Genomic DNA, 57,671 nt, shown 5'->3' on the forward strand with positions numbered 1-57,671 from the left:
CGTATCCCCTATTATTCTGATGCAGTTGGGCATTAGGCATTGATTTTTCCCATTACCCATTACCAATTACCAATTACCGGTCTTCACAGATATGATAAGTCTTTAAACGGACATAATATAACCTCTCAAAGTTAAGTTGCCAGACCACTAGCAACACAAAAAAAGAGGTCTATCTGACCTCTTCACAACTCCCTACAATCAATAGTTTGGTCAATTAGGAATTAAATTAAGCTAAACCAGTATTTGTTCCTTGCTTGCCAGTAGCTAATTCTACTTTAACGATTTTACCACCCATTTTTTGAATACGTTGCTGCTCACGGAACCAGTTGTCATAGGGAACTAATTTAGTGAAGAAAGTATTTTGCAATTCCCGCTGAGTACGAATTCTAGTTTGGCTAGGAACACAAGCAGTAATTTTAAACATCCTCATGGTCTTAAATCTCCAGTGGCGAAGGTGAAAACTTTTTTATTTCAAAATTCTGAGTGCAAAACTATCTTTATTCACTCCAAGTCTGGAAATCAACCATCAATACCAGATCGTTAATACTCATCATTCATGAATTTAGCTTGATAAGCAATAAAACGCCCTAGCACTCATGATCGATTTCCAGACCTTCACTTAAGTCGCACCTAAATTATTAAGCGCAAACTAGCTCCTAGCTCAAGCCAGAGCAGATATAGTCTAAGTAAACACCCATTTCTTTGCCAGCGTCTGGACCAACCAAGCTAGCGGTTACTTCCTTCATAGCTTGGATAGCTTGTACGGTAGCACCAATGGGTACACCTAGGGAGTTGTAGGTTTCTTTCAAACCGTTCAATACACGCTCGTCGAGGATGGAGGGGTCGCCAGCCAACATAGCGTAGGTAGCGTAACGCAGGTAGTAATCCAAGTCACGGATACAAGCTGCATAACGGCGGGTGGTGTACATGTTACCACCAGGACGGGTAATGTCTGAGTACAACAAGGACTTCGCTACAGCTTCTTTCACGATCGCAGCAGCGTTAGCAGCGATGGTGGTAGCAGCACGTACGCGCAGCTCGCCAGTGGAGAAGTAGCTCTTTAGCTTCTCGAGAGCTGCGGTATCGAGGTACTTACCTTGAACGTCCGAAGAGTTAATTACAGCGGTAATTGCGTCTTGCATGTTGTTATTTCCTTATTTCCAACCGTATTGCAATACTTCTGTTTCTAGAAGAGAAACAGCTTCACCTACGACATAGCACCAACGAGGTAATCGAAGTAAGCACCAGCTTCAGCAGCGTCTTCACCAGACAGCAGAGAAGCAGCAACGTTCTTCATTGCGTTGACACCAGCAGCAACAGCATCGATAGGAGTGCCGAGAGATTTGTACATTTCACGAACGCCTACAACGCCGATTTCTTCGATGGGGGTAACATCACCAGAAACCACACCGTAGGTGATGAGGCGGAGGTAGTAATCCAGGTCACGCAAGCAGGTAGCGGTCATTTCTTGACCGTAAGCATTGCCACCAGGAGATACAACGTCAGGGCGTTTTTGGAACAGCTGGTCACCAGCTTGCTTAACAATCCGCTCACGGTTGTCGGTCAAAACTTGAGCAATACGCAGGCGGCGCTCACCGCTGGTAACAAAACTCTTGATCCGATCTAGTTCGCCGGGGCTGAGGTAGCGGGCTTCTGCATCTGCATTCACGATCGCTTTCGTGACGATACTCATTAATGGATTCCTCCAGTACTAACGAAACCAGAATATTTAGATTACACTGGTGCGACTTTACGGTTTGATAGTAGCTTTGTTTTCTCGTTCTCTAGATTCAACAGTCAAATAACTACTGAAGCTATTGTGTTTCGAGAATGCTTGAGTAATCGCAATTACACAAGCTTTGCAACTCAGCTACCTTCCGGAATTATTTTCGGGCATTATGCTGAGCATATATGACTGCTTTTAACAGTTTGTAACATTCTTTTTCATGTTTGCTTCCATAATCACAATCTGAAAACAATGTTACGAAAAATTAAGAAGAAAAATCAGGAGAGAAATTTTTCCCCTGATTCTCCCTCTTTAAGATACTCAGCTTTTTTAAGCGGGCAAAAGGGTAAAGTTTGACAGTTATCAGTAAAGAACACTGACCAACTGGTAGAAAGGGTTTATGGCGCTAATCCCCAACATACTCTTGTTCACTGATAACTGTTCACTGAATTTAACCTCCCTGAGTGTAACGTCCAGTTAGCACGGAGGGTGACAAGCTAGACCAAGACTGCTTGACTAAATCGGCGGCTGCCTTAACACTACCAAGGTAGTTACCCGCAGGTAGGGATGGGAAGCGCTGATAAGGCACAACATCCTCACCAAAGTAACGAGCATACTCTGGACTGTTGACCATTGCCTCTACAGCCGCTCTCAAACCACTATCAGCCAGTAGTTTATTGTACTGACGAATTTCGGCTTGAGTTGCTGGCGCACGCCCTAATAGGTGACGGAACAAGAATTCAATCACCTTGGTGTTGGGATACGGAGTGTAGAAGCGCTTGCGATAAATTTCGGAACTAGCCAAGTCACGCACAAACTCGCGTACGGAGATTTCCCCATTCCGCAGTTTGCTTTCCAGATCGCTGCGGCGGAAATACTCAGGAACCTGACCGCTAAATACATCCATTACCTGAACGTAAATAGCATTCATTACCTGTTGCATTTCTGCTTGGTTTGCTCCTACAGTCATGCGGTAAATGCGGGCGGGTTTGCGGCGGTTTGTACCTACACCCACTTCTACTGACTGTCCGCGTCCATCGTTGTAAGAACGACCCAGTTCGATAAACAGCGGCTTGCTCTTATCGATTTGCCTTGCTTTCGCTGCCATATCTGCGATCGCCTTCGCCATAATTGGCATTTGGGCGGCATCCATACGCGGCTTGGTCGACTCAAAGCTGGGAACAACAATATCCTTGCTTTGCTTGGTCAGTTGATTGTACAGCTTTTGAGTATTTGGGAAATTAGCTGCTGGCAAGGTTGTAAAGCGGTTGTAAGGAACCGTATCTTCACCAAAGGCTTGGAGATACTCTGGGGTATTTAACATTGCCCGGATGAAGGCACGAATACCCTGGGTTGCGAGAATCTGGTTATACTTCCTAATCTCCGCTTGATCTAAGGGCGCCCGTCCCAAGAAATGCTTAGTACCTAGCTCAATTACCTTAGTGTTTGGGTAGGGTGTATAAAATTCCTTCAGGTATAAACCAGAACAACCTAAACCTTCAATGAATTCTTTAACAGTGATTTCACCATTACCTAGCTTGCTTTCCAGTACTTTAAATTCCCTGGAAGAAGCAACGTAGGGTGCGATATCCCGCTCAAAAATCTGCCGATAGGCAGCACTAATGACGTTTTGAACAGCGACTTTGTCGCCAGTACCAGCCACCAACTTGAAGATTTTTCTTTGTTCGCGCTTCTTGCTGACACCTTGGTTGATGCGCGCCTGAATATCTGGTTCTGTCCGTGTAGCCGTAACAGCACCCATTTGTACAAACATGGGTGTTTCTTGCTTGTCGACTCTTGCACCGACATCTTCACGGATGCTACCGACACGCAGTTTCCGCAATGCTACGCCACCAGGAGTCAGATAGCGTTCGTAAGGAACTGTATCTTCACCAAATGCCTGGCTGTATTCTTCGCTGTCAATAATGGCGTCAATCAGTGCATAAAAGCCTTTTTTAGAACAAATATCAAAGTATTTGTTATTTTCTTGACGCCCATAGGTCGGACGACCTAATAGACGACGGTGAATGTACTCGATCGCCTTACACACATAATAAGGTGTCCAGTAGAGCTTGCGGAATAGATCCGACTTCGCTAAAGCACGAATAAATTCGCGTACGGAAATTTCGCCGTTTTCCAGCTTAATTTCCTGAACTTTTAAGCGCTGACCTTCGTAGACATCACGACCAAATACCTGTAGGTAAGCCCCACGAATTACCGCTTGGGTAGAGCTTTCGGAGTATTTGACACTTGATCCTTTGCCAGTTCCTTTGCTCAAGGTTCTGGGAATTTGATCTAAGCGGAAGACTTTTGGCCCCAGACTGCCAGGGAACTCGCCACGAGCTGCCGGGTTACTATTTTGGTTATTAATTGCTGGTCCTTGGTGAATCAGGATGCGCTTGGTATCCTTACCAAAAGGAGCAGGACGGCTGCTGGGGTTACGAGTTTCTTTCGGGAAAATCGCCCCAAATTGAATCTCCAGTGGATCGTTACCAGAACCGTAGGGATGCTGATCAGGTAGCGGCTGGTTATAGTCTGCAAAAGTTGTGATAAATTGGGGTACTTTGCGGAAAGGCGCGCTGTACTTAAACAAGTCTTGCTGTGGACCCCAGTTCCGACACTCTTGAGCTTCTTGACCCAGACCCCGAATGTAGGGTACTGTTTCCTCACCAAAGTAGTCTGAATACTCATCAGAATCTACTAGAGCATCAACTAATGCCGATAAACCACCACGGGAAACAATATCAAAGTACTTTTGTACTTCTTCCCGGCTGCTTGGCCCCCGTCCCAATATGTGACGGAAAGCAAGTTCTAGGGCACGGCTATTTATAAATGGTTCGTAAAATTGTTTCCGGTAAAGTGGAGATTTAGCAAGGCGACGGACAAACTCTTTCATTGAGATGTCGCCATTTTTAACCTGGGATTCTAGATAGGAAATCGACAAGCTGTAAGCGCGGGTAATATCACGCTCGAAGATTTGCCGATATGCTGCTTTGACTACCTCGGTTTTCTCCGCAGCAGATAAACCAGGCTTCATGACAAATTTTTGACGCCGCTCTGCCGCATTAAAGTAAATCTGAGGCAACTCTAACCCTTGTTGGTCACCAGAAGGACGTTGCCGCAGCTTGTTAGAAGGGGTAGGTGCTTTGAATTCTGTAATCAAAACATCCATGTACTGAGACACAATATCAGCTGCCTCAGTGTCTTTACGGAAATAGGAAAGCGCAGCGGCTTTCAATTCCTGTAAAGCCACAATTGTTGCTTCACCAGAACAAGCGTTTTCAATGATTTCTCTCAGACCACGCGTATTGACAGCGATGATGTTGGGGTCACCAGCGACGATCGCATAAGTAGCGTAGCGCAAGAACCATGATAAGTCCCGCAAGCTCTTTGCCATGTTGGCTGGGCCATAACGGGCAATGTTAATTGGCCGGAAACCTGGTGGAATTGGCCCACTAGGTGAAGAGTTAAAAATTGAACGTAAGTTTTCTAGGAATCCACCCCGAGTTTCCACGTAGGTAACAGTTCCGAGTTTCATTGCGTCTCTAACATCCGAGGTAGATGCTGCTACCGCCATCGCCAATTCTGGCTCTCTAGGCTTTTCCAAAAAAGCCATTGGCGAACCACCAACAAAAATCCGGTTGGCAGCTCGAGAAACAATAATTTCGGAATTGTCCGTGAGCGTCTGGGCAATTTCTAAACGTTTTGCACCAGATGCAAAATAGTTTGCCAGTTCATTTAGCTCCCCGGCTCCCAAAAAGCGGTCTTGCTGCTCCGCTTGGGAAATTGTTGATACAGCTAGGGTTTGATATAGTTGCGGACGCGCAACTGAGCTTCCACCACTTGCCTTAACACTCATCGGATTTGTAAAACTCCCATCATATGCGTTTATGTGTTAAGTCTGGGTCACTTTAGGGCTTGACACATCGGTATATTCATGCTTCCCCTGTGTCGCCTGCTAAGTTGCCAGAAAAAATTAACCCAGTCAGCTTTTAGATTAGAACGTTTTGGGATTTATCAGGGGCTTTATTAAGAAGTATGTAGAAACTGGAGCGTTGATGTATCAAATCTTGAAGGTGGGTGTTTTGGTTTTCTGAGAAAAAATCTAAGTTTTGTATCTGTAGGTAACGAACCTCCAAAACACTAAGATTTTGTTTGTAGGATTTTAAGAAGGCAGGAGGAGAATCCCTATAAATAGATTTAGGGACTTGTAAAGTGTTGGCAGAGGGAAAATAAATTTCTCTGTTTTGTCCTGTGCCTCTGTCTGGTCAACTGTCAATTGACGAGTTCAGATGAGACAGGAAATTTACCATCATATTACCCTTTATACTATTCTCTAAAAATTAGCGATTGTTTAACATAAGTGTTTGCCGTAAAAAAAGGTACACAATTACTTACATTGAAAGAGGCTGCAAGTTCTACATCTGATTCAAACCAGTTTAGTTTCTGTTGGAATTTTTGTGAGCGATGCAGGAGAGAGAGAATAGCTATGTTGGGAAGTGCGGTCGCCTGTAATGACTTGGCATAATCAAGTGCTGATTCATCTTTCCACTTGTAGGGAAAAATGATCGCGCCGTTGTTTGTATAAATTTCTCCAGAGGTAGGAAAAGACAAAACATCAACAATCATAACCAAATCGCTAATAGGAGCAAGTTGAATTACCCGTGATCTCCCCATTCGCAGCGCAGGTGAAATTCTGATTGGTTAAAAATCATTTGTGCCTTGAAACAAATATAGTAGTATTGTTAAATTTTTGAGTCCACCTGCGATTCAAATTGCAGACTAAGAGCTTATGAAATAGACTGAATCTCAAGAAGAATCTACCATTTAGTCCAATTTAGTGGACTTCTGCTATCAGCCAAGAACTTTAGTTCTTGGCGCATTTGACAACCACAAGCGTTAAACTCAAAAATGCTGCCATGAAAGCTTTTTATGTCCGACTCCCAAACTGTTAGTACTGCTGTTGCGAAACTCTACGATACTTATCCCTTTCCACCAGAACCGCTGCTAGATGAACCACCCCCTGGCTACAACTGGCGCTGGAATTGGTTAGCCGCTTATAATTTCTGCACTGGGCAAAAACCCCAAAAACAAGACATCCGCATTTTAGATGCTGGTTGTGGTACAGGAGTAGGAACAGAGTATTTAGTCCACCTCAACCCTCATGCTTCTGTAGTCGGGATTGATCTGAGTGCTGGTGCTTTGGATGTCGCCAGAGAACGCTGCAAACGCTCAGGAGCGAATCGTGTCGAGTTCCATCACCTCAGTCTTTACGATGTGGCACAGCTTTCGGGTGAGTTTGATTTAATTAACTGTGTGGGGGTACTGCATCACTTAGATGACCCGATTCGCGGTATTCAAGTCTTAGCGAGTAAACTAGCCCCAGGCGGCTTAATGCATATTTTTGTGTACGGGGAACTAGGACGCTGGGAAATTCAACTCATGCAAAAAGCGATCGCCCTGATTCAAGGTGAAAAACGCGGTGACTATCGTGATGGTGTCCAAGTAGGGCGACAGATATTTGCCTCTTTACCAGAAAATAATCGAATTGTCAAGCGAGAAAGAGAGCGTTGGTCTTTGGAAAATCAGCGAGATGAATGCTTTGCTGACATGTATGTCCATCCTCAAGAAATTGATTACAATATAGACACGCTGTTTGAACTCATCGACGCTTCCGGATTAGAGTTTATCGGCTTCTCAAATCCTGGTTTCTGGCAATTAGAGCGACTTTTGGGCAAAGCACCGGAATTGATGGTCAGGGCAGGTGAATTGAGTGATCGCCAACGTTACCGTCTCATAGAATTGCTAGACCCAGAAGTCACCCACTACGAATTTTTTCTTGGTCGTCTACCCATCACCAAAGCCGACTGGTCAAATGATGATGCTTTAATGGCAGCAATTGCTGAGCGTAATCCCTGTATAGATGGGTTTCCGAGCCAGTGCGTGTTCAATTACGATTACCAAATCGTACACTTATCGGAATCCGAATTAAAATTTCTGCAAGCCTGTGAGGGGAAGAAAACAGTCGCAGAAATTTTGCGGGATGATGTTGTTGTACAGCTAGAGTTAAAGCAAGTGCGATCGCTCATAAATCAGCAATTGGTAATGTTAACACCAAGCTGAACTATTAGGCATTGGGCATAGTTATATCCCAATTACCAATTACCCATTACTAATTACCAAAAGGCTAAGTTAATTGTTTTTTTCTAAAGTATTGTTACCTGATCATGATATGATTTAGCTGGCTGAATGTGCAGTCAACATAATTAGCTGTACTGGTTTCAAGTCCCGTGAGCTTGTCTGATCAATCAACTGATCCCACACCGACAACACGACAAGATTCAATGCCTGGTTTTGAGGACACAGAACCAGTAGACTCTATGCAAGAGTTTTATAAACTCTATCAAGAGTTTTTGCTAATCACGCTTGTCTTGACGGGGATTGTTTTTATCTCTGTGTGGATTTTTTATTCCCTAAATATTGCCCTAAATTATCTTCTTGGGGCATTTACGGGTATGCTTTACATGAGGATGTTGGCAAAAGATGTTGAGCGCTTAGGCCCACAAAAACGGCAACTGAATAAAAATCGGTTTGCCCTATTAGTAGTGATAATTCTGCTGGCATCCCGGTGGAATGAGCTGCAAATCATGCCCATATTTTTGGGATTTCTGACATATAAAGCCACGCTCATCTTTTATGTAGTTAGAGAAGCTTTTATCTCTGGCTTGCCAAATATTCCAAAACCTTAAAAAGGCTCAATGTGAGTTTGCCTTAAGTAAATCCACACCAGGCTTCTAGTTTCTGTTCTCCAGCTTAAGATTGGAGAATTAGTTGATTTGGGAAGAAAATGCTCAATTTTCTGAACTTCTTCAATTCCGTCACCCTTGCCGAGTTAGAAGTAGGACATCATTTCTACTGGCAGTTGGGTAATCTAAAACTACATGGACAAGTTTTTCTTACCTCCTGGTTTGTGATTGCCATTTTAGTAGTGGCTTCAATTGCCGCTACTCGCAACGTCCAAAGAGTTCCCAGTGGCATACAGAATTTTATGGAATATGCCCTAGAATTTATTCGGGATTTGACGAAAAACCAGCTAGGTGAGAAAGAGTATCGTCCTTGGGTGCCTTTCATCGGCACATTATTTCTGTTTATTTTCGTATCAAATTGGTCGGGCGCTTTAATTCCTTGGAAGCTCATCAAACTGCCATCTGGTGAATTGGCAGCTCCGACCAATGATATCAATACGACAGTAGCACTGGCGTTATTGACTTCTTTAGCCTACTTTTACGCTGGTTTTAGCAAACGCGGTCTGGGTTACTTTAAAAAGTATATCGAACCAACACCGGTTCTATTACCAATCGCGATTCTAGAAGATTTCACCAAACCTCTTTCCCTAAGCTTCCGTCTTTTTGGGAACATTTTGGCGGATGAATTAGTGGTGGCGGTACTAGTTCTATTAGTCCCTCTATTTGTTCCTCTGCCGGTGATGGCTCTTGGGTTGTTTACCAGCGCCATTCAAGCCCTAGTTTTTGCTACCCTTGCAGGAGCTTATATTCACGAGGCAATGGAGGGACATGGTGGTGAAGAGCATGAGGAACATTAAAGTCCTCAGTTGATGTAATGAATTAGATGTTGGAGACTGGAAATTGAATTCAGTTCTAACTCTAAGAAACAAAATCGCAAACCGTTTGTTTTTTACTTAAGGTAAGGAAAATCAACATGGATCCATTGATTTCTGCTGCTTCAGTTCTCGCTGCCGCTTTAGCAATTGGTTTAGCTGCTATCGGTCCTGGTATTGGTCAAGGTAATGCCGCAGGTCAAGCAGTAGAAGGTATCGCCCGTCAGCCAGAAGCAGAAGGAAAAATTCGCGGTACACTGCTGTTAACATTGGCGTTCATGGAATCACTGACAATCTATGGTCTGGTGATTGCGTTGGTATTACTGTTTGCTAACCCATTTGCTTAATCTCTAAAAACTTTTCCTTGATTTTTGGAGACGTGATGACTTATACCAATTTTGGATTTTAGATTTTGGACTTTGGATTAAAAGCTTTTCTAAAAAGCTATCTAATTCGTTTCAAAATGAAACTAATTATCCCAATTTGGTATCACGTCTCTGAGTCTAGATTTACCTTTAATCAAAGGTAAATCAAAATTGCTAGCCACAAAAACTGCTGTTACAGCCAAATAAGGAGAGAAATGTTTGATTTCGATGCTACCTTGCCCTTAATGGCATTGCAGTTCCTGCTGTTGGCAGCTGTTTTAAACGTGATTTTCTATAAGCCATTGACCAAGGTACTGGACGATCGCGATAATTACATCCGAACGAATAACCTTGAAGCTCGGGAACGCTTGGCTAAAGCCGAGCGATTGACCAAGGAATATGAGCAACAGCTAGCGGAAGCCCGTAGGCAATCTCAAAATGTCATTGCTCAAGCTCAGACTGAAGCTCAAAAAATTACTGCCGAGAAAATCGCTGAAGCACAAAAAGAAGCTCAGGCGCAACGAGAACAAGTGGCTCAAGAAATAGAACAGCAGAAGCAGGAAGCTTTAAGTTCCTTGGAGCAACAGGTAGATGCCTTCAGCAGGCAGATTTTAGAAAAACTCTTGGGACCTTCTTTAGTCAAATAAAGTGATTGTTGATATCTGACAATACAGGTTCCAAAAAGTACATGCGCTGCGGGGCTTTTGTCCGGTGAGCGCTGAATTAAGTGTCACGCATGGACACTTTTTTCCTTTGGGAAAAGTTCTAACTTACGATTAGCAAGGGAGCAGCGCAGTTGTAGATGGGTATTGTAGGAAGTGTCTTGTTACTAGCCACAGAGGCTGCAGAAGCAGAATCGCCAGGCGGTTTTGGTCTAAACTTCAATATTCTTGAAACCAATATAATTAACCTGGCAATTCTAATTGGTGTTTTATTTTACTTTGGGCGTAAAGTTATCAGTAACACCCTCAGCGAGCGACGCTCAAATATTGAAACTGCAATTCGGGAAGCAGAGGAACGTGCCAAAGAAGCAGCAGCCCAACTTTCCGACGCACAACAAAAGTTGACTCAGGCACAAGCAGAAGCGCAACAAATTCGCAAAGCTGCCGAAGAAAACGCTCGCTCAGTGCGTGAAGCAATTTTAGCGCGGGCAGCAGAGGAAGTGGAACGAATGAAAGAAACAGCCGCCCGCGATTTAGATACAGAAAGAGAGCGAGCATTTGCCGAACTACGGCAACGGGTAGTGGCAATGGCATTGCAAAAAGCCGAGTCGGAACTCCGCAGTGGAATTGGTGACGATGCTCAACAAAGATTGATTGATAGTAGTATCGCGCTACTGGGAGGCAACACATGAAAGGCAATGCAGGATTAGGAGAAATAGCCCTGCCTTATGCAGAGGCTTTGATGTCGGTAGCCCAATCCAGGAATTTGACAGAAGAGTTCGGCGAAGATATTCGTGCTTTGCTGAACTTGTTGTCTAGCAGTGATGAGCTACAAAAGTTTCTTAACAACCCCTTTATCCAGGCTGAAGATAGAAAAGCAGTTCTCAACCGGATTCTTGGTGAAGGTGCTAACACTTATTTCCGTAATTTTTTAATGCTGTTGGTAGATAGACGGCGCATTATGTTGTTGGAAGAAATTTGCCGACAATATTTGGCACTGTTACGGCAGATCAAACAAACAGTGTTAGCAGAAGTGGTTTCTGCTGTTCCTCTGAGTGAAGCACAAGCCTCAGCAGTGAAACAAAAGGTCATCGCCATGACCAATGCTCGTGAAGTAGAACTAGAAACCAGAATCGACCCTGACATTATTGGTGGTGTCATTATTAAAGTAGGTTCTCAGGTAATTGACGCTAGTTTGCGGGGTCAACTGCGTCGCCTGTCTTTGCGCTTAACAAGCGCCTAAAAATTATGAATTGTGAATTATGAATTATAAAAATTGTGAGTATTCATAGTTCATAAGTTCTTAACTCCTGTTGTCTCACCAAAAAGCAAGATAGACAAATGGCAATTAGCATCAGACCTGACGAAATTAGCAGCATTATTCAGCAACAAATCGAGCAATACGACCAACAAGTCAAGGTTGCTAACGTTGGTACAGTTTTACAAGTAGGTGACGGTATTGCCCGTGTTTATGGTCTAGAAAAGGCCATGGCTGGGGAATTGTTAGAGTTTGAAGATGGTACAGTCGGCATCGCCCTCAACTTAGAAGAAGACAACGTTGGTGTAGTGTTGATGGGTGAAGGTCACTCAATTCAAGAAGGAAGCACCGTTACAGCTACTGGCAAAATCGCTCAGGTTCCTGTAGGGGAAGCCTTGATTGGACGTGTTGTCGATGCTTTGGGTCGACCACTTGATGGTAAAGGTGAAATCAAAACCACCGAAAGCCGTTTGATTGAATCTCCAGCACCTGGTATAGTTGCCCGTCGCTCTGTACACGAACCCATGCAAACCGGAATCACCGCTATCGACGCGATGATTCCCATCGGTCGTGGTCAGCGGGAATTGATTATTGGCGACCGTCAGACTGGGAAAACAGCGATCGCGATCGACACTATCATTAACCAGAAAGAAGAAGATGTAATTTGTGTTTACGTAGCAGTCGGTCAAAAAGCTTCCACTGTAGCCAACGTCATCCAAACATTGCAAGACAAAGGCGCGCTAGACTACACCATTGTTGTTGCTGCGAACGCCAGTGACCCTGCTTCTTTACAATACCTGGCTCCTTATACTGGTGCCTCAATTGCTGAGTACTTTATGTACAAAGGCAAGGCGACCCTAGTAATTTACGATGACCTCTCCAAACAAGCCGCAGCTTACCGTCAAATGTCCTTGTTGTTGCGTCGTCCACCCGGACGGGAAGCTTATCCTGGAGATGTTTTCTACCTGCACTCCCGCTTGTTGGAACGGGCAGCTAAACTGAGTGACGAATTAGGTAAAGGCAGTATGACCGCCCTACCGATTATCGAAACTCAAGCAGGTGACGTTTCTGCTTACATTCCCACCAACGTGATTTCCATCACCGACGGTCAGATATTCTTGTCTTCTGACTTGTTCAACGCTGGTATTCGTCCCGCTATTAACCCTGGTATTTCCGTATCCCGTGTGGGTTCTGCCGCTCAAACTAAGGCAATGAAAAAAGTTGCTGGTAAGTTGAAGCTAGAGTTGGCTCAGTTTGACGAATTACAAGCTTTCGCTCAATTTGCTTCTGACCTTGATAAAGCTACCCAAGACCAGTTGGCACGAGGTCAGCGTTTACGAGAACTACTCAAACAGCCTCAAAACTCACCACTAGCAGTGTATGAGCAAGTAGCCATTCTTTATGCTGGTATTAACGGTTATCTCGACGATATTCCAGTTGATAAAGTCACAACTTTCGCTAAGGGTCTGCGGGAATACTTAAAGACCAGCAAACCACAGTATGTCCAAGGTGTGCAAACCCAAAAAGTACTAGGTGACAGCGAAGAAGCAGCCTTGAAAGAAGCAATCAACGAATACAAAAAGACCTTCTTGGCAACAGCATAGGAAATCGGTAAAAGGTAGTGGGTAATGGGTAATGGCAAAAACTTTTACCCAATTACCAATTACCAATTACCAATTACCAATTACCAATTCATAAAGATTATGGCTAATCTCAAAGCAATACGCGATCGCATTCAGTCGGTTAAAAATACCAAAAAAATTACGGAAGCCATGCGACTGGTGGCTGCTGCAAGGGTGCGTCGTGCCCAAGAGCAGGTATTAGCCACCCGCCCCTTCGCTGACCGCTTGGCACAAGTACTCTACGGTTTACAAGCTCGTCTCCGGTTTGAAGAAGCTAACCTACCCTTACTGAGAAAACGGGAAGTTAAATCAGTAGGAATATTGGTCATTTCAGGCGATCGCGGTCTTTGTGGTGGTTACAACACCAACGTCATCAAACGGGCGGAAACTCGCATCAAGGAACTCAAAGCCGAAGGCGTAGATTACAAGTTAGTACTGGTAGGACGAAAAGCTACACAGTATTTCCAACGTCGTAATCAACCAATTGATGCAGTTTACACTGGTTTAGAGCAAATTCCTACCGCCGCTGAAGCTTCCAATATTGCTAATGAATTGCTTTCCCTGTTCCTATCAGAAAGCGTAGACCGTGTTGAATTGATTTACACTCGCTTCGTCTCTTTAGTAAGTTCACGTCCAGTAGTACAAACACTGCTTCCTCTTGACCCCCAAGGTTTAGAAACCGCAGATGACGAAATTTTCCGTCTCACTACTCGTGGTGGTCAGTTTGAAGTCGAACGACAGAAAGTCACTCCTCAGACTCGTCCCTTACCCCGTGACATGATCTTCGAGCAAGATCCTACCCAAATTTTGGATTCTCTGTTGTCTCTGTATCTGACCAACCAACTATTACGAGCATTACAAGAATCTTCAGCTAGCGAACTGGCTGCACGCATGACAGCCATGAGCAATGCTAGTGATAATGCTGGTGAATTGATCAATAACCTTACCCTGTCCTACAACAAGGCACGTCAAGCTGCAATTACTCAGGAAATTCTTGAAGTTGTAGGCGGTGCGGAAGCACTTACGTAAGACAAAGATTTTAGATTTTAGATTTTAGATTTTAGATTGGAGTTACAACAAAATTTTCAATCCAAAATTGTAAATCCAAAATCTAAAATTTTGAGTGGCACATTTAAAAACGGCTGACTATAATAGGGGTATGTGAACTTCATGGGTCCGTACCGGTTTTGACAGGCTGGCGAAAGCTACTCTGTGATTCAGGTCGAGAGTGAGTCATCTCTCGTAAATCCAAGGCTCAAAAAAAAGTAAATGCGAACAACATCGTAAAATTTGCTCGTAAGGAAGCTCTCGTAGCTGCCTAAAAACCTCTTATAGGTTCGAGCGCTTCTAGTCTGACTCCGTTAAGGGCTAGAGGCAAACCCCAACGGATGCGCTAATAAGTTCCCTCTGGTGGACTTGTTAGCAAAGACTTAACCAGAGTATCCTAGCGTTCGGGATAACGAACGTTCCCCGCCTTGAGGGTAAGAAAGGCTAAGCCTGTGAATGAGCGGGGGGCCAATACCCAGTTTGGACAGCAGTTCGACTCTGCTCGGATCCACTAAATAATTAAGCATGTCCACCTAATTTAATTAGGTGGATTTTGTTTTATAAATTAAAGATTTGATTGGTGGGGATCACTTCAATATTTAGTTTATCTTCTTTGCGGGAAGACCCCATGGGAAACGGAGTGGAGCTTGTGTAGGAGAGCAAAGCCAAAATCTGCGGCACTTAGCTAATTGACTTGAATTGGATAAGTATTGTATAGTAAGTACTATAGGAAATAAAGCTTACAAATTTCGATTGTATCCAAATAAAGAGCAATCCGCATTTTTGGCAAAATGCTTTGTTTGCTCTAGATTTGTGTATAACCATTTTTTAAGGCTGACAACAGATGTCTACGCCGAGTCTAAAAAATCTCTGCGTTACAAAGAATGGGCGAAGCTTTTAACAGGTTTAAAGTCAGAATTTGAATGGCTTAAAGAAGTTAATTCCCAGGCATTGCAGCAGACTCTTAAGGATTTAGAGTCAGCATTTGTGAGATTTTTTAAAAAGTTAGGAGGATTCCCAAACTTCAAAAACAAAAGTAATCGGCAATCTTTCACAGTACCACAACACTTTTCGATAGATACTAATGGGTTTCTCAGACTCCCTAAAATGACACCTATCAAAATGGTCATTCATAGGGAAATACTAGGAACACCAAAAAATGTCACCATATCTAAGACACCATCTGGTAAATATTACGCATCAATAGTAGCTGAGCAAGATCTTCCTCATGCACCTTTGAATGGTGACAAGATTGGTTTGGACTTAGGACTCAAGGAGTTTGCAATTACATCAAAGGGCGACAAGTTTGAAAACCCTAGATATTTTCAGAAGTCTTTACGCCGACTCAAAATCAGACAAAGGAGACTAACCAGAAAAGCTTCATGTTCTAACAACCGGAACAAAGCTAGATTGGTTGTAGCTAAAATTCACGAAAAAGTGGCTAATCAACGGCAAGATTACCAACACAAAATTAGTTTGAAACTGGTATCCGAGAACCAAAGAATATCAGCAGAAAGTCTCAACATCAAAGGGATGGTAAACAACCGTAAATTAGCCAAACAGATAAGTGATGTATCGTGGGGCAATTTCCTCACCATGTTGGAATATAAAGGGGATATCTACGGTTGTGAAGTTCACTATGTAGATAGATTTTTCCCTAGTTCTAACAGATGTTCCAACTGCGGGTACATCAAGCAAGACTTAACACTTGCTATTCGTGAGTGGGAGTGTCCAGAATGCAAAAGTTTTTGGGACAGAGACATTAATGCTGCCCTGAATCTGATGCTGTTCTCTGAGTCAAAAATACCCTTGGAAGAAGGGAAATCTACGCCTGATCTGCTAGTTGCAAGACTAGGGATGAACCGGGATACAGGTTCAGGACAGGAAGCCACAGGTGCAGCGTAGCGGAACCTGTGGTACTTCACTTAATTTATATAACGAATATTAAATAATATTAATGTAAACTTTTGGAAAACATTCTTTTGCTACATCTTGTTTGCAGCAATCACCAAGTTTCCAAATTTATATGTAATTTACAACTAACAATTTAGAATATTAAACTTAAACAAAAACCTTATTGCTGCTTTTGTAGACCATACTTAACGATCAGCAGGCAGTTCCTACCATCTGCACCACGTTCGTAGACGACTTGATCAACCAAGCGTCGCAGCAGGAACCATCCATACCCACCGACTTGCAGAGTACCTGGTTCTGGTTCAGCGATCGCATCAGGATTAAAAGGTTTGCCATAATCCCAGATTCTAATCTCCAGTCGATCTATCCATAGGGAAACGTCTATATCAATGGTTGTTTCTGGAGGGAGAGTATGATGAGCATGGCGGACAGCATTAGTAAAACCTTCTGCTAATGCTAGGTTCAGGCGATGAAGTTGACCTTCTGACCAATCAAGTTTAGATAAATGTTGCAAACAGAATTGTTCAAACCACTGTTGCACCCGGTTTAGAAGCTTGAGTTCGCTCTTTACAGTCAGATGGTCTTGCTGCACTATGCTAAGCATTGACCTTGGCATATATGTGTATAGGTAAAAATCTTTGTAAGAAGATCAGCATAAGTTATGTTTTGTTGTTTGGTGTTAGAAATTACCCTACCCTTTGAACTTGGTCGAATGGAAATTATTGAAACGCCCTTGTAGCTTGTTGCGAGTTGCTTTGCATCTATGGCGACTTCTGTAAAGTAAGAATCTTTCGGCAAAGGCAACTGGCGTTACCTGGCATGGAAAACTCCTGTTCTGCGTGCTGCCTCAAGTCAACTACCAACTTTCTTAATTGTTTGTCATATGTATTTAAAGTAATCACCCATTACTCAATACTATAAGGTCAAGTTTAACCATGATATTACTTAGTCCCAATAACGTAAAATAACTTGAAACTAGCTGCTATCATTAGTCATGAAACTTATGTTTTACTAGATTCAAGTTATTTATATCTACTATCATCTTATAAGTTATAGATTTTGGAATAGTATTGTAATCCAAAATTTATAACCAGAAAAACTTACAGATATAAAACACAAAACGGATGATTAAAATTGACACCTGTAGACTTCTCAATAAAAGTACATCTGCACTTGTTGAGAAAAACCACAGGCGTCAAATTAGGTTGATGACTACTAACGTTTAGAACAATCCCAAAGTCAAAGATTTATCTAATGGGAAAGTAGCACCAATACCTAAGTAGAGGGTAACTAGAGTACCGAAAAGGAAAACTGCTGTCGCTACAGGACGGCGGAAAGGGTTCTGAAACTTGTTGACGTTCTCAATAAAGGGAACAAGGATCAGCCCTAGAGGTACAGATGCCATCAACAATACTCCTAAGAGTTTGTTGGGAACTGAACGCAAAATTTGAAATACAGGATACAAGTACCACTCTGGCAAAATTTCTAGTGGTGTTGCAAAGGGATTTGCTGGTTCTCCGACCAAAGCTGGGTCTAATACAGCTAGGGCCACAATGCAAGCGAAACTTCCCATGATTACAACTGGAAAGACGTAGAGTAGGTCATTGGGCCAAGCGGGTTCGCCATAGTAGTTATGACCCATACCCTTGGCTAGTTTGGCTCTTAAGGTAGGATCGCTCAGATCTGGTTTCTTTAGTGTTGCCATTTTTTTATGTGCTCTCCTGCTGACGTCGAGTTAAAGCATTTGTTCAAGCCTCGAGCTTCAGGCACTAGCTTTCAGCTTAAGATGCAATTGTTTGTTTTTTTTGTCTTCTATGTGTCAATAGGTTTGTTATTTTTTATTTCAGTTTAAAACAAACAACTGAATCTGGAAACCGAAAGTCAATACCTGATAACTTTACGGGAAAGCATTCATGCTTTCAACCTCTGTGGCTGGTAGGCTAACTGCCACAAAGAATGCTTCTCCCGCATATAAATTACAATGGACCGGAAATCCCTTGTTTGCGAATCATCAAGAAGTGAAACAACATGAAGACGGCAATTAGCCAAGGCAACACAAAGGTGTGGGCACTGTAGTAACGAGTTAGTGTTCCTTGTCCAACGCTAGAACCGCCGCGCAGCAGTTCAGAAATCAAGGTGCCCACTACCGGAATTGCTTCTGGTACACCGCTGACGATTTTCACCGCCCAATAACCAACTTGATCCCAAGGCAGAGAATAGCCAGTGACGCCAAAAGAAACGGTAATCACCGCTAGAATGACTCCACTTACCCAGGTTAACTCGCGGGGCTTTTTGAAACCGCCAGTCAGGTAAACCCGGAATACGTGCAGAATCATCATCAGCACCATCATGCTGGCAGACCATTTATGGACGGAGCGAATTAACCAACCAAAGCTCACTTCATTCATGATGTACTGCACAGACGCATAAGCTTCCGTCACAGTTGGCTTGTAGTAGAATGTCATAGCAAATCCAGTAGCAAACTGGATTAAAAAGCAAGTGAGGGTAATTCCACCCAGGCAGTAGAAGATGTTGACATGGGGAGGGACGTACTTGCTGGTGACGTCATCAGCGATCGCTTGAATCTCCAAGCGCTCCTCGAACCAGTCATAAACGTTGGCCATACAATCTCAAGTTCCTAGAAATCGATCGCGGTTAATAAATCTCCCAACTTACCGGGGATTGGTGATTGGGGAGTAGGTAGCAGGAATCAGGAATCGGGAATTATCTGGCTTAGTTCCTAAGCCTCAGTCCCTTATGCCTAATCCCCTTGAGCAAAGAGGAGAAAAGCTCGTTTGTTGATGAGCCTTAGGAGTGTTAATAATTTTAAAAAAACTTAACACTCTGCAAAGATGGAATATATTGCGTTCTCTTTGCACCCAATCAAAAAAATGCTGGACACAAAGTAGATTTTATCGTTTGTAGAGGGGGATTTGCACCGAATCAGGAGATTAAACCTCTTGATTTCGCAATCCACCACTTCTATAAAAAAAGTAACATAGTCGACAGATAGATTTCATATACCGATTGCAAAAGTAAGAAAGTAAAGGTTAAAGAGTAAAGATTCTTTCCCTTTACCCCTTTGTGTTTACTGACTTTTGTAAGAGGTCTCAATTCAGGTACTTGCATCGAAACTAAGCAATTTTGGGTAAAAAGTGGGATTAAAAAATGGGGTTAATGCATAAACAGGTTTTTCGGGTTGGATTGTCAGTTTTTGTAGCGTTTTGGCTAGGACTTTGCAATTTTTGTCAACCAGCAATGGCTTTGACTCAAGAACAAAAGTTGGTATCGGAAGTATGGCGAATTGTGAACCGCACTTATTTAGATGACACGTTTAATCATCAAAATTGGGCGGCTGTGAGGCAAAAAATTCTTTCTGCATCTCTCCCAGACCAAAAAGCAGCATACACAGCAATTCAAAAAATGCTCAAAAGCCTTGATGACCCCTTTACCCGTTTTTTAGATCCAGAGCAATACCGGAGTTTACAGGTAAATACTTCTGGAGAACTGACTGGGGTGGGTTTGCAAATTGCTTTGAATCAACAAACAGGCGGTTTAGAAGTAGTGGCTCCGATTGCAGGCTCACCAGCAGAAAAAGCAGGAATCCGGTCGCGTGATCGCATTGTCAAAATAGAGGGTATTGCTACGCAAAATCTTACACTTGATGAAGCAGCTGCGAGAATGCGTGGTCCAATTGGTAGTTTAGTCACATTAGTTATCGAACGAGACGGAGAAGGGCAAAAAGAGTTTCGAGTTATGCGCGATCGCATTTCTTTAAACCCTGTGGTCGCAGAGTTACACAGTACTCCAGAGGGACTTCCTTTTGGGTATATTCGTCTCACTCAATTTAATGCTAATGCTCCTACGGAGTTGGCACACGCCATCAATAGCTTAGAGAAAAAAGGTGCATCTGCATACATTCTGGATTTGCGAAATAACCCTGGAGGCTTACTACAAGCAGGGATTGAAGTAGCACGTTTGTGGTTGAACTCTGGTACGATCGTGTACACTGCCAATCGCCAAGGAATTCAAGGTAGCTTTGAATCATTTGGTCCAGCACTAACGAACGATCCGCTAATCGTTTTGGTCAATGAAGGTACGGCTAGTGCTAGCGAGATTCTCGCTGGTGCATTGCAAGATAACGGTCGTGCCATACTTGTAGGAGAAACCACCTTTGGTAAAGGCTTAATCCAATCCTTGTTTGAATTGTCAGATGGTTCTGGCTTAGCAGTCACCATTGCCAAGTACGAAACCCCAAATCATAGAGACATCAATAAATTAGGTATAAAACCAGACAAAATAATTTCCTCTGCACCAATTACCCGCGAACAGATTGGTACAGAAGCTGACCAGCAATATCAAGCAGCGATGGAACTGCTGACAAAACATTCTGTATTGGCAGGTGGGGCAGGTTAACTGGGGAAAGGGGACACTCTTTGACAGGGACATGGAAAATATTTTGATATATTCTTCCTTGTCTCCTCCTAATCCCCAATCTCTAATCCCCCATATCAGCGGCTACTCGCAAAAACAAATCAGCAATTTCTCAACTATTAACAATCGCTTGCATTCTGCACTTAACCGACTCCAAACAAAACAATCTACATTTCCAGCGTCCATCCAGAAACTGCGATGAATATGTTGAAATAACCAAATTTGAGATTCCCGACTTCTGGTCAGAAGTCGGGCATCTGTGTTTTGATATGATATTTTTCTGCAAGCTTAAACACTTACCCAAGCAAAATTAACTATGGCACAGCAATACCGCATTACCTTACTTTCTGGCGATGGCATTGGCCCCGAAATCATGGCTGTGGCGGTAGACGTGCTAAAAGTCGTGGAAAAAAAATTTGATCTTCAGTTTGAATTCCAAGAAGCGCTGATTGGTGGTGCAGCAATCGATGCTACAGGCGAACCTCTACCAACAGCTACTTTAGATGTGTGCCGCAACAGTGATGCGGTATTATTAGCGGCGATTGGTGGTTACAAGTGGGATTGTCTGCCATCTCATTTACGTCCAGAAGCAGGTTTACTTGGATTACGGGCAGGATTGGAATTATTTGCTAATTTGCGCCCAGCGAAAATTATACCCCAGTTAATAGAGGCTTCTACTCTGAAACGGGAAGTTGTCGAAGGCGTTGATATTATGGTGGTGCGCGAACTCACTGGCGGCATATACTTTGGCAAACCCAGGGGAATTTTTGAAACGGAAACTGGCCAAAAGCGCGGTGTCAACACAATGGCATATACCGAGTCTGAAATTGATCGCATTGGAAGAGTAGCATTTGAAACAGCCCGCAAACGCCAAAGGAAACTCTGTTCAGTAGATAAATCTAATGTTTTAGAAGTATCACAACTGTGGCGCGATCGCATCACTAAGCTAGGTGCTGAATATCCGGATGTGGAACTCACTCATCTGTATGTAGATAATGCTGCTATGCAGTTATTGCGGGCCCCTAAACAGTTCGATACTATTGTCACAGGAAATCTATTTGGTGATATTCTCTCAGATGCTGCTGCCATGCTCACTGGTAGCATAGGTATGTTGCCTTCTGCTAGTTTAGGAGCCTCCGGACCTGGAGTGTTTGAACCTGTTCATGGTTCTGCTCCTGATATTGCAGGACAAGATAAAGCTAATCCCCTAGCCCAAGTTTTGAGCGCAGCAATGATGCTTCGCTATGGTTTAAACCAAGGCGCAGCAGCAGATTTTCTGGAAAAAGGTGTGTTGCAAGTGTTACAAAATGGCGCTCGGACGGGAGACATCATGTCCCCGGGTATGCAACTATTGGGTTGCAGTGCTATGGGTAAGGCTTTAATTCAAGTTCTGGAAGAATAATCTTCTTCTGTAGCAAACGAAAATTTTGGCAATCATTGCTAAAACTTTCGTATAAACTAATAAGACAAAACCTAACAACAATACTCAATAAGTCGTGTACGCTTTACGACAAGAACAAACAAAGTATACTAACCCTAAGAGCCAGTCCCCTCTGATTGATCCTGCCGTCATCAGAGCGGCTGGTAAAATTTACCACACCTATTGCGAAGTACATCCTGAAATGGCTGGTCAAGCTTCTGGTGTAGCAATTAATCGCGATACGCACCGGGGCAAGGTAATTTTTACTGGTCAACCAGTTCTCTTGCCCGCAGAATGTTTTGTGCCTTTGAATCAAATTGAGTCACAGATGTATTAGTCATTAGTTATTGGTCATTAGTTATTGATGTTGTACAAATGACAAAGGACAAATGACAAAAGACTGATTATGGATATTTTGCTGATCATCCTGGCAAATTTTATTGTGTTTGCCTTGGGTGCTTCTATTGGCAGTTTTATTAATGTTGTGGTTTATCGGCTTCCTGCTGGCTTATCCCTGCTTTTCCCTGCTTCTCGCTGTCCCCATTGTTTAACCCAACTTAAGCCCTACGATAATGTGCCAGTAGTGGGTTGGCTATGGTTAAGAGGTTGTTGTCGCTATTGCCAAGGTAAAATTTCTCTGCGTTATCCAGTGGTAGAAGCAGTCACGGGATTAGTATTTTTATTGATATTTTGGAATTTTGATGTCTCAGTTTTAACGCTGGGTTACTGGGTATTTTGTAGTTGGTTACTAGCATTGTCGCTGATTGATTTAGATACAATGACTTTACCAAACCAGCTTACTAAGCCAGGATTAGTGATGGGGATAGCATTTCAAGCAGTAGTTGGTTTTTTACCAGATGCTAACTGGACAAGATTAGCTAGTCACCTGATGACGGCAATCCTGGGAGCAGTACTAGGATTGTGGTTGTTTGATGCGATCGCTACAGTTGGTTCAATTATTTTTGGTAAAACTGTAATGGGTGGAGGTGATGCCAAGTTAGCAGCTATGATGGGAGCCTGGTTAGGCTGGAAGTACTTACTCTTGGCTGCTTTTGTTGCTTGTTTGTTGGGAGTATCCGTAGGTGGCAGTATGATTATCCTATCGCAACGCAGATGGGGATATAAAATGCCTTTCGGCCCGTTTCTTGCACTTGGATCAGTAATAACTCTGTTTGGTGGCGAGACAATTTTGTCTAGCTACTTACGGTTGTTTGTGAATGGAACGTAAAAGGGAACAGGTGATTGGGGATCGGGGAACAGGGAACAGGGAAGGAATATAGCGATTACCATTGTGTTGAAAAATGGCTAAATATTTATGCGTAGATACTTATATGCTTTTCATCAAGTTGTAAAGGTGATCATATAAATGCTATATCCTCCATACAGGACACACCCGTAACTTACTCCTACTTCTGAGCCTGCAACTGTAAACTTCATTACCCTTAACGGTCTTTAACTTCTGTTAAGATTAGTCCTGTAATTGATAATTTCGAGTAACGTCCAAGCCCCTAGATAAATCTCGTGGAACTAATCTCAAATTGCGCCACAGGCTAAAACGGAGTGAACCTCCTAAGGGCGCAGTTGCTCCGACATCTAAATCCAAAATTTTTTGATACAACCCCCAATGTACCATGTCAAATAACCCACTATATATTCCTCATACGTGAAAATTTATAAATTTCTTGGCATCCAGAAAAACATACTTGAACTGGTTTACGTATTTTCGTTAAGCTGACAAGCAAAGATGCAAAATTAAATCTGAATATTGCTTAGAAGACAAATTTTGTTGTGTAGTCATTTATTCATTAGACATTAGTACAAACTCAATACAAATGTCAAAGGACAATGACTCCACAAAAAGATTAACCTGTTTTTGACATACTCTACTGGCATAAGAAACAAATGGCAAACAACGAAGAGTCACGTGGTTTAAAATCTCTGTTTGATTGGTTTGCAAACCGACGAAAATCAGGACCTATCAGTCTAGAACGCCAAGAACGTGAAATTGCAGACGGACTGTGGAATAAGTGTCCTAAGTGTGGTGTATTAAGTTATGCCAAAGACTTGAAGGCTAATTTAATGGTATGCACCGAATGCGGACATCATAATCGGGTAGATAGTGATGAGCGCATCCGTCAGTTGATAGATCCTAATACCTGGAGACCAATTGATGAGCAGTTGCGTCCTGCTGATCCTTTAGGATTTCGCGATCGCAAAGCCTATAGCGATCGCCTCCGGGAAACACAAGAAAAACTCGGCTTAGTAGATGCTGTCAAAACAGGTTTGGGTGAGATCAACGGCTTACCAATTGCCCTTGGAGTCATGGATTTTCGCTTCATGGGTGGAAGCATGGGTTCGGTTGTTGGCGAGAAACTCACCCGTTTGATTGAACAAGCTACTCAAAGGCGTTATGCTGTGGTCATCGTCTGTACATCTGGTGGAGCAAGGATGCAAGAAGGAATGCTCTCACTGATGCAGATGGCAAAAATTTCCGCAGCTTTGGAAAGACATAGAGAAGCACGTTTGCTGTATGTGCCAGTATTAACTCATCCCACTACAGGCGGTGTGACTGCTAGCTTTGCGATGTTAGGTGATATCATCCTAGCAGAACCCAAAGCAACCATTGGTTTTGCAGGTCGGCGAGTGATTGAGCAAACCCTACGGGAAAAATTGCCTGATGATTTCCAAACTGCCGAAGATTTACTCAAACATGGCTTTGTTGATGAAATTGTACCGCGTACCCAGTTGAAAAGCACTTTATCCCAGCTAATAGCATTACACCATCCCCCCGCTACAACCAGCACTCATAATGTAGTGTTGTGGGAGAAAACTATGACTTTAAGTTCGACAATTGTAGAATAGTTGGTGATTGGTGGTTGGTGGTTGGTGGTTAGTGGTTGTTTAATACTTACTCCCCACACTCCCCACGCCCCTAATCCCCACCAGGGGCCCCGAGTTCCCCACCACCCCATCTCCTAGCCTCTAGCCTTTTCTCTAAATGTCCAAAAACTTTGAATAGTTTGTACAAAAGATTGTCCCCGTGACTCTTGGACAAAAATGATCGGCAAAAGTGCAACCAGCCTAAATACTGTTGAGAAAACGAACAATCCTAGTAAGCCTCCACAAAAATTAATTTGTACTAGAAAACCACCAAGGATTGTACCAAACGCACCACATAAGCCAGCGATCGCAGCTACCATTGCAAAATATATGGACTGATTTTTGGTTGGTGCAACTTCTAGCTGCATATTATTGCCGCACAAATCAATAGCTGCACCGGTTCCTCCCAGAAAAATGTGTAACATAGGCAACCATAGCCATATGTCTAGGGAAGTGTAACCAATACCTAACCATAACAAAGGTGCGATCGCTACGAAAATTCCTATGAAAAATAGAATTGGACGGTTGCCGATTTTGTCTGCTAGCCTTCCCCAAAGGATTAACATTAACATATTTGCCCCTGCTTGCAGGCTACCATAGAATGTCACCCAGCTGACATCTAAGTCCAGGGTATCTAGCATGTAAAGATTGAAAAAGGGGTTACAGAGGTTAACTGCAAACATCCACACACTGAAGTAAAGCAAAAATATTAAAAAATTAGTATCATTGCGGAGACTCTGCCAGAAATTTGGTTGAGATGTAGAGTTGACATTTGCAATTTGCTCATCCACAGGATCATGTAAATTATTTGCATTTACCGCGATCGCATTTTGTGCTTGGGGATTGACATCCAGCTTAAAATGCTGACATGCCAAACTTATCATTCCAAATAGGATACCTATAAAAAGCAGTATCCCATAGCCTTGGAGACTACCACCATACCAATGAGATACAGCTAGTCCTGCTAATGGTACACAAATCAAATTAGTTAAGCTAGCTACACTACTGCGTATGCCAAAATATCGTCCCCGCAAACGTCGGTGGACCAAGGTCGCCATCCACGACAACCAAGATGCACTACCGAGTCCACCCCAGAGATGGCTCATGAACACAATCAAGAGTGTTAGTATGACTAACTGCTGAGAATTAATTAGTTGTTGGCTAAAAGCTGCTATACAAATTACTAAAATCAGCCAAATCAAGCGAGAGGGTGCATAAATCAAAAGAGAATATTGATAGCGACTGGAAAAACGTTCTGATATGTAAGCACCCAAAGGCTGAATGAAATTCACCAGCATGGGGATAGAAGCAAGCATTCCAAAAGCCACTGGAGCAGCGTCCAATTCTACCAAAAAATTACTTAATAAAATGCCACCAGTTGTAATTCCAAAAATGCCTGCAAATATAGCATCCATAGTTGAAGCGCGCAGACTGGTACGAATAGCATCTTTGGAAAATGTGCGATTATATATTGGTAGAAGAGAAGGGGCAATAGTTGTTTCTATAACTTCAGTTTCAGAAATTTCTGAAATCAAAGAGGAAGCAGTTTCAGACTGAGTAGGATTCATGAACTGAGTAATTGTTAATGGTTAATGGTTAATTTTTAATTGCCATTAGCTATTGCTCATTTCCATATCAAAAAAAATTACTTTTTGTTTTGATTTGCGATTTTATGTATATAAAATAAAAGTAAGTCAAACTTTTTTTAGACATTCTCTTTTACTTAGTAGTAATGACAATTTTTAGCCATTTTACCGTGCATTTCTAAATAAAAATTTAATTTTTCCAAAATTCATTCTACAGCGAGAAAAGCTATAAAAAAGATAGAAGAATGTTCATTATGCGGTGATAAAAAGAAATTTTTGGCACTTTTTGGTATTAATGGTGGCGATCGCTTTTTTGGTGATTGGTTGCCAGAACTTACCCTCGCCCCATGCCACCACAACAACCACTCCAGTTATCATTAAACTCAGCGGTTGGGGTGCAGACCCGACTGAGCAAAAACTATTGAAACAAATACTTAAAGACTTTGAAGTCCAGCATCCAGCTATCAAGGTGAAGTATGAAGTCATAGCCGACCAGTACATGGATGTCATTAAAACGCGCTTGATTGGTGAAGCAGCGCCTGATGTTTTTTATCTGGATGCTTTTGAGGCTCCTTTTTTGATGAGTCAGAACGTTTTAGAGCCATTAGACGCTTATATTAACCCGGAATTTGACCTGGCTGATTTTGAAGAGACAATACTTAACAGCTTTAAGTACGAGAATCATATTTATGGTTTACCCAAAGACTTTTCTACCCTGACCCTTTTTTACAACAAACAAGCTTTTACCAGCGCAGGTTTGACTAGTCCTCCCGCAACTTGGGATGAATTGCGTGCCTACTCCAAACAATTGACAGTAGATAAAAATCAAGACGGTAGGATTGACCAATACGGCTATGGTGTCATCCCAGAGTTAGCGCGTCAAGCTTACAAAATAAGAGCCTTTGGTGGACAACTTGTAGATGCAAATGGTTATGCTACTTTTGCTTCGGAAGCTGGAGTTAAAGGATTACAGTTAGTAGTAGACCAATATCAAAAAGACCGTACCGCCGCACAAAAATCTGACGTGGGGACAAACTCAGGTAGTGAAATGTTTGGTCAGGGGAAAGTAGCAATGGTCATTGAAGGTAACTGGGCAATTCCCTACCTAAAAGACACTTTTCCTCAGCTTGATTTTGCCACCGCAGAAGTACCAACGATAAATGATAAAAAAAGCACAATGGTATTTACTGTTGCCTACGTGATGAACAAACAAACACAGCACAAAGCCGAAGCTTGGGAGTTGATTTCCTACCTGACTGGTAAGGAAGGTATGGAAAAGTGGACAGCAACGGGCTTTGCTTTACCAACACGTAAATCAGTGGCCGAAAAATTGGGTTATGACAAAGATCCGTTGCGATCGCCATTTTTAACAGGAGTGAGTTATGCTATGCCTTGGCAAGCAGGTAAATACCCTGCCGCCATTATGAACAACTTTGACAATCAATTTATCAGTGCTTTGCTGGGACAACAGGCGCTACAACAGGCGCTGCAACGGGCGCAAACACAAGCAAATAAATTAATTCAGGCGATGGAGTAAGTAGCTAGCTTAAAGATAAGGCAGAAGGTTAAAATTAATTCATCACCCTTCATCCTTCAGATAGCGATCGCACCAATTGACCATTTCCCAAAGTACATGGCCAACCCCTTCACGCGAATAATAACCATGACCCTCTAGGAGAAGCGAGACACAACGGACAATTCCCCCCAGTCCTTTGAGGGCTTCATACAATCGTAAATGAGTTATTTCCTCATATTTATGGGGCTTTGAATGTTGATGCTGTTTTTTGGTGGGTTTTGAGTGTGGGGAGGATGGTAAATTTAAATTGCCACAGGAGGTTGGAAGTTTAATTAACCGCCAAGACGCCAAGGACGCAGAGAATGATGGATAATCAAGGGTTGAATGTGGGTGAGTATGTGGATTTGATGGCTTTGTTGGTGGATTTACGGTTGAGGGATGAGTATAGGGATGGGGTGGTGGCAAATTTTGAGAGAATTAGAGTGATCGCTCAATTGGTAAATTCTTTTCCTTTACCGGATGATATTGAAGTCGCGCCAGTGTTTGAACCATGAATTTAGATGCTGCGGATGCTGTATCGATTGCTGTAGCAGTGCGTGAAGGTAAAGTTAAGGCGGTGGAAGTTACGCAAGCTGCTTTGCAAAGAATTGCAGCACGAGATCGTGAACTTAATTGTTTTACCACTGTGACTGCTGATGCTGCTTTGGCTGATGCAGAAAAGATTGATCATGAGGTTAAACAGGGTAAGAACTTTGGTTTACTTGCTGGTGTACCTTTTGCTGTCAAAAATCTTTTTGATGTTGCTGGGATAACGACTCTTGCAGGTGCAAAAATTAATGCTGAAAATTCACCAGCGACGCAAGATGCGACGGCGGTGGCGCGGTTGAAGCAAGCGGGTGGAATACTTGTAGGCGCGTTAAATATGGATGAGTACGCCTACGGGTTTGTGACGGAAAACTCTCATTACGGTGCTACTCATAATCCCCATGATTTAAATCGGGTTGCGGGTGGTTCTAGTGGCGGATCAGCAGCAGCTGTTGCAGCTGGTTTGGTTCCGCTAACTTTGGGTTCTGATACTAATGGTTCAATTCGTGTACCTGCTGCTTTATGTGGTGTGTTTGGTTTCAAACCAACTTATGGTAGGTTGTCACGGGCTGGTGTAGCTTTGTTTTCTAGCAGTTTTGATCATATTGGCCCGTTTGCGCGTTCGGTAAGGGATATCGCTACAGTTTTTGATGTTTTGCAAGGGGAAGATGAACGCGATCCAGTTTGCACAAAACGTCCGCCTGTAGAGACACGCCACGGCGTATCTCTACAAAATATTGATGGTATTAGAATTGCGATCGCAGGTGATTATTTCTGCAAAGGGGCTAATCTTGAAGCTTTAGCAGCAGTGCAAAAGGTGGCTGATGCTTTGCATGTAACTGAGTATGTAAGTATACCTGAAGCCCATCGCGCCCGCGCCGCCGCGTTTGTAATTACTGCTTGCGAGGGAGCAAATTTACATTTAGAGAAATTGCGTCAACGTCCCCAGGATTTTGATCCAGCAACACGCGATCGCTTTCTTGCTGGTGCATTAATTCCTAGTCATTGGTATATGCAAGCGCAGCGCTTTAGAAGTTGGTTTCGCGATCGAGTACGGGAAGTTTTTGAAAAAGTTGATATCATCATTGCTCCTACTACACCAATTTCTGCACCGTTAATTGGGCAACAAACGATGATTTTAGATGGAGAGGAAATTCTCGTTCGTCCCCATTTGGGATTATTTACTCAACCATTATCATTTATTGGTTTGCCTGTTTTATCTGTACCAATTCAACGCACAAATGCTTTACCTTTGGGAGTGCAATTAATAGCTGCACCTTATCATGAAGCATTGATTTTACAAGTCGCCTCAGTGTTAGAGACCAAGGGTATAATCTCTGCATTCATCGTCCCATGAATATAGTATTTAGGTAGATTGCTTGCAGTATGGTGTGATGCACCCCACCCTAGAAACGAATTAATCTAAAATCCTAGCGATCGCATTCCCAAGATTTCAGTTTTACAACAACATGCACATGAATTTACTCAATAAATTTAAGGTTGTTCTACTGGATATGAATGGTACTTTCATGTAATGAGAATGATGCTGCTCCCAGTTAAAATCTTATCGCTTCTTTTTTTTATTAGTTTTAGCTTTACCTTGTGAAGTTGCAAAACCACCGAAACCTTTACTTAATGGCTGCTTAACATATGCAGTAACTGTTTGATTGTCAACTTCAGACTTTAACTGAGTTGCTTCTGTTTCGCGATTATCTATATCACTAGATTGCTTCTGTTCATCAGTTTTAGTTTCTACTTTGTGTAGTTGTTCCACATCCATTGTCACATCTTCAATTAACTGAAGATCATCTGAAGTTATAGCCAAATTTTCTAATTCATCAGTAGTAATTTGATCAGGTTGTTTTTTCTCAACAGATATCTCTTGTGTTTGAGAAACATCTTCTAATTGCGTCACCTCATCAGTAATGACATCCTGAAGTTGTGTTTCTTTGCTATCAGCAATTTCTTGTGTTTGCGTCATCTCATCAGTGGAAATATCCCCTAATTGGGATACTTCATCTAAATTGATATCCGTAAATAGTGCTATTTTATCGGAATTAATACCCAAACTGTCACATACATTATCCCAAGTACCTGTTATTTCATCAGGCACACTTTGCGCTACAAAAGCACTTTTAATGACTGCTGCTGATTCTACTGCTTGCAACTCAATTAGTGAAGCAACAATAAAACCATTTAGTTCGTGAGGATTTTGAGCAAATGACTTTAATTGTTGAGTCAGTGCAGCAATACATTTTTGACGTGTGTCTGGATGCTGTTTGCAAATTTCTTCTAAACTATGGATAGCAGTAATGCGTGGAAAAATACCGTGGGATTCATCAGCTAAATAAGCTTGTAATCTGGGGATAGCAACTTCACCAAACATGCCATAAATTTTAGGCATTTCTTCGTTTACCCAATCACTATCTTCCAGTTTGTGGAATAGCTGCATTAGTGGTTCTATTGCTGCTTCTGCGCGTAATTGTCCTAACGCACGACAGGCGTGGATTGATCCCCAAGTCTCTAAACTTGCAGAATCTACACCGTTCAAGTTTTGATCGATTGCCATGCTGATTAAACCGGGGATATGTTCTGTATCCAGACCTAATTCTGCAATATAGTTATACTCGTTTGTGATTTTATGGCAATCACCCAAAGTCAGTAGTTTGTCTATAGGCGTTTGATAAATGGTGTGATTCTTCATCTGCAACAGTTTTACTCAACAATCAAATTACTGACTATAGCAGAATTTTTTGCCTTTATACTAGATAAGTTTACAAAGTATTAGGTTATGGGTGGACAAATCAGCATGAGATTTTCTCAAAAGCATGGTGATAACCTCTACCATATTTCATAGCGCTTCTAGTTTAGATTAAGTACAACTTTATCGGTGTGCGTCTGTGTGATTTTGTGTTCGCTTTTTCCCTGTATCAGACCCAACAGCAAACCGCTATATTCAGATTTTATATATCTGCAAAAATTTTTAAACCCCTCAATTTTCTGATTTTATATATTGTCTAAAATTCTGCAATTCTTAGAGAGAAAAAAAGAAGCGATCGCTTTGTTGAAGAATTGTCAATTATTAATTTATCTCTAATATTTATTAAGTGTTGTGGAAGTATGACGTATCATGAATCATTATTCTGAATCATCCACTTCATTTTTAAGTATAAATTACTAGATTGTTTTTATAAAAATAAGATTAAAATTTTATACTAGCTTGTGTAAATGTAGTTACCATACTGCAAGTTCTTTTTTATAGAACTATTGGTGAATTTGATATAGGAATCCAATTGGATTCATGAATAATTCGTGAGGACAGGGAATAGGCACTCTTGCAACAGGCAACAGAAAAAAATAACTTAGGTATACTGAGTTTTTTTCAAAAATCAAATATGAGTCCTATATTTAAGTGGCGATCGCACACTTACTCTTCATCATCAAAACACACACAGGGCTTTCAACTTCCTGTATGCTTTGAGATGAATTGTAGAACAAAACCGTAGAACAATTAATTTCCGATTCGTCAGGATGAATGCACTCTATCACTCCTTCGACCTCGACATGAAAAGCACAGTCGCTACAGATAGTCTGATGTTGCCAGTCGCTTGCGTCCGACATCGGTCAAAATCCTTAATTAGTTAGTATATAAGCCTGACTATTCAAAACATGAGTTTCGCCCTGAACTCTTGTGGTAAGCTTCCTAAAAATAATCATCCCACCTTTATCATTTCATGGTAGATCTGGCATTAATCAAATATCGCCTTGGAATAAATTCCATGTTTTATTTTAACTAGATACACCGTTTCAGTTTCTTCAAAGCGATCGCATGTTACACCGGATAATTTGCCAATAGCTCAAAATTTTGTTAATCACTGAGATACAAACAGCAGCTTTACTAAACTTTACCCTTGTGAGAATTAATCAACTTCAATTCCCGGCGGAATAATACGAGAGTGGGAACTTCGACTATTACAAAAATGGAGATGCTGACATGAGTGTGCTTGAAGCTGGATTGTTTACTGTACCGATTCATATGAAAACGGTGGTAATTATTAAACTCATAAACTTCTCAAGAAAAATTCGTATTCTTGAGGAATTTATTGTATCCTAGTTTGACTGATGGAAACTGTTCAACACCAGACTATGATGTAAAGCTTTTTGCTGTTTCTGCTGAAGATTCACAGAAAGCCCTTATTAGTCTGCTTTGAAGTTAATGTTCAGAGTCTAGTTCTTTTGCCAACCTAAATAAACCTCAAAAAACCAAATGGATATACAACTAATCAAAGTAATTAAAAAGCCTATTCTCAAAGAAGTAGAGAACACAGAAGAACCAGAACAACAAGATTTTTCTAGTGATCCTCTTGATATTGCCCAAGAAACTCTTGAAACCAAGGAAGTGCTGCATCTAGGATATCAAGATCCTAGTTATATTCCAGTATGTGATTATCCTGTAGTCCGATCTGTTGGTAATTCAGGATGGCAAGCTTCTGATATTTGGCGGGATATCAGAATAGATAATTTCTGTTAATAATTGAGGGGACACCTCCGAATAAAATGATGGGGGATTGGCCCAATATTTAATAGCGGGGTTGTCCTCTGGTAATTGGTAATTGGAAAAATGAGAACAAGTTTTTACCAATTCCCAATTAAGTAATCATGCGATCGCCCGGTACACCCCCAGACCCAATTCAAGATTTTCAGTCAAAGTTTGTTTGCCCAGGCATACATAACTAAAATATATGAAAATCCTGTATTTCAGATATCATTTTTTATACTTTCCTGCTCGCTAAGGAAATGAGTGGAATAAAATCAAGTAGTTTAACATTAAGTGAGGAGTAAGATGAAACTTAGCGATGGACTGTCGAACCCGGACAAAAAGGCTATGGTTGTGGATGATTGCTGCAACGTCATAGAAGCGCAGCTTGCTTCCAAGTCAGGTATAGGTGGTATGGCCTTGAAAACAGCCTTCGCCGCCCTGAAAGGAGTCAAGCCAGGGTACATTCCCTATGTCGTCGAAATGCTTTTGCCAGAGTGCTTTGAAGCACTTGATCCCATTTGGAGCGAAGGCATAGACAAAGGTGATCCAGTAGAACATCTGGTTGCAAGCCGCTCTCGTACAGCAGATGCACTACTGAGTGTCACTGATGCTAAAGTTCAAAACGTCAAACGTCAAATCGTCCGAGGAACTTATGAAAAGCTTCGCGGTTCAGCTAAGCAACACGTGGAGGATGCAGTACCAGATTTAGCCAAGGTAATCGATAAATACAGCAAAGCATAAACGAGCAAACAGAATAACAGCCGAAAGTAGGCTACCATGCAATCCTTTTCGGTAGCTCTACTAGTTGATCGCCCCAAAATCAAAAACTACTCCCACCTTTAGGCAAGAGAATAGCTACAGTAAAAGAAAGAACTTGCCATCTTCCTGGGAGGGGGTGCAACATGACTCAAGCTTTGGAAGCAACTACAAATATTGAACATTATGTATGCGTTGCTCAGGTTGCTGATGTCAAAGCTGCTGGGTGTCTGGTAGTTTATGCCCAAGGACAAGCGATTTGATGTTGAGACTTTCTGCATTTGTAAGCTTTAAATGGTTTATGAGCCAAAATATCTACGTTTCTTCCAAGCTAGATTTGAATTGTTATAGGTCAATGGTTCTGCACATCCCCACACTTCCCACACTTCCCCTTGTCCCCGTCTTTCTTCTCCTCAAAGATGACCGACATCCGCAAGCTAATTAACCAACTCGCAGCGCAAGAAAACAACTTATCTGCCACCCAGTTTATTGCCCCGTGTGTACGTGGTGGTAAGGTACGAACTAAAGTAGCAGGAATAATTTATACATTTACTCCCAAACCCCGCAATTTTGAAGGTTGGGGCATTTTTCAGCCAGCAGATGAGAAGATCGCGACGGTAGTCGAAGAACCTAGTTTTCCCCAAATTGCCGAATATCTACAACTTCTCAAACCACTGCGTTTGCGACTTGCCTACCCGTTGCGATCGCAAACTTGGTTAGCATACCCAGTCAATGAAGCAAACATGCGCCAACGCTGCGGATATTGCCAGCCAATAGCTGTAAATTTAGTTACAGAGGGAGCTAAATTCGAGACAATCATTGCCCGCACCGATGGCGCTGCTTGGTGGTTTGATGAATGCGATCGCCGTGCTGATCCGTTAATTACTGAAAAACTGCGAGAACAACTCAAACAAGTCACACCACCAGAAAAACTCCACTTTCGGAGGCTCACCCCAGAAATGCGGACAGTATACGAGATTGTTGCTCAACAAGCCAAAGAATTTACTGCTTTACAGCAACAAAGACAGGATGAGAAGCTTTTACAGCAAGCTTTGCAAATGGGTGGAGGAGAACTACACGAGTTTGTTGATCGCCAAGATCATTGGGTCGTCGAGTGGACGACTGCTGACGGCGAACGTCACACTAGCGCCATATCCAAAACAGATTTAACTGTGATGAGTGCGGGAATTTGTTTGAGTGGTGAGGACGAAAAATTTGATTTGCAGTCCCTAGTTGGTATTGTTGAGCAAAGATATGAATAATCAGTAACGACGAAAGTCAGAAGGCGGGTTTTTTATCATTCAGATGATACCGATTTGATATCAGTCTGCTTGAGCTATTAGCCTCAGAATGAATTCTGAGGCAGTTATAGAAGTATTTACCACGGACAACCAAGCATAAACAAAATTAAATTTACGGAACTGGCATTAAAAAGCTTGAATCTATTTAAGCAATATATTTATCAATTTAAGTTGAAAGGTTCAAAATGATAGCTCAGTATCAGCGCCTGAAAAAATGGGTTTTAAATCCAGCGGCGTTGGGTTTGATAGTAACAACAACGATCGCCTGTCAACCTCAATCTCTACCAAAAGTCACCTCCTCAGAAAATTTTATTCCTGCTGCAAATCTGGTTTCCCAAAAGCAAGCTATTTACAGGAGCGATCGCTATGGTTTTCAATTTAGCTATTCTCCCAAATATTTTGTGGTGGACGATAAAACAAATAAACCCTCCAGTAAGGATAATCTCCTAACTACAATCGATATTTGGACTCAGCAGCACGCCAAGAAAATTCGCTCTGGTGCATACGAAGGCGTAACAGAATACCCAGCTAATGTCAGCGTGAGAGTATATAAAAATCCTCAAAAATTACCATTACAGAAATGGGTACAACAAAGCAATCAGTTTGGCATAACTCGCGATTTTAAAAATACAAAAATTGCAGGTAAAAATGCGATCGCTTTCCAATCTAGCGGTTTATACGAAAATGAAAACATTATTTTTTCCATTCCAAGAAGTTCTAATATGATCGTCATTACATTTGCTAAAACTAACTACGGCAATAATGACGCTATCTACAAAAAGGCATTTGATCAAGTCGTGAATACCTTTACATTTGTTGGTAAGTGATAATTAGATATTGCATCAACTTTTCATCCCGCCAATAAATAAATTTATTGGCTAATAGCCTAAGTCAGATTTATCTGACTGTAACAACATTAGAGTCCGTTAAAACGGACTTACCCTAGGAGACAGAGTAATATCAATTTTGCGATCGCATTGACAAAAACTGCTTTGTATGCATAATATCATGTCCGCTTGAGGACTTATATTATCCGTCGAGGTCGGTAATGGGTAATTGGTGATCATTAGTTATTTTTTCACCATGCCAAATGTTCAACGTCCAAGCTTCATATCATAAGCAATTAGTCGGACATGATATTATTCCTCTAAATCTTCTGATTCTTCCAAAGCCTCTGATTCCACCGTATCCTTGGCAAGGCTTTTAGTTTTAATTGCTAAGTATAATCCATTGAAACAATAGCAAGATTAGAACACTTTTCGCAAGAATAGGAAAGACAAGTAGATATTTTATTTTTAAAGTTAAGTATGATTATTTACCTTTAGGTAGATTAAATTAAAAGTATAAAAGAGTATATATTGATGGATCGTTGCATAATTCATCGAAAAAAATCAGTAACTTCATTTCTGTTTTACACATAGTTGATTTGTTTATAATCTCTGCTAATCATGACACCTCCGCAGCCTCATACCGAGATTGAAAATTATCCTCCACAGACAGAAAACCAGCCACCTCGCAGACAACGGCGGTGGCTTTGGTTATTGTTGACCCTGCTAGCATTGACAGGAGGAGGAATTGCTGTTTGGCGTGTGTTTACTTCACAAAATCAAACGCCTGCAAATATTAATGCTCAGCCTCCAGCAGTACCAGTTAAGGTATCTACCGTCAAATCAGGCACAATAGAAGATAGTGCAGAATATATTGCCACTATCGAATCGCGCCGCTCAGTGGCTTTGCAACCAAGAATTCAAGGTCAAGTTACTCAAATATTTGTCAGAGCTGGAGATCCAGTTAAAAATGGAGACCCGATGATTCAAGTAGACGCTAGAGAGCAACAAGCAGCAGTTAGCAGTGTCAATGCTGCTGCACAGGCGGCGCGATCGCAAGTAGAAAACGCTAAAGCTACCCTGAGCTCCTTAGAAGCAGACAGGCAATCTTTTCTTGCGGATGTTCAATTGAGGCAACGGGAGTACAATCGCTACGCCACTCTTGCGAGTGAAGGAGCAGTATCTCAACTCACCAAAGAACAGTATGCAAATCAACTTGCAGTCGCCAAAGCCGCCTTCAAAGCCAACGAATCGAAAATAAAAGCGCAAAAAGCCGCAGTAGCTGAAGCCGAAAAATCTTTACAGCAAGCGTTAGCTAATACTATACAACAAAAAGTCCAACTCCAGTACTACAGAGTCACAGCCCCCTTCGCTGGTACAGTCGGTAATATCCCCGTAAAAGTAGGTGATTTTGTGAATACTTCCACACAACTAGCTACTATTACTCAAAATCAACCATTAGAAATAAACATATCTGTACCAATTGAACGTGCATCTCAATTGCGTAATGGAACTCTAGTAGAACTTTTAGATGCACAAGGTCAGACTATTGGTACTAGTCGCGTATTTTTTATTTCTCCTAAAGCGGATAATGAAAATCGGATGATCCAGATAAAAGCACTATATGACAATGAAAAAAATCTACTTAGAGCCGATGAATATGTTCGAGCTAGAGTCATATTTAACCAACGTTCAGGAGTAGTTATTCCCACCACAGCAGTGGCTCGTATAGCGGGACAAAACTTTGTCTTTGTAGAACAAACACAAACATCACCCGAAGGAAAGACCCAAGTAGTAGCTAAACAAAAGCGTGTTGAATTAGGCAATATCAGCGGTAATAACTATCAAGTATTGGAAGGATTACAACCAGGAGAAAGAATTATTGTTTCAGGACTACTCAATCTTAGAGACGGAGTTCCCATAACACCAGAATCTCAATAAGAATTGGTTAGTGGTTAATTGTTGGTGGTTGTTTGTTGGTTGTTCGTGGTTAGTGGTTAGTAGTTAGTGGTGAGTCCAGCCCCCCAAAAAGGCGGTTCCCGTCACGTAGACGCGTAGACGCGAAGCGGCTTGGTGCAGGTAGCGGCTTCAGGTAAGGGTAGGGGGACTGGCGAACCCGTAGACGCGCTCATAGATAGGCTTCTCGTAGAGTAGGGTTATTTCGCTACTCCCCCCACTCCTGACACTCCCCTTACTCCCCGATCCCCGTTGTCCCTAATCCCCGACCGGGGCCCCGAGTTCCCCAATCCCCAATCTCCGATCCTATGTTTGTTGACTTTTTTATCAGGCGACCTGTTTTTACCAGTGTCTGCGCTATCATCATTCTGATAGTAGGGGCTATTAGCATTCCTACTCTACCTACAGAGCAGTATCCAGAAATTAGTCCGACTCAAATCCAAGTTACTGCTAACTATGTTGGTGCTAGTGCGGAAGTAGTAGAAAACACCGTTACGACAATCTTAGAACGGCAGATTAACGGTGTTGAAGGCATGAGGTACATGACTTCTAGTAGCAGTAACAATGGTACTAGTACGATTACAGTCACATTTGACCCATCACGGGATTCCGACATTGCTGCCGTTGATGTGCAAAATCGTGTATCGTTAGCTGAACCACAACTGCCCGAACCAGTTACGCAAACGGGAGTTACCGTTAGTAAGCAATCTAATAACATTGTGTTAGCGATCGGTTTATACAGTCAGAAAGGAGAGTACGACACTGTATTTTTAAGCAACTATGCCGACCTCTACATATCAGATGCCCTAAAAAGAATCAAGGGTGTGAGTGAGGCAAGAATTTTTGGTGAACGCCGCTATGCCATGCGTTTATGGCTTGACCCAAATCGACTTGCAAGCCGCAAACTCACTGCTCAAGATGTGATTGATGCCCTGAATGAACAAAACTTGCAAGTTGGTGCTGGACAAATTGGTCAGCAACCATCACCCCAGGATCAGATGTATCAAATAGACCTGCGTGCCATCAGCAGACTCACGGATGTATCTGAATTTGAGGATATAGTAGTCAAAACGAGTCAAGATGGGTCGCTGATTAAGCTGAAGGATGTAGGACGAGCAGAACTAGGAGCAGAAAATTACAGTACTTTTCTGAGATTTAGAGGTCAAGAAGGCGTGGGAATTGGTATATTTACCACTCCAGGAAGTAACGTGCTAGATGTTGCCAAAGCAGTCAAAGCTGAAATGGCAGTACTAGCCAAAAAATTTCCACCAGGCATGGAGTATCAAGTTGCCTTTGATACAACTAGTTTTGTGGAAGCTTCACTCTCAGAAGTGCTGTTGACTTTGTTAATGGCGATCGCTCTTGTCATCCTAGTAATCTTTGTTTTCTTGCAGGATTGGCGCACCACCTTAATTCCCATTATCACCATTCCCCTTGCATTAATTGGTACATTTGCCTTTGTTAAAGCCTTCAATTTTTCCATCAACACCTTAACCTTGTTCGGTCTGACCCTAGCAACAGGGATGGTCGTTGATGATGCGATCGTTGTCGTCGAAGATATTTCGCGTTTGATTCAGCAAGAAGGTATGACACCACGTCAAGCAGCTTCTGCGGCTATGCAGGAACTGTTTGGGGCAGTTATTGCTACCTCATTGGTGCTGATGGCTGTATTTGTCCCCGTCGCCTTTTTCCCAGGAGCGACTGGACAGATATATAAACAATTTGCTTTAACTATCGCCTTTTCGATCGCCATCTCTACTTTTCTCGCCATTACCCTCACACCTTCTCTATCTGCCTTGCTACTGCGCCGCAGACCCAGACAGCGCGGTATTTTGGGCTGGGTGTTTGGTAAGTTTAACTCCTTGCAAAACTCAATGCGAAGAGGGTACCAGTGGTCACTTAACCGCCTAGTTAGGATCAAAGCAATTGTCATCGGAATTTTTATCCTCTCCTTGGGATTGACAGCTTGGTTGTATACCTCTGTACCAACATCATTTCTTCCTGATGAAGACCAAGGTTACTTTATTACAATTGTGCAAGGGCCAGAAGGAGTTTCCCTAAACTACACCAGCAAAGTGATGCGACAAGCAGAAGAAGAAATTCTGAAATTGCCGGAAGTTGTTGGTACCTTTGCTGTTGGTGGATTTAGTTTTAGTGGTAGCACTGCGAATAATGGTGTAATTTTTACGACCCTCAAACCTTGGCATGAACGCAGTCAATCAGCGCAGCAAATCATTGGTAGTTTAATGGGTAAACTCTCAGCAATTACTGAAGCCAGAGTGTTACCTGTCAATCCCCCCACCATTCGGGGTTTAGGTAGTTTTAGCGGTTTCCAATTTCAGCTACAAGACAGAGCAGGTAACAGTGACTTAGCAACCATGCTGGAAGTCATGGGTCAGTTACTAGAGCGGGCAAACCAGGAACCAGACTTGCAAAAGCCTGTGTATACTACTTTTGCTGCGAATACACCACAAATCTTAATTGAAGTAGATCGTAATCGTGCTAAAGCCCTACAAGTAGATGTTGATCAAGTATTTAATACTCTCCAGAATTACCTGGGTTCGCGCTACGTCAACGACTTTAATTTTGAACGACGGACTTACCGAGTATACGTGCAAGCAGATGCTCAGTTTCGCTCCAATCCGGAGGATATCGGGAAATTATACGTCCGCTCTGCCACCGATCAAATGATTCCCTTGAGTGATCTGGTCAAACTCACTCCTACTACTGGAGCGCAAACAATCAATCATTACAACTTATTCCGCTCAATTGAAATCAACGGTTCCGCAGCTCCTGGTAAAAGTTCCGGTCAAGCAATCCAAGCAATGGAGAATGTCGCCCAACAAGTTTTACCAACGAGTTTTGGTTACGAATGGTCGGGGATAGCCCTGGAAGAAAAAACATCCGGTGGTCAAGCACCGATAATTTTTGGTTTGGGACTCGTCTTTGTTTTCTTGGTATTAGCTGCTCAATACGAAAACTATGTTGACCCGTTGATTATTCTGCTATCGGTTCCCCTGGCAATTTTTGGGGCGCTGTCAGCACAATCACTGCGGGGTCTAGATAATGACATCTTTTGCCAAGTTGGTTTGGTGATGTTGATTGGTTTGGCAAGTAAGAACGCCATTTTGATTGTGGAGTTTGCTAACCAACTGCATGAGCAAGGTATGCCAATTACCAAAGCCGCAGTCCAAGCTGCACAGGAACGTTTGCGACCAATTTTGATGACAGCACTCTCCACACTGTTGGGGATTTTCCCCTTAGCAATTGCCACAGGTGCGGGTGCTGGTAGCCGTCAATCTCTCGGTACTGCGGTGTTTGGTGGGATGCTAGTTGCTACGTTCCTGAGTTTGTTTATAGTGCCAATCTTATATATAGTGATTGGGAGTTTACGCGATCGCTTTCTCAAACGTCGTCGTCCACCTCATCAAGTAGAGGAAGATGGTCGAGTGACTACCGAAATCTATCGATAGAGGATAGGGAAAAGTTGCGATCGCTTGAATCACTGGCAAATGTCCTGGCGGTGCATTTGCTCAGACAAGACTCTGCCCTCAAACCTCGTCTTTCAGTTTACGAAGGTGGCTTAAGAGAGCGTCAACTTTCGCAAGTGTTGGAGTAGACCCATAATCCATCGGTGTTTATCGGTGTACATCTGTGTTCGTTCAAAATTTCATCCCCTTGTTGTGAGCAATTGACCTTGGAGTTCTAGCTTGAAATGAGAAATTTTTAGTTTGAAACTTAAAACTTGTGGTGGGTTACGGCTAAAGTCGTAAACCACCCTACTGGTTATTTGGGAATAGGACAATTAATCCAGACTTGATATTAAATGATTTTCTAACAAAGAAGCGATCGCTTCTGGATGCACTTTTTTAAATTCTTTTTGACCAAGCTGCAAAACACAGTTGGGTGCGCTGTTACAACATTTTAAACAGCCTGTTTGTTCAATAGTTACTTTATCTTGCAATCCACGCTCACATAAAATCTTTTCTAATTTGGACAATAAACCTTTACCACCCCGTTTGCGACAACCAGATTTTTGACATACTAAAATTTTGGCTTTAGTTTTTTGAGGATTTTTTTGATTGGGACAAACCCCCAATGGTTTCACTCCATAAACTTTAAATTTGATTTTACCAGTGTGGGTATTTAACTTGCTCAGACCAAATACCTGTAAAAGTTCGCCGGGTTGCAAGTTTGCACCTAGGTATGCACGCAATTGTTTCGGAAGTTTTAGTTGTACTTCCCCAGATGCGATCGCTAAACGCAAATATTTATATTCTCGTGATGAATCACCCAAAAAACCAAGGAATTGTCCTTCTAGATGAAATTCTGATATTGTTAAGTATTTGCCGCCCATTTTATCAATTTGTTGGTGGTTGATTGTTGATTGTTGGTAGATGATTGTTGGTTGTTCACAAATAAAAATTACTGATTTCAAACAACAAGGAACAAACAACAAACAACTCTAATTTTTTAAGCGAGACGTTTTGCCTCAAAAGTTTGGGGTAATACCAATGGATCTGGTAGGTTAGGAAAGGCTAATTCCCAGCCATTCGCCAAAGTAAAAATTTTACCCTCAGAGCCTTCTGTTTCTTTTACTACTTCTTCTTCGAGATCTTTTTTGGCAACGTAAACAACTAAATTACCAGCGTTATTTCTACGTAGCATGACTTTCATAGTTCTACTTTCCTATTCTAAATCTTTGGATTTTTCTACTAGTTCCAGTTCTTTTTTGCGGCAACCAACAATAAATCCAGTCTGAAGAAAATGTACTGCATAAATATAGGATCTTTGTAAAAATGAGCCTATACTCACAACGTAACCAATATCTCCTTTTTTACCGAGAATAGTCCCGATTTCTTGACCAGGAAAAGTCCCATCATTTTTGATTTGTTTACGGAGTCGGACTTTATCACCGATGTCAAAAGCAGGCGGATCGTATAGTTCAACTTCATCATCTGATTGCATGGGAAACCCTCTGTTCGTAAACTAAATGCAAAACTTCTTGAGTGGTGAGACTGCGTTTTTTCTGAATAGACTGTTGTCGGACTGCATCTAATACAGATTGGGTTTCTTCTGTATTGAGAATAATGCCGTATTGCTGTAGCACATTAGATAGTAAATGTCTACCAGAATGCTTACCCACTACTAAACGCCGTTCCCAACCGACTTCTTCGGGTGCAAATGGTTCGTAGGTGGTAGGATTTTGCAGTACGCCGTGAGCATGAATACCAGATTCATGAGCAAAGGTATTTTCACCAACAATTGCTTTCCAAGGCGGGACACTGCAACCAGACGCTGCTGCTACTAGGCGGGATAGTTCTAATAAACGTGGTGTTTCAATACCGACATCGATACCATGAATGCGTTTGAGAGCCATTACAACTTCTTCTAAAGCTGCGTTTCCGGCTCTTTCGCCTAATCCATTAACTGTGGTATTTACTGATGAAGCTCCAGCTTTGATACCAGCAAGGGCATTTGCAGTCGCTAAACCGAAATCATTGTGCGTGTGGATTTCCACAGGGATCAGCAAAGCTGCAACCAGCCGATTCACTTTTGTATAGGTGCTGAAGGGGTCAAGAACTCCAACTGTATCGCAGAAACGAAATCTTGATGCACCCCATTCTTGGGCATAATGGGCAACATCAAAGAGGAAGTTTTCATCAGCACGAGAAGAATCTTCTCCTCCAACTGCAACCCAAAGACCTTGATCGACAGCAAAGCTGATACTATCTTTGAGTTGTTGCAAAGTTATGCGCCACTGACCATGAAATTTAGCGGCGATTTGAATTCCAGAGACGGGAATGGAGATGTGCATTCTTGTCAAACCACAAGCCATAGAGGCTTGAATGTCTGAAATCACAGCCCGATTCCAACCTAGCAGTTTAGCAGACAAACCCAACTCAGAAATTGCTGCGATCGCTCGCATTTCTGATTCACCCATCGCCGGAATTCCGACTTCGATTTCGTGAACACCGATAGCATCAAGAAATTTGGCGATCGCTACTTTTTCTTGTAAATTAAAGGCAACACCTGCCGCTTGTTCGCCGTCACGCAGAGTCGTGTCATTAATGAGAACTTTATTCATTATCAAAATACCTCTAATGAAGTGTGAAGGATGAAGGATGAACTATAAAATCTAAATTCTTGTTTTCATTCTTCATCCTTTAGCCTTTAGCTTTGAATTTTCATCCTTTGTCTTTCATTCTTTAGCCTTCATCTTCTATCATCATTCTTACCCAACTATAATTTTGCATTCTGTATGACATCAAACCAGGAATTGGTATAAATTAAGTATTCTTTTCTTCAGGATGATTAGGGATTTCAGTGAATAGCATATAACTGATATAAGTCTTTGCTATTCCTGATACAATCAATAAACTAAATCCAGCAATTAAAGTGGCAATCATGGCGTTATCCTCAGTAGTGAAAATTTCAAATCTAAAAACTAAAAGAAGTATTTACTTCTTTTGAATTTGTAATAATTAATTTGATTCTCTTAAGCTTGCTCTTCCAACCAATCAAAAATCCGCTCCAACTGCTCTATATCAACTAAACCGTATTGCCAAAGCAGCATTGGTAATGGTCCATTTTCTAATTCACGTTTTCGCAGAGCTACAGCGATATCGCCACTCGAAAGTTCAAGCTCATTCTGCAAAAAATCAATAAATTTTACATCACTTTGACAGTTAGCTATCATAGAAACTTTAACAAAAACGTGAAGTTTAAAATACTTGGTAAAATCATCACAACTGCCAGCATCGTTCTAGCCAATCAATTAATTCTTGACGAGAGACTAAAAATTGCTTAACGATACTGTGAACAAGAATGACTGTGAGACAATTATCTACCTGCACCCGTAAAGAACCATCAGGGTGACACAAACAGGGAATCATTAACTCCTGTAAGCGGCGATAAACTTGCCAGCGATCGCTTAAAGGAATCTGCACAATATAATAGTGATTGCCTAAGGTAGAAGAAGTATAAGGTGGTAACATTTATTTGGTTTATTTAGTTAATTGTTAGTAGTTAGTAGATAGTGGTTAGTAGTTGGTAGTTGATTGTTGGTTGTAACAAACAACAAATGACAATTGACCATTGACTATTTGACCTTTGACTGTTGAGTTTTAAGAATTTGCACTTGTTGTTCAAGTTGTTCTATGCGTTCAAGTAAAGAACGAATGATGGTTGCTTCTACATCCGGGAGTTTACCGTGTTCTAGGGGAGAGAGGTGTTTACTTTGTTTATGGGAAATATTGCGTCCAGGAATACCCACCACAGTGCAATCATTAGGAACATCTCGTAACACCACTGAACCTGCGCCAATCCGGGCCCCTGCACCAATGGAAATATTGCCCAAAACCTTTGCACCTGCTCCCACGACAACGTTTTCACCCAAGGTAGGATGACGTTTACCCGTTTCTTTACCAGTTCCACCGAGAGTAACACCTTGATAAATCAAGCTGTAGTTTCCGACAATAGCAGTTTCACCAATGACAACACCCATGCCATGATCGATAAATACTCCCTTACCAATTTCTGCACCTGGGTGAATTTCAATTCCTGTCAAAAATCGCCCTAAGTGAGAAATCAAGCGAGGAAAAAAAGCTATCTTGTGACGGTATAACCAGTGGGCGAGGCGATGCAAACAGAGTGCATGGAATCCGGGATAGCAAAACAGCACCTCTAACCAATTGCGGGCAGCTGGATCGCGCTCAAAAATAATGCGAAAATCACTCCACAAAGGTTCAAAAATGCCATTTGTACTATCTGGTGTTTTGGCAGTATTTGAATTTTGAATAGGGTTTAATGTCTGTTGCATCGGTAATGCTCTGAGTAAAAGCAGTGCGCTATTTTTCTGCTTATACCAGACCCTTGCTTAGGGGACAGTGCAACCGATGGCGATTGGATTTATTGAATTAATTAAGGTTGTACTCAAGCACGCTTATCCCCCATTTAATGGAAATTTAAAATTTTTCTGGGGGTAGGGGTGCTAGTATTTTTAGACTGGGGGTTCTAGTATTTTTGGGCTAGGGGCTAGGCATTTTGGTACTCAATCTCTAGCTCTTTGCTTGTAAGACTTTGCAAAGATTTAAGCAATATATTTTTGCATAACTTAACGTGTACTCACCCGCGCGAAAATCTGCGATCAATAATATTAAGAGTAGAATTTCTGTATATGGAAATACTATTAAAACTTTATTATTTTGTTGGCGAAAAGACAAGATAGCAATATTTTTGGCGTTGCTGAATCAAGATATGAATTTACAATTCACGGGTATGACCAGACGTAGTAGAGACGTAGCATTGCTACGTCTCTACAAAAATGTATGCACACATAATTCATGACCAAATTCAGCAACGCCATATTTTTAACTACCCATTTTTTAGAAGAAGCCGACAGTTTGTGTAACCGCGTGACAATTATAAACCGGGGTCAAAATCAATCGGGTGGAGTGCTACACATCAACAGGATGCTGACCATAAAAAGGAAGTGCTTCTGACCAATGGAGACGCTTTCCTATTTGCCAGTCTAAATACGCTAGCTGCAAAATACTTGTCACTGTTGCAGCTAATTCTGATTTTGCTTCAATCAGCTGAACATCGCTATTCCAGGATTCTAACTTTTTCTGCCATGCCTGTGGTGTCAATACAGTATCTGGTACCAAGGCTTTTAACCCCAAACCATCAGGTGCAGGTTGGTAGATAGCAGCAAAAATTTGACCCCTTTGTGCTGGCATTTGCACAGCAATTACACTTGTGCTTGCTTGTGAGAAAGCTACCGCCGCCAATGTGGAGATAGCAAATACAGGAATATTTAACTGTTGTCCTAAAGTCCTAGCAGCAACTACTCCGATACGAGTTCCAGTAAAACCACCCGGACCTCTAGCTACAGCAATAAAAGCCAAGTCTCCCCAAACTTGGGGTTGGATAAATTGTATTAAGTGTTGATGCATGAGACTGGATAGTTCACGCTCTAAATTCCAGATACCAGAACGTGCATCTCCAGCAAAGTTACTGATTGCCAAACCCAATTCAGGAGTTGTGGTATGCAGTGCTAACCCATATTTTTGGGAGTCGAGATGTTCCAATTCAGTAGACAAAGCTGATTTCAATACCAATTTTGCTAGAAATGACTGATTTATTCTAATCTGAAAATCAGGCAGAAGGCAGTCCCGACGAAACAAGTTTCCCAGCCACCGGCAACAAAAAGCATAATTATATATGTAAAGTTTATTTGCGTTCTTGAGTTATGCCAAAAGCAATTTGGAATGGTGCTGTTCTAGCTGAAAGTAATGATACTGTTGTTGTGGAAGGCAACCATTACTTTCCCCCTGACTCGATTAATAAAGAGTACTTCAAAGAGAGTGACACTCATACCACTTGTCCTTGGAAAGGTGTTGCTAGTTACTACAGCGTTGAAGTTGATGGACAAGTTAATAAAGATGCAGCTTGGTACTATCCCACTACTAAAGAGAAAGCAAAACAGATTGAGGGTTATGTTGCTTTCTGGCGGGGTGTAAAAGTCGAATCTTAGTATAATAATGACACCAACCACTTAAGTTGGTGTCATCGAATTTATTCTTGATTTGTAAAATTAACTTTTAAAAAATATTTCAGTAGGTTTAAAAAATCGCCCAATAAAGCTACGAGCAAAGATGTGATGTTGAGAACGATAAACTTGGAAAGCTCGTTGTTTTTTTTCTAGTACAGATTTGATAGATACCACATAAGACTGACCTAGCTTTTCTAAATTTAGCCGAAAAAGCAGCAATGGCATTCCCCAAAATAACCAAACTGTATATTGAAAAAGTTGAACTTTGATTCCAGACTTGTTGAGTGCATCTTTCACCAAATCATAAGTAGCCTCATGGTCTGGGTGTTTATCTTTTTGATGAGGAACATAGATTTCCTCTGGCTGAAAGGACTGCAATATTTGCACTAACTGATTAATAGTATGCAGTTGCTGCTCATCAGATATTTGCCGTAATTCACCATCTGGCTGGTCGATAAAGTATATGTCTGATGATGGGACACCCAATATATTTAATGCTTCTTGGGCCTCTTGCTTGCGGACTTGAACTATATCCTCGGGTTTAATGTCTAAATATGATTTATGTCCATCGGTGATAAAAACAACTTTGACCGGAACTCCAAGTTCACGTTTAAGAGCAATTAAGCCACCACAGCCTAAAGTTTCATCATCTTGGTGAGGAGAAAACACCAATGTTGATTTTTGAGTTACTGTTAACGGTTGACTTTTTTGAGGTAAAATCCAATCAAATAATATTTCTGCTTGAATAAATTGCAATATATTTGATAGCTTTCCTTGTAGAAAAGAAATTTTTTGTAGGTACATAATACAGATTAAGTAAAAGATTAGTTTTCAGGAAGATACAGTAGAGATTTAGTATACCTAAACCTCTACTCATTGAATTTGAAGTCTATTCAAAGTTTTCGCAACACAGCTAGGGACAATTAAAATTCTGTTTATAATATTGAAATTCGAGGGACATCTAGATTGGTAAATATTGATACTTAATACAACCCCACAATTGCCCTCCCCGCCAAGCCAAACTCATTAACCATTTAGCTAAACTTTCTTTGTCCCGGATTTGCAAAAGTAGAATTTGTATGGTCAAGGTGAATGAGGTTTTTAAAAAAGTTTTCCATGACACCATTTGAGGCATACCAAGTGGTCGGTGTTTTTTATACACTAAAATTACACCTTTACCCACAGCCCAACTGCGACGATATATACTAGCTAAATTACCACGTAAGCGGATATAAGCGATCGCATCCGGGACGTAGTGAAGTTTAGTTCCTAAATAGTAAGCTCTCCAGCAATAATCTACATCTTCGCTTTGGTATAAAGCTTCATCAAAACCACCAAGTTTTTCATGAATGGCACGTTTGATACCCAAATTGCCGCTACCTGCAAACGGCAGGTAGTAGGTGTTTTCCATGATCCCAGTACCATTTTCCAATTGGTAACACTTTACTACCCAAGTATAACTTAGCTTGTTGTAATCATTATGACCAGTAACAAAGTCGTTTTTTGCAAGTGCTTCCCCCATGGCTGCTAACCATCCAGGTGCAACCTCATCATCAGCATCAATAAATAACAGTGACTCACCTTGGGCAGCTTTTGCACCAATATTACGAGCATGTGATGCTCCTTTGCGGTCAGATGCATCGACAATGCGGAGATTGGGTATGCGTGTTTGATATTGTTTTACTATGGATGCTGTATTGTCAGTGGAACCATTATCAGCAATAATCACTTCCCACGGCTGTGACCATTGTTGGTTTGCAAGTGCTTCCAGTTGCACACCTATAGTCTCTGCTGCATTCAAACACGGTATAATTACGCTTACTTTCATCATAAAGTAGTAGTCTCCTCTATTGACATCTTAGATAGATAAAAATCTACCTAAAGCTAGTTGATATTTATTCATGCCTACCTATGTTCCTAGCAAAATAAGGAGGCTTGAAAAATGCTTATATTGGTAGATATCCATACTTAATACAACCACGTAGTTGTCCTCCCCGCCAAGTAAAACTCATTAACCATCTAGCGAAACTTTCTCTATTACGGATTTGTAGAGACAAAAGTTGCAAAATAAAAATGACTGATTTATTCTCTGGCAGTCGGGTAGGTGCAAGATAGGAGCAAACGAAAATATCGAATAATAGAAATATCTGCTAACGTTCCTGTAGTGGCCTAATCTAGACAAAGAGATAGGAAAAAGCATGTCTGTAGGCAATTCACAGCCACAATTGAAACGAGAGTTAGGGGTGTTTGGCGCTACTGTCATGGGACTAGGTTCCATTATTGGTACTGGTGTATTTGTTAGTATTGGAATTGCGGCTGGAATAGCTGGCCCTGCGGTGATTTTAGCTGTGGCAATTGGGGCGATTGTCGCCATTTTTAATGGACTCAGCAGCGCCCAACTAGCAGCAAATCACCCCCTGAGTGGTGGTAGTTATGAATATGGTTATAAATATCTGACTCCTAGCTTCGGTTTTACGGCTGGCTGGATGTTTTTGGTGGCAAAGACAGCCTCTGCTGCTACTGCTGCTTTAGGTTTTGCTGCTTACTTATTAAATATTTTGGGTATAAATTCTGACTGGGTAGTTCCGACAGCTTTTTTGGCTGTGGTGGTGATGACACTGATTGTCTTAAATGGTATTCGCCGTTCAAATTTTGCCAATATCGCGATTGTATCTGTTACTATTTTATCTTTAGGGTTTTTGATTCTGGTTTGTCTTCCCAGTACGATTCAACGAGGGAGTGAGAACTTTACACCTTTTTTTACAGGTTCGCTAGCTGATGTTCTCCATGCTAGCGCCCTGATGTTTGTTGCCTATACTGGCTATGGTCGCATTGCTACCCTGGGAGAAGAAGCGCGATCGCCAAGACAGACTATTCCTAAAGCGATGATAGTTTGTCTTGCGGTGACAATGCTGCTTTACATAGCAGTGGCGACAGTTACGATTGGGGCTGTGGGGGTAGATGTTTTAGCTGGTGCTATCCAGCAGACAAAGGCTGCGCCATTGGAGGTGGTAGCCCGGGATGTAACTGGTGTCGGCGGTGCGTTGGTGCTAGCCATTGGAGCAATGACAGCGATGTTGGGTGTACTGCTGAACTTGATTCTGGGGTTATCCCGTGTATTGCTAGCGATGGGACGTCGCCACGACGCCCCCAGATTTTTATCACGTTTGAACCAACAACAAACTACTCCCTATTGGTCTGTAATAGTAGTGGGAGTAGCGATCGCTCTTTTGGTTCTAGTTGGTAATGTTAAGACAACATGGTCTTTTAGTGCTTTTAGCGTCCTGATTTACTACGCAATTACTAACTTGGGCGCTTTAAAACTGAATTCCCAAGAACGACTATATCCCAGATGGATAGCTTTTCTGGGTCTTTTATCTTGCCTGTTCTTAGCATTTTGGGTAGAATCCTCAATCTGGCAAGTAGGTTTAGGATTGATTGTTGCTGGATTAATTTGGCATAAGGTAAGGCAAGGGGTTAGTTGTTAGTTGTTTGTGGTTACAATTTCTCCCCTGTCCTCCCTGTCCTCCTTGTCCCCCCTCCAATCCCCAATCCCATCACTTCACTTTAAATTTCTCCACAGTTGCTTCTAATTCCCGAGAAATTCCTACGGTTTCCTGCAATGATTGAGAAATACTACGCGAGGATTCGCTAGTAATTTCTGACACTTGAGAAATTTCTGTGATTAATTTAGTCACTGCTTGGGATGTTTCTACTTGAGAAACTGTCGCTTGGGAAATTGATTGGACTAACTCATCAATTTCACGAGAGACTGTCAGAATTTGATTGAGGGAGATTTTAGCATCTTCTACGATGCGAGAACCTTCGACTACCTGGGTAGTTCCCTGTTCCATTGCTTTGATCACTTCGTTAGTTTCTCGTTGAATATTTTCGACAATCTGCTTAATTTCTTGAGTGGCGTCAGAACAACGGGCTGCTAATTCACCTACTTCTGTTGCAACCACCATAAAACCCCGGCTGCTTTCACCAGCCCTAGAAGCTTCTAGCCCAGCGTTGACTGCTAGCAAGTTGGTTTGCACAGCAATTTCGTTAATTAAAGAGACAATTCGAGAAATTTGTTGGGAAGAATCGCCAAGACGTTTGACTTTTTTGGTTGTGTCGTCAATTGTGGAGCGCAAGTTAGAGATTTTTTCTACTGTCAAATCCATTGCTATCTCGCCTTTTTGAGCAGTATGAGAAGCGGTGTGAGCAATTTGCGCGGCTTTTTGAGCATTATCTGCTACCTCTGCAATAGAAAGTGTCATGCGTTCGACACTATCAAGGGTACGGTTGATTTCCACTGCTTGTTTGATGGCTTCTTTAGCGAGTTGGCGAATTGCGCCTTCGTTTTCTCCAAGGGCTGTATTCACCTGAATTGCCGATGTTTTAACTTTGGTGACTATTTCTCTGAGGTTCTCAACTATACAGTTGAAGAAGTCTGCAACTGTACCAATTTCCCCGTGGGTAACTTCTGCGTACACTGTTAAATCACCTTTGGATGCGCCTTCTACTTCCCGCAGTAGTTTAATGATTTGCTGTTGCAATGCTTCTTTTTGTTGGCTTTGTTCGATTGCGAGTAATTCTGCACGCGAACGGGCTTTTTCGGAGTGTTCCAACACGTATGCTTGTTCTAATGCATAACCAATAGGAATTGCTACTTGCTTAAACAAATCGATTTCTGATTCTTGCCATTGGCGGGGACTAGAACACTGATGAGCTATCAGTAAACCATATAGCTTATTGTTGAGCAAAATCGGTGCGACTAAATTTGCTTTGACTGCAAAGGCTTCTAGTTGAGCAATGTGACATTCGGTTAAACCTACTTCATAAATATTTTCTATTGCTTGGACACGACCTTTTTGATATTTGTCAATGTAGTCTTTTGCAAAACAAGGATCTGCAATCTCTGCACCCAAAGCGCTTGGCCATTCATCATCAACGCACTCAGCTACAATTGTTCCCAGCCAATTTTCATCAAAGCGGTAGATAACGACTCTATCTACTTTGATGACTTCTCGCATGGTTGTGACTGCTACATTCAAAATTTGGGCAGTGTTGAGCAATCCGCGAATCCGCAAATTGATACTATTGACTTGTTTAGCAATCTTGCCTTCATTTTCTTGCTGGTAAGCTTTTTGAGCAATTGTTTCTGCCATTTGATTAAAAGCTACAGCTAATTGCCCTACTTCGTCGTTCGTGTAAATCCTGACTCTTGCAAAGCGATCGCCACTAGTAAATTTTTGGATTGCGTCTTTGAGTTTTTCGATTTGTTGAACAGTAGTCCGCTTAAATATATACGTCCAAATTCCAATCACAATTAAAGCAATAACTGCTGCTAAGGCGTAGTGCAATCGATTTTGTCTAACTAAAGTTTGCAGTTCAGTTTCTTTTGTGATCTGCACTAAAATAGCCACTGGCTCACCTGTAAGTACAGGGGTATTTCCTTTCGCTGTGGTAATAGTGATGTTGGGAATTGCTTTTGCTGCGATCGCGTAAGGTTGTTGATCAATAATTATTTGACCGGTGACAATTTCACCTGAACGTACTGCTGCTTGTGCAAGTATTGATTTATTAGGTAAATCTAGATTTGCTATAGCTTTAGTTAAGTCTGTTTTATTACTTTTAGCCAGGCTTGTAGCGAGAGCAAATTCCCCTGCTCCTTTATTTATGTAAACAGCGCTGTAAGCATTAAGTTGTGCATTATTCTCTTGTTCGTTCACTACATCCCCAGCCACTAAAACTCCAATCACTTGATTATTTTCTCGGGATTTTACAGGAGTTAAAGCATAATTCATCAGAGCATCTTGATTAGATAAATCACTGCTCATCAAAGGCACTTGTTGACTTAATTCTGAGGAGTTAATTACGGTGTGAGCTTGAATTTGTCGAGGATTTTTTAATACCTGACTGACTAAGCCTTGGGGGTCAAAAACTTTAACTTGATACTTGGATTTGCTAGCAGCAATTATCTGTCTATCTATACTAACTAAGGCGAGATATTCTATATTTAAATTCTCAGCTTCATTTCTGAGAATTTGTCTAACTCTGGTGTTGTGATTTTGCTTATACTGATCAAACTGATTGTCTAATACATCAAGTTCAGCGGCATTAATAATAGCAGCATTATTTGCCTGATTGTGCAAATTAAAGTTGACTTGATTTAATTTAATATTATAATTTAAATCTGCAATATCGAGTTCTGACTTTGCCTGTTTCAGTGATTGGCTTTGAAAACTGCGATTCATGATTACAGTTGAGTTAATACCCAAACCTACAATCAGACTTAACTGAGAAAAAATTAAAACCGTCAAATTCTTGCTGCTGACTGGCAGACTTATAAATCGCTGCCAGAGAGATTTGTGTTCTTTTGGAGTAGGTGTTGCATGTGTTTGTCCGGATTTAAAAATATGTTGGTAATTACTGCGATCAATTTTCAACATTGCTCGTGTTTCTCAAGTAAACTATCACTACTTCATGAAGCTGGAGATAATTTCATTCATCAATTAAGTTCAGATTCCAGAGTTTCTACTTTTCAAAAGAAATAATCTACAACATTTATTAAGTCTTGTAATCAATGTAAATACAAAAACAAAATATTGTGTTTTTCTTTTCCTGTTGCTTTGATAAAACTGAACAAATATAGATGAATGCAAGACTAACTAAAACGATTTCAGCCTATTCAGCGACATATTATTCCTCACTAAGAGCATGGATATCACACTCAAATCAAAGATTTGAGCTACCAACTCTTAAACCAACTCCTCAAATCAGCATCTATGTGCTAAGGAATCTTCTGCCGAGCCAAAGTAATCGAAACTATACTTGAGGGAAACACATAATTAAGCAACAAGTAGGCGCACCTGATTTTTGTATTTTTTAGCTGTGTTAAGCTTTTATTTTGTGCTTAAAGTTAATTAAGTATCATTTTACATGAATTTTGATTGTAGAGTATTTTTGAAATTTTTTGCAAGTGTTTTATAAATTGTTTTTCTTAATAATTCAATTTCGCAGTAAAAGTTGTTAAATTAACAACCAGTTAAAAGTATAGTTACTGAGTTTATAAAAAGCCAATATGCAATATTAAGTTTAGCTGATAGTTTCATGCTGTCGGCAAACCTGTCAACAGGAATAAACAGGTTAAAATAGCAACATTCTCGGTTTCCATACACAGAACGCAAAATTACACATAAGTTTGCTTACTCAGATCTTGCACCAGAGCTAGGTGCAAGCTATGGTCTCAAAGTTTTGTAGTCAAGATAAAAATGTAGCCTCTTTTCTCTCTAGCTAAATTAATTTGTCACAATAATGGCTACATTTTGATTGATGGTCTTTTCTACGCTTGATTGGTATTACGGTTGACAAGAACCCACTTTGCGTCGTAGCAGTTGGGGTCCGGCTAACCGTCGCCTGGTGCTTTTTCAAGGTTTAGAATAGTGCCGAATTGGAATCTCAATCACAAATTCTGTACCTTGCCCTGGAGTAGATTGGCAAGAGAGTTTTCCCTTGTGACCATCGGTGATTATTTGGTAACTAATAGATAAGCCTAAACCCGTACCTTTACCTATGGGTTTGGTTGTGAAGAAGGGGTTAAATAGACGCGATCGCACATCTTCACTCATGCCAATACCGTTGTCAGCAATGCAAATCCGAACCTGTTGTTCGGCAATCACACGGGTACTAATTTTGATTTGACTGGTGTAATTGTGTTCGGACGATCTTTGGTTGCTTTGTTCTTCTAAAGCATCAATTGCATTAGACAGAAGATTCATAAATACTTGATTCAACTGACCTGGATAACAATCAACCAAAGGTAGTTGACCGTAATCTTTAATGATTTGGATTGCCTGTCGATCTGGTTGTGCTTTGAGGCGGTGGGCTAAAATCATTAGTGTGCTGTCAATACCTGCATGAATATCCACGGATTTGAACTCAGCTTCATCAAGCCGCGAGAAAGTACGCAAAGATTGGACAATTTCCTGAATTCGTTCAGTACCAATTTTCATAGACGACAGTAAATGAGGTAAATCTTCTGTAATAAAATCTAGGTCAATCTTTTTCAGGTAAGTGCGTAATTCTGCGTCTGGTTCTGGATAGCGTTGTTGATAAAGACGAATCACCTCTAGTAATTGCTGGATATACTCTGTAGCATGGATAACATTGGCATAAATAAAGCTGATGGGGTTGTTAATCTCATGGGCAACACCAGCCACCAATTGTCCGAGACTGGACATTTTTTCAGTTTGCACCAGTTGGGTTTGGGTCTGTTTTAGGTCTTCTAGAGTTTTAGTTAACTGCTGAGTTCGCGACTGAGTTTGTTCCAGCAGTTCTGCTTGTTGAATGGCAACCCCTAGTTGATCTGAGATTTGCATCACTAAAGCAATGTCTATATCTTTCCATTGGCGAGGGCCAGAATTTTGGTAAACTGCCAGTAATCCCCATAAATTCTCTGCTTGGAAAATGGGAACAATTACGTACGCTCGGCACTGAAATTGTTGCAGCACTGCTCGATAGCAGTCTGGAAATTTCATAGTATCAACGTCATCAACCCGTTTGACAGCACAGCCTTGGCTAAAATCTCCTCCTTGGGTTTCCTGGAGATAGGTGTCAATGTTGGGGACAGGCGCATCCAGAAAATTACTGACAATACAGTGATCGCTTTGTGATACGTAAGTTTGGATGTCTGTATTACTGGCTTGGGCTTGCCGGAGGCTAGTCCAACTCTCTCCAACAGCCTCGGCAATAAAACTGCCACTCCAGTCCGGATTGAACTGGTAGATGACCACACGATCAACTTGCAACAGCCGATAAACCTCTTCGGTCGTAGTTTGGAAAATTTCACCTAGTTTGAGCGAAGCGCGAATTTTAGCAATTCCGTTGGAAAGAGCTTGTTGCTGTTCTAACAGATGTTGTAGTTCCGCCGTGCGTTCTTCTACCTGTCGTTCCAGATTCGCATTGAGCGATTGTACTTGGCTATAAAGGCGATATTGCTGTACTGCCATGACCAAATGTCCCCCGATCACCTCAGCCAGTTTCTTCTCATTTTCTGTCCAGGGTTTTGCCTGTCCGCGCCTGAGTTCTCGCCAAGTCTCAAATGAGATTTGCGTTATGATTTGCCGGGTGTCGTTGTCACAACGCCCTGCCCATAGCCGTTCTGTTTCAATTTCGTTGCGGAAAATAGTCAGACAGCCGATTGCTTGCTTACCGTAGCGTAAGGGGACAATCAACAGTCCTCGCACTTGGGTAGACTGAAAGGAAGTGACAATTGTGCGAAAGATGGGTTCTTGGTAGATGTCGTTAATTGCCCAGCAGTTAGGATTAGGGCATTCATCCCCAGATAGGTACATTGACTGTGACCACAGTTGTTGTCTCGAATCTTGAGGCGCTGAGACTTTGTAAATCTCCTGATCGGGCGATCGCAGGTATTGTTGCCAGAGTAAATGTTGTTCTATTTGTCGTCCACCACCGTTGACTAGTTCGGTGGGCTGTTCACCATACACGTAAAATTGATCAACTTGATTAGGTGTTTGAGACATGAGATATAGTCGTCCACCGGATGCTTGAAAAATTTCCACCACTGTTTCCAAAGCAGCCTGGAGTTGCACAGTTGGCAACCGATGTAACACAGTGGTCAGTTGATTGATTTTGGCTTCTCTTTCTGCTTGTTCGCGCATTTGGCTCAGCAAAGTTGATTGAGCGATCGCCACTTCAACTTGATCGGTAACAGCTTGAATAAATTGCAGTTCAACTTCGCTGACATGACGTTGCTGGGAGTGATGTGACACCAACAGACCCCAAAGGCGATCATCATGCAGAATAGGGACTACAACCGATGAGCGTACCCCCATTGCTGTTAAATATTCCACATGACAAGGATCAACCGGACGATAACGCAACTGCTGTTCTGGTTCTTGTGTGGTGGATTCATTCAGATTTTCTCTTAAGCTTGCGCCTGTTGTTGTTTGGGTAACTATATCGACAACAACACGCTGACGCGATTTGATAAAGAGTTCACGCGCATAGGGCGGAATATCATCAGCTGGAAAATTTAAACCCAAAAGTGAAGGTAGGCGATCACCATGAATTGATTCGGCGATCACCTCAC

Annotated in this window: 51 protein-coding genes, 1 other RNA gene and 1 pseudogene (1 of these 53 running past the window's edge); 30 read left to right on the top strand and 23 right to left on the bottom strand. The window is 41.7% G+C overall.

What is annotated here, in order from left to right; translation table 11 throughout:
* Positions 1-226: 226 nt before the first annotated feature.
* The 5 genes from UYK_RS0121840 to UYK_RS24465 all read right to left on the bottom strand — a co-directional run bounded on the left by UYK_RS0121840 (position 227) and on the right by UYK_RS24465 (position 6,355).
* The gene (locus UYK_RS0121840; RefSeq protein WP_009457010.1) at positions 227-430 is read right to left on the bottom strand and encodes a phycobilisome linker polypeptide; all 204 of its coding nucleotides are present in this window, start codon (positions 428-430) and stop codon (positions 227-229) included.
* A 226-nt stretch (positions 431-656) separates the two neighbouring features.
* Positions 657-1,142 (bottom strand): allophycocyanin subunit beta, encoded by a 486-nt coding sequence (gene apcB / locus UYK_RS0121845; RefSeq protein ID WP_009457009.1) that lies wholly within the window; start codon positions 1,140-1,142, stop codon positions 657-659.
* A 65-nt stretch (positions 1,143-1,207) separates the two neighbouring features.
* Complete coding sequence (gene apcA / locus UYK_RS0121850; RefSeq protein WP_009457007.1) at positions 1,208-1,693, bottom strand: allophycocyanin subunit alpha; 486 nt, start codon at positions 1,691-1,693, stop codon at positions 1,208-1,210.
* A gap of 484 nt (positions 1,694-2,177) precedes the next feature.
* Entirely contained in the window at positions 2,178-5,585 is a 3,408-nt protein-coding gene (locus UYK_RS0121855; RefSeq protein WP_009457006.1) for a phycobilisome rod-core linker polypeptide, read from the bottom strand.
* A 470-nt stretch (positions 5,586-6,055) separates the two neighbouring features.
* Positions 6,056-6,355, bottom strand: a complete 300-nt coding sequence (locus tag UYK_RS24465) for a hypothetical protein (RefSeq protein ID WP_235182369.1) — start codon at positions 6,353-6,355, stop codon at positions 6,056-6,058.
* A 303-nt stretch (positions 6,356-6,658) separates the two neighbouring features.
* Here UYK_RS24465 and UYK_RS0121865 point away from each other — a divergent pair, with 303 nt between their 5' ends.
* The 11 genes from UYK_RS0121865 (at position 6,659) to tnpB (ending at position 16,203) form a co-directional block, all read left to right on the top strand.
* Positions 6,659-7,849 carry a class I SAM-dependent methyltransferase gene (locus UYK_RS0121865; protein ID WP_016872165.1) on the top strand — a complete coding sequence of 397 codons (1,191 nt, stop codon included), beginning with the start codon at positions 6,659-6,661 and terminating at the stop codon, positions 7,847-7,849.
* A 167-nt stretch (positions 7,850-8,016) separates the two neighbouring features.
* On the top strand, positions 8,017-8,475 hold the full coding sequence (locus tag UYK_RS0121870) for an ATP synthase subunit I (RefSeq protein WP_026086552.1): 459 nt from the start codon (positions 8,017-8,019) through the stop codon (positions 8,473-8,475).
* Positions 8,476-8,573: 98 nt separating this feature from the next.
* Positions 8,574-9,329 (top strand): F0F1 ATP synthase subunit A, encoded by a 756-nt coding sequence (atpB, locus tag UYK_RS0121875; RefSeq protein WP_009457002.1) that lies wholly within the window; start codon positions 8,574-8,576, stop codon positions 9,327-9,329.
* Between the two features lie 116 nt (positions 9,330-9,445).
* Positions 9,446-9,691, top strand: a complete 246-nt coding sequence (atpE, locus tag UYK_RS0121880; RefSeq protein ID WP_009457001.1) for an ATP synthase F0 subunit C — start codon at positions 9,446-9,448, stop codon at positions 9,689-9,691.
* 233 nt (positions 9,692-9,924) lie between these two features.
* A complete protein-coding gene (locus UYK_RS0121885) occupies positions 9,925-10,356 on the top strand; it encodes a F0F1 ATP synthase subunit B' (protein WP_009457000.1) in 432 nt (143 codons plus the stop codon).
* A gap of 155 nt (positions 10,357-10,511) precedes the next feature.
* Entirely contained in the window at positions 10,512-11,063 is a 552-nt protein-coding gene (locus UYK_RS0121890) for a F0F1 ATP synthase subunit B (RefSeq protein ID WP_009456999.1), read from the top strand.
* Entirely contained in the window at positions 11,060-11,614 is a 555-nt protein-coding gene (atpH, locus tag UYK_RS0121895; RefSeq protein WP_009456998.1) for an ATP synthase F1 subunit delta, read from the top strand. The genes UYK_RS0121890 and atpH overlap by 4 nt, the downstream gene beginning before the upstream one ends.
* A gap of 98 nt (positions 11,615-11,712) precedes the next feature.
* A complete protein-coding gene (gene atpA / locus UYK_RS0121900) occupies positions 11,713-13,233 on the top strand; it encodes a F0F1 ATP synthase subunit alpha (RefSeq protein WP_009456997.1) in 1,521 nt (506 codons plus the stop codon).
* A 99-nt stretch (positions 13,234-13,332) separates the two neighbouring features.
* Positions 13,333-14,280: a F0F1 ATP synthase subunit gamma gene (locus UYK_RS0121905; protein WP_026086553.1), complete on the top strand. Its 948-nt coding sequence runs from the start codon at positions 13,333-13,335 to the stop codon at positions 14,278-14,280.
* Positions 14,281-14,423: 143 nt separating this feature from the next.
* Positions 14,424-14,812: a transfer-messenger RNA gene (ssrA, locus tag UYK_RS25410) on the top strand.
* 185 nt (positions 14,813-14,997) lie between these two features.
* Positions 14,998-16,203, top strand: a complete 1,206-nt coding sequence (gene tnpB, locus UYK_RS0121910; protein WP_016872166.1) for an IS200/IS605 family element RNA-guided endonuclease TnpB — start codon at positions 14,998-15,000, stop codon at positions 16,201-16,203.
* 169 nt (positions 16,204-16,372) lie between these two features.
* Here the strand turns inward: tnpB and UYK_RS0121915 are convergent, their stop codons facing one another.
* From UYK_RS0121915 to petB, 3 genes are all read right to left on the bottom strand, one after another.
* Positions 16,373-16,816 carry an ATP-binding protein gene (locus tag UYK_RS0121915; RefSeq protein WP_009456995.1) on the bottom strand — a complete coding sequence of 148 codons (444 nt, stop codon included), beginning with the start codon at positions 16,814-16,816 and terminating at the stop codon, positions 16,373-16,375.
* Positions 16,817-17,434: 618 nt separating this feature from the next.
* Positions 17,435-17,917, bottom strand: a complete 483-nt coding sequence (gene petD, locus UYK_RS0121920; protein WP_016866281.1) for a cytochrome b6-f complex subunit IV — start codon at positions 17,915-17,917, stop codon at positions 17,435-17,437.
* A 271-nt stretch (positions 17,918-18,188) separates the two neighbouring features.
* The gene (petB, locus tag UYK_RS0121925) at positions 18,189-18,836 is read right to left on the bottom strand and encodes a cytochrome b6 (RefSeq protein WP_009456992.1); all 648 of its coding nucleotides are present in this window, start codon (positions 18,834-18,836) and stop codon (positions 18,189-18,191) included.
* A gap of 544 nt (positions 18,837-19,380) precedes the next feature.
* On the opposite strand from petB, the gene ctpA reads away from it, so the two are divergent.
* The 5 genes from ctpA (at position 19,381) to accD (ending at position 24,928) form a co-directional block, all read left to right on the top strand.
* A complete protein-coding gene (ctpA, locus tag UYK_RS0121930; protein WP_009456991.1) occupies positions 19,381-20,628 on the top strand; it encodes a carboxyl-terminal processing protease CtpA in 1,248 nt (415 codons plus the stop codon).
* A gap of 334 nt (positions 20,629-20,962) precedes the next feature.
* Positions 20,963-22,048 (top strand): 3-isopropylmalate dehydrogenase, encoded by a 1,086-nt coding sequence (leuB, locus tag UYK_RS0121935; RefSeq protein WP_009456990.1) that lies wholly within the window; start codon positions 20,963-20,965, stop codon positions 22,046-22,048.
* Positions 22,049-22,142: 94 nt separating this feature from the next.
* Entirely contained in the window at positions 22,143-22,403 is a 261-nt protein-coding gene (locus tag UYK_RS0121940; RefSeq protein WP_009456989.1) for a hypothetical protein, read from the top strand.
* Between the two features lie 69 nt (positions 22,404-22,472).
* A complete protein-coding gene (locus tag UYK_RS0121945) occupies positions 22,473-23,294 on the top strand; it encodes a prepilin peptidase (protein WP_009456988.1) in 822 nt (273 codons plus the stop codon).
* 674 nt (positions 23,295-23,968) lie between these two features.
* Positions 23,969-24,928, top strand: a complete 960-nt coding sequence (gene accD, locus UYK_RS0121955) for an acetyl-CoA carboxylase, carboxyltransferase subunit beta (protein WP_016872167.1) — start codon at positions 23,969-23,971, stop codon at positions 24,926-24,928.
* Positions 24,929-25,041: 113 nt separating this feature from the next.
* Here accD and UYK_RS0121960 read toward each other — a convergent pair whose 3' ends face one another.
* Entirely contained in the window at positions 25,042-26,514 is a 1,473-nt protein-coding gene (locus tag UYK_RS0121960) for an MFS transporter (protein WP_009456985.1), read from the bottom strand.
* 313 nt (positions 26,515-26,827) lie between these two features.
* Between UYK_RS0121960 and UYK_RS0121965 the strand changes: the two genes are divergently transcribed.
* The 3 genes from UYK_RS0121965 to UYK_RS0121980 all read left to right on the top strand — a co-directional run bounded on the left by UYK_RS0121965 (position 26,828) and on the right by UYK_RS0121980 (position 29,990).
* Positions 26,828-28,069 (top strand): ABC transporter substrate-binding protein, encoded by a 1,242-nt coding sequence (locus tag UYK_RS0121965; RefSeq protein ID WP_009456984.1) that lies wholly within the window; start codon positions 26,828-26,830, stop codon positions 28,067-28,069.
* A gap of 344 nt (positions 28,070-28,413) precedes the next feature.
* A complete protein-coding gene (locus UYK_RS0121975; RefSeq protein ID WP_016872169.1) occupies positions 28,414-28,602 on the top strand; it encodes a DUF4089 domain-containing protein in 189 nt (62 codons plus the stop codon).
* On the top strand, positions 28,599-29,990 hold the full coding sequence (locus UYK_RS0121980; protein ID WP_009456982.1) for an AtzE family amidohydrolase: 1,392 nt from the start codon (positions 28,599-28,601) through the stop codon (positions 29,988-29,990). Before UYK_RS0121975 ends, UYK_RS0121980 begins: the two co-directional genes overlap by 4 nt.
* 207 nt (positions 29,991-30,197) lie before the next feature.
* Here UYK_RS0121980 and UYK_RS0121985 read toward each other — a convergent pair whose 3' ends face one another.
* Together UYK_RS0121985 and UYK_RS25420 are read right to left on the bottom strand one after the other, a co-directional pair.
* Positions 30,198-31,337 carry a HEAT repeat domain-containing protein gene (locus tag UYK_RS0121985; protein WP_009456981.1) on the bottom strand — a complete coding sequence of 380 codons (1,140 nt, stop codon included), beginning with the start codon at positions 31,335-31,337 and terminating at the stop codon, positions 30,198-30,200.
* A gap of 704 nt (positions 31,338-32,041) precedes the next feature.
* On the bottom strand, positions 32,042-32,254 hold the full coding sequence (locus UYK_RS25420) for a hypothetical protein (RefSeq protein ID WP_009456980.1): 213 nt from the start codon (positions 32,252-32,254) through the stop codon (positions 32,042-32,044).
* Positions 32,255-32,900: 646 nt separating this feature from the next.
* Between UYK_RS25420 and UYK_RS0121990 the strand changes: the two genes are divergently transcribed.
* From UYK_RS0121990 to UYK_RS27635, 8 genes are all read left to right on the top strand, one after another.
* The gene (locus tag UYK_RS0121990; RefSeq protein WP_009456978.1) at positions 32,901-33,164 is read left to right on the top strand and encodes a hypothetical protein; all 264 of its coding nucleotides are present in this window, start codon (positions 32,901-32,903) and stop codon (positions 33,162-33,164) included.
* A 312-nt stretch (positions 33,165-33,476) separates the two neighbouring features.
* Positions 33,477-33,914: a DUF6918 family protein gene (locus UYK_RS0121995; protein WP_009456977.1), complete on the top strand. Its 438-nt coding sequence runs from the start codon at positions 33,477-33,479 to the stop codon at positions 33,912-33,914.
* Positions 33,915-34,075: 161 nt separating this feature from the next.
* Positions 34,076-34,192 carry a hypothetical protein gene (locus tag UYK_RS0122000; protein ID WP_009456976.1) on the top strand — a complete coding sequence of 39 codons (117 nt, stop codon included), beginning with the start codon at positions 34,076-34,078 and terminating at the stop codon, positions 34,190-34,192.
* Between the two features lie 156 nt (positions 34,193-34,348).
* Entirely contained in the window at positions 34,349-35,191 is an 843-nt protein-coding gene (locus UYK_RS0122005) for a hypothetical protein (protein ID WP_009456975.1), read from the top strand.
* Positions 35,192-35,415: 224 nt separating this feature from the next.
* On the top strand, positions 35,416-36,057 hold the full coding sequence (locus UYK_RS0122010; RefSeq protein WP_016872171.1) for a hypothetical protein: 642 nt from the start codon (positions 35,416-35,418) through the stop codon (positions 36,055-36,057).
* 621 nt (positions 36,058-36,678) lie between these two features.
* A complete protein-coding gene (locus UYK_RS0122015; protein WP_009456973.1) occupies positions 36,679-37,998 on the top strand; it encodes an efflux RND transporter periplasmic adaptor subunit in 1,320 nt (439 codons plus the stop codon).
* A 323-nt stretch (positions 37,999-38,321) separates the two neighbouring features.
* A complete protein-coding gene (locus tag UYK_RS0122020) occupies positions 38,322-41,486 on the top strand; it encodes an efflux RND transporter permease subunit (protein WP_009456972.1) in 3,165 nt (1,054 codons plus the stop codon).
* Between the two features lie 14 nt (positions 41,487-41,500).
* Positions 41,501-41,632 carry a hypothetical protein gene (locus UYK_RS27635; RefSeq protein ID WP_257998913.1) on the top strand — a complete coding sequence of 44 codons (132 nt, stop codon included), beginning with the start codon at positions 41,501-41,503 and terminating at the stop codon, positions 41,630-41,632.
* Positions 41,633-41,818: 186 nt separating this feature from the next.
* Here the strand turns inward: UYK_RS27635 and UYK_RS0122025 are convergent, their stop codons facing one another.
* The 7 genes from UYK_RS0122025 to cysE form a co-directional block, all read right to left on the bottom strand.
* Complete coding sequence (locus tag UYK_RS0122025) at positions 41,819-42,370, bottom strand: (2Fe-2S) ferredoxin domain-containing protein (RefSeq protein ID WP_026086555.1); 552 nt, start codon at positions 42,368-42,370, stop codon at positions 41,819-41,821.
* A 116-nt stretch (positions 42,371-42,486) separates the two neighbouring features.
* Positions 42,487-42,690: a putative nitrogen fixation protein NifT gene (gene nifT, locus UYK_RS0122030; protein WP_009456970.1), complete on the bottom strand. Its 204-nt coding sequence runs from the start codon at positions 42,688-42,690 to the stop codon at positions 42,487-42,489.
* 12 nt (positions 42,691-42,702) lie between these two features.
* Positions 42,703-42,981, bottom strand: coding sequence for a nitrogen fixation protein NifZ (locus tag UYK_RS0122035; protein WP_009456969.1), 279 nt, complete (start codon positions 42,979-42,981; stop codon positions 42,703-42,705).
* Positions 42,968-44,101 carry a homocitrate synthase gene (gene nifV, locus UYK_RS0122040; protein WP_009456968.1) on the bottom strand — a complete coding sequence of 378 codons (1,134 nt, stop codon included), beginning with the start codon at positions 44,099-44,101 and terminating at the stop codon, positions 42,968-42,970. Before nifV ends, UYK_RS0122035 begins: the two co-directional genes overlap by 14 nt.
* A gap of 411 nt (positions 44,102-44,512) precedes the next feature.
* Positions 44,513-44,713, bottom strand: a complete 201-nt coding sequence (locus UYK_RS0122050; protein WP_009456966.1) for a DUF2949 domain-containing protein — start codon at positions 44,711-44,713, stop codon at positions 44,513-44,515.
* Between the two features lie 46 nt (positions 44,714-44,759).
* Complete coding sequence (locus UYK_RS0122055; protein ID WP_009456965.1) at positions 44,760-45,011, bottom strand: Asr1405/Asl0597 family protein; 252 nt, start codon at positions 45,009-45,011, stop codon at positions 44,760-44,762.
* A gap of 104 nt (positions 45,012-45,115) precedes the next feature.
* Positions 45,116-45,835, bottom strand: coding sequence for a serine O-acetyltransferase (gene cysE, locus UYK_RS0122060; protein ID WP_009456964.1), 720 nt, complete (start codon positions 45,833-45,835; stop codon positions 45,116-45,118).
* A gap of 532 nt (positions 45,836-46,367) precedes the next feature.
* Between cysE and UYK_RS27840 the strand changes: the two are divergent.
* Positions 46,368-46,454 (top strand): annotated as a pseudogene (locus UYK_RS27840) (ABC transporter ATP-binding protein); the annotation flags it as partial.
* Between the two features lie 18 nt (positions 46,455-46,472).
* Here the strand turns inward: UYK_RS27840 and tsaB are convergent.
* Positions 46,473-47,117 carry a tRNA (adenosine(37)-N6)-threonylcarbamoyltransferase complex dimerization subunit type 1 TsaB gene (tsaB, locus tag UYK_RS0122065; RefSeq protein WP_026086556.1) on the bottom strand — a complete coding sequence of 215 codons (645 nt, stop codon included), beginning with the start codon at positions 47,115-47,117 and terminating at the stop codon, positions 46,473-46,475.
* 149 nt (positions 47,118-47,266) lie between these two features.
* Between tsaB and UYK_RS0122070 the strand changes: the two genes are divergently transcribed.
* Entirely contained in the window at positions 47,267-47,551 is a 285-nt protein-coding gene (locus UYK_RS0122070; protein WP_009456962.1) for a DUF427 domain-containing protein, read from the top strand.
* Positions 47,552-47,611: 60 nt separating this feature from the next.
* Here UYK_RS0122070 and UYK_RS0122075 read toward each other — a convergent pair whose 3' ends face one another.
* Together UYK_RS0122075 and UYK_RS0122080 are read right to left on the bottom strand one after the other, a co-directional pair.
* Complete coding sequence (locus UYK_RS0122075; protein WP_009456961.1) at positions 47,612-48,373, bottom strand: PIG-L deacetylase family protein; 762 nt, start codon at positions 48,371-48,373, stop codon at positions 47,612-47,614.
* A 157-nt stretch (positions 48,374-48,530) separates the two neighbouring features.
* On the bottom strand, positions 48,531-49,397 hold the full coding sequence (locus tag UYK_RS0122080; protein WP_026086557.1) for a glycosyltransferase family 2 protein: 867 nt from the start codon (positions 49,395-49,397) through the stop codon (positions 48,531-48,533).
* A gap of 370 nt (positions 49,398-49,767) precedes the next feature.
* Between UYK_RS0122080 and UYK_RS0122085 the strand changes: the two genes are divergently transcribed.
* Entirely contained in the window at positions 49,768-51,057 is a 1,290-nt protein-coding gene (locus UYK_RS0122085) for an APC family permease (protein ID WP_016872175.1), read from the top strand.
* 69 nt (positions 51,058-51,126) lie between these two features.
* Here UYK_RS0122085 and UYK_RS0122090 read toward each other — a convergent pair whose 3' ends face one another.
* The gene (locus UYK_RS0122090; protein ID WP_016872176.1) at positions 51,127-54,009 is read right to left on the bottom strand and encodes a methyl-accepting chemotaxis protein; all 2,883 of its coding nucleotides are present in this window, start codon (positions 54,007-54,009) and stop codon (positions 51,127-51,129) included.
* Positions 54,010-54,987: 978 nt separating this feature from the next.
* Positions 54,988-57,671, bottom strand: partial view of a GAF domain-containing protein gene (locus UYK_RS0122095; RefSeq protein WP_016872177.1) — the 3' portion only. 190 nt of this gene lie beyond the right edge of the window; only the last 2,684 of its 2,874 coding nucleotides appear in the window; its start codon lies off the right edge, out of view — the gene reads right to left on this strand; the stop codon is at positions 54,988-54,990.

Source organism: Fischerella thermalis PCC 7521, from assembly GCF_000317225.1.
In the GTDB taxonomy this organism is placed as follows: Bacteria; Cyanobacteriota; Cyanobacteriia; order Cyanobacteriales; family Nostocaceae; genus Fischerella; species Fischerella thermalis.

Coding starts and splice junctions, on each gene's coding strand:
- UYK_RS0121975 (WP_016872169.1), top strand. CDS start 28,414: ATGGATAATCAAGGGTTGAATGTGGGTGAGTATGTGGATTTGATGGCT.
- UYK_RS0121985 (WP_009456981.1), bottom strand. CDS start 31,337: ATGAAGAATCACACCATTTATCAAACGCCTATAGACAAACTACTGACT.
- UYK_RS25420 (WP_009456980.1), bottom strand. CDS start 32,254: ATGTCGGACGCAAGCGACTGGCAACATCAGACTATCTGTAGCGACTGT.
- atpE (WP_009457001.1), top strand. CDS start 9,446: ATGGATCCATTGATTTCTGCTGCTTCAGTTCTCGCTGCCGCTTTAGCA.
- cysE (WP_009456964.1), bottom strand. CDS start 45,835: ATGCAACAGACATTAAACCCTATTCAAAATTCAAATACTGCCAAAACA.
- UYK_RS0122075 (WP_009456961.1), bottom strand. CDS start 48,373: ATGTACCTACAAAAAATTTCTTTTCTACAAGGAAAGCTATCAAATATA.
- UYK_RS0122005 (WP_009456975.1), top strand. CDS start 34,349: ATGACCGACATCCGCAAGCTAATTAACCAACTCGCAGCGCAAGAAAAC.
- UYK_RS0121980 (WP_009456982.1), top strand. CDS start 28,599: ATGAATTTAGATGCTGCGGATGCTGTATCGATTGCTGTAGCAGTGCGT.
- UYK_RS0121960 (WP_009456985.1), bottom strand. CDS start 26,514: ATGAATCCTACTCAGTCTGAAACTGCTTCCTCTTTGATTTCAGAAATT.
- apcB (WP_009457009.1), bottom strand. CDS start 1,142: ATGCAAGACGCAATTACCGCTGTAATTAACTCTTCGGACGTTCAAGGT.
- UYK_RS0122055 (WP_009456965.1), bottom strand. CDS start 45,011: ATGTTACCACCTTATACTTCTTCTACCTTAGGCAATCACTATTATATT.
- UYK_RS0121965 (WP_009456984.1), top strand. CDS start 26,828: ATGGTGGCGATCGCTTTTTTGGTGATTGGTTGCCAGAACTTACCCTCG.
- UYK_RS0121855 (WP_009457006.1), bottom strand. CDS start 5,585: ATGAGTGTTAAGGCAAGTGGTGGAAGCTCAGTTGCGCGTCCGCAACTA.
- UYK_RS0122025 (WP_026086555.1), bottom strand. CDS start 42,370: ATGGGCGGCAAATACTTAACAATATCAGAATTTCATCTAGAAGGACAA.
- UYK_RS0121905 (WP_026086553.1), top strand. CDS start 13,333: ATGGCTAATCTCAAAGCAATACGCGATCGCATTCAGTCGGTTAAAAAT.
- nifV (WP_009456968.1), bottom strand. CDS start 44,101: ATGAATAAAGTTCTCATTAATGACACGACTCTGCGTGACGGCGAACAA.
- UYK_RS0121915 (WP_009456995.1), bottom strand. CDS start 16,816: ATGCTTAGCATAGTGCAGCAAGACCATCTGACTGTAAAGAGCGAACTC.
- UYK_RS0122050 (WP_009456966.1), bottom strand. CDS start 44,713: ATGATAGCTAACTGTCAAAGTGATGTAAAATTTATTGATTTTTTGCAG.
- UYK_RS0121840 (WP_009457010.1), bottom strand. CDS start 430: ATGAGGATGTTTAAAATTACTGCTTGTGTTCCTAGCCAAACTAGAATT.
- apcA (WP_009457007.1), bottom strand. CDS start 1,693: ATGAGTATCGTCACGAAAGCGATCGTGAATGCAGATGCAGAAGCCCGC.
- UYK_RS0122080 (WP_026086557.1), bottom strand. CDS start 49,397: ATGAAAGTAAGCGTAATTATACCGTGTTTGAATGCAGCAGAGACTATA.
- UYK_RS0122020 (WP_009456972.1), top strand. CDS start 38,322: ATGTTTGTTGACTTTTTTATCAGGCGACCTGTTTTTACCAGTGTCTGC.
- UYK_RS0121995 (WP_009456977.1), top strand. CDS start 33,477: ATGAAACTTAGCGATGGACTGTCGAACCCGGACAAAAAGGCTATGGTT.
- petB (WP_009456992.1), bottom strand. CDS start 18,836: ATGGCCAACGTTTATGACTGGTTCGAGGAGCGCTTGGAGATTCAAGCG.
- nifT (WP_009456970.1), bottom strand. CDS start 42,690: ATGAAAGTCATGCTACGTAGAAATAACGCTGGTAATTTAGTTGTTTAC.
- accD (WP_016872167.1), top strand. CDS start 23,969: ATGGCAAACAACGAAGAGTCACGTGGTTTAAAATCTCTGTTTGATTGG.
- UYK_RS0122035 (WP_009456969.1), bottom strand. CDS start 42,981: ATGCAATCAGATGATGAAGTTGAACTATACGATCCGCCTGCTTTTGAC.
- ctpA (WP_009456991.1), top strand. CDS start 19,381: ATGGGGTTAATGCATAAACAGGTTTTTCGGGTTGGATTGTCAGTTTTT.
- petD (WP_016866281.1), bottom strand. CDS start 17,917: ATGGCAACACTAAAGAAACCAGATCTGAGCGATCCTACCTTAAGAGCC.
- leuB (WP_009456990.1), top strand. CDS start 20,963: ATGGCACAGCAATACCGCATTACCTTACTTTCTGGCGATGGCATTGGC.
- UYK_RS0121990 (WP_009456978.1), top strand. CDS start 32,901: ATGGATATACAACTAATCAAAGTAATTAAAAAGCCTATTCTCAAAGAA.
- atpB (WP_009457002.1), top strand. CDS start 8,574: ATGCTCAATTTTCTGAACTTCTTCAATTCCGTCACCCTTGCCGAGTTA.
- UYK_RS0122070 (WP_009456962.1), top strand. CDS start 47,267: ATGCCAAAAGCAATTTGGAATGGTGCTGTTCTAGCTGAAAGTAATGAT.
- atpH (WP_009456998.1), top strand. CDS start 11,060: ATGAAAGGCAATGCAGGATTAGGAGAAATAGCCCTGCCTTATGCAGAG.
- UYK_RS24465 (WP_235182369.1), bottom strand. CDS start 6,355: ATGATTGTTGATGTTTTGTCTTTTCCTACCTCTGGAGAAATTTATACA.
- UYK_RS0122000 (WP_009456976.1), top strand. CDS start 34,076: ATGACTCAAGCTTTGGAAGCAACTACAAATATTGAACATTATGTATGC.
- UYK_RS0121890 (WP_009456999.1), top strand. CDS start 10,512: ATGGGTATTGTAGGAAGTGTCTTGTTACTAGCCACAGAGGCTGCAGAA.
- UYK_RS0121865 (WP_016872165.1), top strand. CDS start 6,659: ATGTCCGACTCCCAAACTGTTAGTACTGCTGTTGCGAAACTCTACGAT.
- UYK_RS0122090 (WP_016872176.1), bottom strand. CDS start 54,009: ATGTTGAAAATTGATCGCAGTAATTACCAACATATTTTTAAATCCGGA.
- UYK_RS0122085 (WP_016872175.1), top strand. CDS start 49,768: ATGTCTGTAGGCAATTCACAGCCACAATTGAAACGAGAGTTAGGGGTG.
- UYK_RS0121945 (WP_009456988.1), top strand. CDS start 22,473: ATGGATATTTTGCTGATCATCCTGGCAAATTTTATTGTGTTTGCCTTG.
- UYK_RS0121885 (WP_009457000.1), top strand. CDS start 9,925: ATGTTTGATTTCGATGCTACCTTGCCCTTAATGGCATTGCAGTTCCTG.
- UYK_RS0122010 (WP_016872171.1), top strand. CDS start 35,416: ATGATAGCTCAGTATCAGCGCCTGAAAAAATGGGTTTTAAATCCAGCG.
- UYK_RS0122015 (WP_009456973.1), top strand. CDS start 36,679: ATGACACCTCCGCAGCCTCATACCGAGATTGAAAATTATCCTCCACAG.
- atpA (WP_009456997.1), top strand. CDS start 11,713: ATGGCAATTAGCATCAGACCTGACGAAATTAGCAGCATTATTCAGCAA.